A 55,087-nucleotide genomic window follows, 5' to 3' on the forward strand; every position below is an offset into this window, starting at 1 on the left:
ATCCCCGAACCCAAGAGGTAGAGCAAGCTTCTCCTATTTGCCATAGTGCAGTGCACTTTTGAAAATGTGTGCAATCGCCTTCTGAAAACGACACGAAATCAAGGCGTTGCGATTCTCGAAAATAGTTCTTGAAATGTTATTCTCGATCCCTTACCATTGCAATGAGTTTCGATAAGAATGGATGGCGTAATTTTCCAAGGCAAGGAGCAGTAGTCATGCTGATCGGCTATGCGCGTGTCTCGACGCAGGATCAGAACCTTGAGCTTCAGCGTGAAGCTTTGACCAAGGCTGGGTGCCAAAAGGTCTTTGAGGACAAAGTGAGCGGCACCCGCGCCAAACGACCTGGCTTGGACAAGGCGTTGGAAATGGTGCGTAGCGGCGATGTTCTTGTGGTGTGGAAACTCGATCGCCTGGGACGCAGCGTCAAACAACTAGTGGATCTGGTTGCCGAACTGCACAAACAGGGTGTTCAGTTCAATAGCCTGACCGATGCCATCGACACCGGCACACCATCTGGCCGCTTCTTCTTTCACGTCATGGCCAGCCTCGCCGAAATGGAGCGTGAGCTAATCATCGAGCGCACCCGCGCCGGGTTGGACGTGGCACGCCAATTGGGTCGCAAGGGTGGGCGTAAGCCCAAGATGACCGATAGCAAGATTGCTTCGGCCAAGAAGTTGCTGGCCGGCGGTGTTCCGGCCAGGGATGTGGCCAAGAACCTCGGTGTTTCCGTTCCAACCCTCTACCGCTGGGTGCCGGCTACAACCCACGTCTCATCGGCAGAGTTTTAATGTGCAAAAGGAGAATTGAAAATGGGTATTCTTGATCGGTTGTTTAGTGGTCATGGCGGTGGTCATGGCGGTGGTCATGGCGGTGGTCATGGCGGTGGTCATGGCGGCGGCTATGGCGTTCCTCCGGGAGGCTATGGCAATGTTCCGCCGCCGTCCGCAGGCGGCACGGTTGCGTGTCCTAGCTGTCGAGCCATCAATGCAGTCGGGGCTCGGTTTTGCCAGCAGTGCGGCACTTCTTTGACCCCCTCAGTTTGTGCGCAGTGTGGTACGACCTTGCAGGCTGGGGCCAAATTCTGCGGGCAATGCGGCAAAACCGTAGGCTAAACACAGAACCGCGCAGACCGCATGGCTACCCCGCATGAGCAAATCCTCGCGCTGACCCTCATTCCGGCGGCTGCCACCATCTTCGGCGGCGCAATCGCTGTGTGGCGAACACCCAGCGAGACCGTACGCAGCGTGATCCAGCACTTCGCCGCCGGTGTCGTGCTGGCGGCTGTTGCCGGCGAGTTGTTGCCAGAGATGACCAGGGAGCACCAACCACTCGGCGTCGTGATCGGCTTTATCTTGGGTGTTGCGTTGATGCTGTGCGTCAAGCTTGTTGCGGAACGTGTTGAGGCACGCGATGAGGCAACATCGGGCGGCAAGGTCGGCTTGCTGGCTGCCGTAGCCATCGATATCTTTATCGACGGCTTGCTGATCGGCGTGGGATTCGCCGCAGGTGCCCGAGTTGGAACGCTGCTTGTGATCGCGCTCACGCTTGAGTTACTGTTCCTTGGTCTCTCCGTGGCTACGAGCCTTGCTCAGGCCAACTGGGGGCGAGGACGCAACTTGCTCTGCATCGCAAGCCTGAGCGGCTTGGTCGTCGCGGGAGCTTCGTTGGGCAGTGCGTTGCTGGGCGGACTTTCAGGCGTCGCACTGGAAATCATGTTGTCATTCGGTGCCGCCGCCCTAATGTATTTGGTAGTGGAAGAACTACTGACCGAGGCGCACGAAGTCCAGGAAACCCCGCTCATCACCGTTGCTTTCTTTGCAGGCTTTGTCTCTCTGTACCTATTGGAATTGATGGCATGACAACGGTACGAACCTGTCAGTTAGGACGGAGGGCGGTGGCGCGTCCGCCTCCTACGCTGTACTGCTGGTGCGCGGCAACAACGCACGCTTAGCGTACGATTTTTTCCGTTTTCTGAGACGACCCCAACAGGAAGACCAGCAACAAGGCCACGGGCACCACGATGGCCAGACGGCGCGAGGCCGATTGCAATTGCTCAAAGGTGCCGCCCCAGGTGGTCCAGTAACCGGCTGACACCTTGACCCCAGCTTCGATCTTGGCTTGCGCCTCACCCACAAAGCTGCCGATGTCCCGCCCGCGCACGTTGGCGGTTACGACCACACGTCGTTTGCCTTCTTCGCGGCTGATCTGGTTGGGGCCAGGGGTCAGGTCCATCGTGGCCACATCGCCCAGTCGGGCAAAGCCCTCGTGTTCACCCGCGGCGTTGGCGGGAAGACGAATGGGCAACTGCCCCAAAGCGTCCAGGTCGCTGCGCAGGTTTTCTGGCAGGCGCACCAGGATGTCGAACCGGCGATCCCCCTCGAACACCGCCCCTGCCTCGCGCCCACCCAGTGCCGTGGCCAGCGTGTCCTGAATGTCGCCCACGTTCAAGCCCAGGCGCCCAGCCTTCTCGCGGTCGATCTTCACAGATAGCATGGGCAGGCCGGTGGTTTGTTCTACCTTGACATCTTCGGCCCCAGGCACGGCCTCCAGCACCTTGGAGATCTGCTCCGCGGTTTCGTTGAGCGTGTCCATGTCATCGCCAAACACCTTGACGGCCACATCGCTGCGCACGCCTGATATCAACTCGTTGAAGCGCATCTGGATGGGCTGGGTGAACTCGTAGTTGTTGCCGGGTACCTTCATCACGGCCACCTGCAAGGCCTTGACCAGGTCATCCTTGGGCCGCTTGGGATCGGGCCATTGCTCACGTGGCTTGAGCATCACGAAGGTGTCAGCCACGCTGGGCGGCATCGGGTCGGTGGCGATCTCGGCCGTGCCAAGCTTGGCGAACACCGCCTCGACCTCAGGGAAGGCCTTGATGCTGCGCTCCAGTTGCGCTTGCATCTCGATGGCCTGGCTCAGGCTGGTACCTGGGATGCGCAGCGCGTGCAAAGCGATGTCGTGTTCGTCCAGGCTGGGGATGAACTCGCTGCCCATGCGGGTGGCCATCAACACGGCCAAGGCCACCGACACACCCGTGATGGTCAGCACCAGTGGCTGGCGGGACATGGCCTTGTCCAGCAGAGGCTCATAGCCGCGCTTGGCCCAGCCCATCAGGCGGTTTTCCTTCTCGCTGACCGAGCCCGTCAGGAACAGCGCAACGGCTGCCGGGACGAAGGTCATCGACAAGATCATGGCGCCCAACAAAGCCGCCACCACCGTGAAAGCCATGGGATGGAACATCTTGCCCTCAACACCCGTCAAGGCAAAGATGGGCAGCTAGACAATCATGATGCTCAACCGCCCGAGCAGTAGTCGCAGAATATCCCCCCTGTGCGCAAGGGATTTTCCAAGGCCTTGACTCTGAACCGGCTACAGGGTTTCAAATGTTGTCAAGGAGCACGCCATGACCATCACGCAGCAGGCACCGACACCGCCATTGAGACTGCTGACGTGGCGCTCATGCAAGACGATCTGCGCAAGTTGCCAGAGTTCATCGCTCTCTCACATCGGGTGGGCAATGTGCTGAGAGCCAACATCGCCTTTGCCATCGGCACCAAGGCGGTGTTCATGGTCTTGACCTTCACGGGACACGCCAGCTTGTGGCTGGCAATCCTGGCTGACATGGGTGCGAGCCTGGTCGTGGTGTTCAACGGGTTGCGCCTGCTCAGGGCGCCCGGCGAGAGGGACAAGGTCCAGTGAGGATGCGCCAAACAATGGATCCGAGCGTTGCGCGTGCCTTCCTTGCAGCCGCAGCCGTCTTCCTGATCGACATCGCAAGCAAAGCTGCGGTGGTCGCTGCACTCCCGTATGGCTCCAGCGAGCCATGGCTCCCGGTGCTCAACATCGTCCACTGGCGCAACGAAGGTGCCGCTTTCAGCTTCTTGCACGACGCAGGTGGATGGCAGCGCCTCTTCTTCAGCGCCGTGGCTGTGGCCGCCTCGGTTGTTTTTGCCGTACTGATTCGGCGGCCTCAAACCGGTCGTCCTCAGCGGCTGGCCTTCGGGCTTCTCCTAGGCGGTGCTTTAGGGAACCTGCTCGATCGGCTCGCTCGCGGGGCGGTGGTGGACTGGATTGATGTCAGGTGGCAGTCGTTCTACTGGCCAGCATTCAACGTCGCAGACATCGGCATCACCCTCGGTGCTGCCTTGATCGTCGTCTGTGAGTTGCGGGGAGGGAAAACGGAGACTTGGCCGCGTTGACGGGAGGTATGCCGACGGTCAGTGTCGTCCTGGCGCGCTATCGCACAGTGGCAATGACATTGATCCATACCGGCTGGTGCACCGCATCAGCCGAATTTCGCGACGCCCACAGTTCATTCACCGCCAACCCGGCGGCGTCAAGTGACCTGCGTATGTCGTCTTCTGAGTAGTAGACGTACAAACGGCCGTCCGGAAGAATCGCTTCGCCCTGCCCCTCCTGGACTGCCATGAAGAGTGTGCCGCCTCTTTTGAGGGCCCGGGTCAGGCAACGAAGCGCGGGGCGAAATGCGTCCCGGGGCAAGTGGAGCAATGAAGCACATGCCCATATCCCATCGAACCGATCTTCATAGCTGATGCTTTCGATCCGAGCGACCTCACATGGGGCGCCCGAATGCTGGGCCGCCATTTGCACGAGGGCTGTCGAGGCATCGATCCCCAACGCACAATGACCCCGGGAAAGAAAGAATTTGAGGTCCCGGCCGGAGCCGCAGCCGGCATCAAGGATGGCGGCATTGGCCGGCAGATGTGACAGGAACCGATCGAGGACGAACTGCGTCTGGGCACCGGAGGTCCCTGAGAAATATTCGACCGCATGGTCTTCGTAGAATCGATCGGTCGATGACACGGCAGCATCTTGGCTAACGGATGATCGAACGTCCTCACCATTTGGGCCTTTCAGATTGTCTTCAGACATCATGCATCTATCACTCCTTCCGGCTTAGGGCAATGCTGAAAAAGGTCCGATCTGGCGCATGACTTGCATGCCTAGCAAGCACTCGTTGGAGGATCCCAAAGATGAAGCAGCAGACACTTGCGGTAGCGGCAGATCAGAACGCGGAGTATCAGCAGTATCGCTGCCCGATGCGACGACCTTGCCGAAGTTTCTCCGTTTGTTGGAGAACAACGAGTTGGGCAGGGCAAGGTGGGCGAGGTGCTCCAGGTACGAGGGCTGAAAGTTGGGGCACAGGCGATCGTTGACGCAACGATCGTCGGGGCGCCGAGTTCGACGAAGAACAAGGACAAGCAGCGGGATCCCTCACACATCGAACACGTGGCCCAACGGATTCGAGAGTTGACCGCCTTGAAAAAACAACTGGTGGCCCTGCGGGGGCAATGTGCTCAGGCAAAAGACGTGGCGCATTGCGGCATCTTGAGTGGGCTTGGCCAGGGGGAGGCTCTTGAGCAGCCGACAGCTCGACAACATGTCTCAGCAAGCCACGGCAAACGCCGGTGATCGACACCTGCCAATCATCTGACCAATGTTTATCTCAGCCTTGGAAGGACTCAAGACGGTGGTCATCGGAGCCCATATGCCCGAGGTTCGCTCAATGACTCTTGGACGTCATTGCCTCTGGCAACGCAGGCATCTCTTCGGCACTCCACCAGAGCCAGGATGAAACACCGGACGTTCGCACCACGCGATCTTTTTCCGCCCGATCCTTCGGGGGCATGAATGCGCTGATGACATGCAAAGGCACCGGCAGACAACCGGCATCCAGCAACAAAGCATTGGGAAATGCAACGGCGCTCCTGGCGTCGTAACGCAGTGGTTTGACAAAGCGTCGGCCCTGAGAGACAAGCGCATGCACCAGCGGCAACTCGTGCACGCCCTCCACAGGGATCCAGTGCTCGCTAGTCAACATCAAACTGGCCGCATCAATTTCATAGGTGTGCTCACGGCGAGCGCGTATCAGTGCCACCAGCACCAAACGGACCTTGTATCCGCTGTCAGCGTCACGGGCTTCAAACAATGGCGCGAAGACCCGCTCAATGCGCTCCCAGGTCTTGGTGCCCACCAGCAGGGGGGCATCGGGCATGTGCTTGATCCAAACACGCCGACCCAGGGCCGTTACCTCGCTGACCTTGAACTCTCCGATGACCACCGCCAGAGGGCTTTGCCCTTCATGCGGATGCAAGACCGCCAGCTTGTTGCGACGGCGCTGAGCTACCTCGAATTTGCTGGCTTCGCTGAAGGGCTCGGGCACGTACAAACGCTCGCTCAACCCAGCACCCTTGACCATCACGTCCTCGGCCGCATTCATCAGGTATTTGTGCAGGACACCTTGATTGCGCTTGCCCTCCATGGCCGGGCTCCATCGGTTGAAGCCTGCTCGCTCGAACAGGAAGTGCATCAGGGCATGCAGGCTCATTCGTCGCCTGGGCGCTTCCACCTCGTTCACGTCATGCGTTTCACCTCGAACCAAGCTACGCCCCACCGTGCGCACCCATGGGAAGTCCACACGCAGTTGAATCTGGCCAGGAACCATCTCCAGAACAGCCTCGCCCACCAACTCGCCCAGGCCTGACTGTTGCCACTCTGGCTCAAAGGATGGGCACGATGGGTGATGCCGACACCCGGTTTCCGGCATGCGCTTGACAACGAACTGACGGTGCCGCGCCACGTACATCTCCACACCACCAGGAACACACAGACATCGGGGACGTTCGGGGGTCTCGTACACGTGAGCCAGCAGATCCTGCATGTCTGGCGCACTTGCATCCACCACCCGCCCTTTGATGGAAAAGCGCTGACTGTCGCCTTCAGCGCCTTGACGGGTGGGCATGGTGTTCACACCAGTTCATCGAGCAGTTGCTCGATGGTCGGCTTGTGGCGAGCCAGCAGTTCGCGCACCGCACTGCGTTCGCTGATGCCCAGGATCAGGCCGACATCGTCCTCATCAGCGCCACGCTCATAGAGGCGTGCCACGACGGTGCGCCGCACAGACAGCGCCGTCACGCCTTTCATCTCGGCATAGCGAAACAGCTTGCGATAGGTCTCCAGGATCGGTCGACACAAGAACCGTCGCTGACCAGGCGCACCATAGGGTGTGATCTTGAACCCCTCTCCTGCTGTAGACAGGAACAAGCGGCTATCTGGATCAAGCCCTCTGTAAGCACCATCCCGTCCCAAGCCCAGCCCGAGCCTCAGGCGCTCTTCCAAGTAGTTTGAAAGCGATTCGTCCAGCCTCGTGCTGGCGAAGTGCAATGGGCGGGCCTTTCCAGTGATGGCCACCTCGGCACGCATTTGAGAGTGGCGCCGAACGCTGCCATCGGAGCTCAGGTAGTCCCTCACTTCGAGGCGGGCGATTTCCAGGGGACGTGCGCCCGTGGCAAACAGGAGATAGAACAGCGACAGGTCATGCCATGGCCCGATTGCTGCGCCCCTTGATGCGCTTGCCTGCCTGGATGATTTCGTCCATGGAGACGATGCGGCTGGAACGATGCTCGACGGGCCGTCTCGGATCGAAGTCCACCAGGGCCGTCAGGATGGCATCGCGGTGCAGGCGCAAGCGTCTGACGAATGCTGCGCCATCTTCATTCAAGCCATCGATGTCGGCCACTTGGCTCAACTGCACCGCAATGGCTTTGATGCGCCGCTCAACCGCCGTGCGTGACACGCCAAACCGCGCGGCCACGGTCTCATAGGTGTCGCCATCGATGACCTCCTTGAGCATCCGGATCGATTGGGCAACGGTGCTCCCGTCTGGTTCCAGTTCTGGTGCGCATGACATGACCCTCTCCCTGCTTTGTTTACTTGTCCTCACGCTGCCAAAGCGCCTTCATGCTCAACCCTGGTCGCAATTTTCACCAGTCGAAATCGCCGGTGAAGGCGGGGGGTTTCGGCATCAGGCAGATCTGCTTTGGCGTGGACAAAAGCCACGTGAAAACACCCAGAAGCAAGCAAGTTCCGTGGCACCGCCCCGCATGGGCTGCGGAACACTTCACATGCATTGGCGTGTGCCCAGGCCCCTGCGCGCTCGATATCGGGGCAAGGCATGCCAAGCAAGGTGCATGGCATGAGAGCGGACTTTGCAAGCGTGAACATCGGCTTCAGCAAGGGGCGTCAGGCACGGCTACTCTGTTCAGCGATCCATTGCCTGATGTCCTCCACCCGCCAGACGGTCACGCGCACCGACAGCTTGACGGGTTCAGGAAAGGTGCGCGTCTGCACGCGCCGCCACAGTGTGGACTTGGAGATGGGAACAAATTGCAGAACCTGTGCCTGTCGGAGAAAGCCAACTTGCGGCAATGATGGCGCCGCAACAGCATGGACAGGCGCCGCGGGCACGACAACGGCACCCCGGTTGGGTTTAGGCATGATCTGGCCTCTTCACGGCGAATGCCGATGGAAGACATGACCTGCTCTGTAGCGGCGGCGCTAGGTCAGGGTTTGCGCATGCCGATAGGGACGCACGACTCCGGCATCACATCGGCGGCGTCCCGGTCGCACGGTGTGGTTGTGAGCAACTCCAAGTACATCGTGCCTCGTCAACGGGCTGGCTCAGCGCAACGTGGACAGGCACAGGCAGGCAGGTATCGACTGCGACGGTGGCGCAACATGCGTCCCGATGTCACCTTAGCGGACGACATGGGACGCCTCAAGGCAAGAACGGCTTGTGCTCCTCGAAATCGTCCGTGAAGTTGGCCCCTTGCGCGTGGCGCTTGCCAGCATCAACCAGGTCGCGTTGAGTAGCTACTTGACGACAACAGCAGCAACCACAGGCTCCATGGTGTCCGTGGCTGACGAAACACTTGCATCATCGCCGGTCGCTTCCAGCTCCTGAGCAAGCACACCAGATGCTTGAACATTTGCTGCTGGGGCTGGCACAGACTCGGGACCGCCCTCACCCCGTTCACCCATGGCATTCATGCGGCGCCTCAGGCCAGTGGCCAGATTGCGAGCCCCGTTGGCCACGTCGCGCACCTGACGTTTGAGGCTGGCGCGCTGGATGTCCACCGCCTGCGCAGTGATCACTTCATGGATCTCCAGCGTCTGGAGCAGTGGCATCAACTGGTCCAGCTTGCCCAGGACCTCCAGGAAGCGACGCCCAAACGACGACAGCACACTGACGTCCACCGACAGGGCCACGGTGTCATACGTCGCCACACTGGTGATCCCATGAGCCTTGAACAAGGCTTCTGCGCCATCGATGGCACTGTTCAAGCTCTCGTTGACCGCGTCAAGCTTCGCCCGAACGCTGCCCTCCACTTTGACGATGTCATCGTGATCCAGCCGCGTGCGTGCGATCACCGAGATGAAGTGCATGTTGAGTTGCAAGGTGTTGAACAGGCGAACAAAGAAGCGCTTGCCCTCTGCGCTGGTGAAGCACGTGGGCATCTTCACACTGGCCGCTTCGATGCGCCTGAAATCTGCCTTGCTTTCTTTGGCCAGGATCCGGTCGTTGACCCCGCCTTGGTCCATCTTGACGATCTGGTGAATATCAGACATGTCGCGCTCCCGTGACTGGCGTGCTCGCCACCATCTTGCGAACCGCGTTCGTGCATCACCACCGGGAATCATCGGCAATTGAAGCCCCTTTCGGCATCAGCCCCCGTTTTGGCATGGAACCATCTTGACCATCCTCATGGCAAGGCACTACCTTGCTGACATGCGGCAGCTGGCCCTGCATTCAAACAAGGCAAGCCCTGGAGTTCACATCAAACCCTTGACGGTCACCACCGTTCCGATGCCATCGAAGCGACTTTCGTGGTGAGTGCACGACCGCACTGACGCGGCATGCGCGCCCTCACCCAGAAAGCCTTCTTCGATCGGTAGCTGGCACACCGATCCGAACGGGCTCACCACCCGATCAAGCCAGCCCTGGAGTCTTTTCATCGCCATCGGCAGTGCGTCATAACACCTTGCCGACTGTTCATCACCCTGTGGGGCATTGCCCCACCCGTGGTGCGCCGTGCCTCCCAATTTCACATGGAGGCCACGATGCTGCACACGAGCACATCCCTGGTTCACCCCCCAGCTGCCTTGAATGGCTTCATGGGGGCGACGCAGTCCGTTTTTCCGGATCAACCGCCAGACCCACAGTCGCTGGACGATCCGACCGAACGCATCGACTGGAGCGAGGAGGACATCGTCTTCTTGCACTGGCGCTTGCTGCAGGAGATCAACCAGTTGTCTGACCCGACCACGCCGTTGGAAGACAAGTTCGACACCCTGCGCTGGGTGTTCACCGAGCGAGAAAAGGACCAACAGCCCTTCTCATTCGTGAACTGCCTGCGTGTGGTGGGCTGCAGCCCGCTGTCGCCCATCGCGTACTGTGGCCTTGTGGATGCGCAAGACATCCGCGACCACATCCGCAACAAGCTCAAAGCCTGGCTGTCTGAATCGCTTGAGCGCTATCCCCAATGGGTTCGCGATGCCATCGCCAGCAACCCCCAGTGGGTTGAAGCGCGCCTGGCCAGGAATCCCCAATGGATCAACGAGCAGCTCAAACAGATGTCCGAGCAGGGCGATCTGTTCACCTGATCCCAACCGCCTCAAAACAGGGCCGAGGCCAGATCTGTCCGATCAGCCCTGGCCCTCAACTCACACATGGAGTGCCATATGCACAAACAAGCCCATGCCCACGGCCACCGCATTCCGATGCTGATGGTCGATGAGCCCCAGGACATCGAGTTCCTGGTCAAGGAAAGTGAAGTCCTGACGGGCCAGGCTGGCCGCATCTTTGTCATCGCCGGTGCCGACTGGCTGACCTACCGCGTGCTGTGGAGCCAGGCAGGTTTCAAGGTCGAACGCCTGGACGACAAAGGCCAGGTCTTGCACACGCAGCACCAACTGCCCTGGGAGTTCGTCGAGCACAGCGTGATCGAAGCACTGCAGGCGGGCCAGTTGTTCACCCCATCGGTTCGCCATCGCGGCTGACCGCTGCTCTATCCCCTGGAGGACATGTCATCAACACGGAGTTCATCATGAACAACCCCGAGTACGAAGCTCGCATTGAAGACGTCAAACGCCGGGCCCATGGTCGCTGGACCGATATCCTGGGTAGCCTGGGCGTTGGCGAACACATTCTCAAGAAGCGCAACCAGCCCTGCCCACTCTGCGGTGGCACGGACCGGTTTCAGTACACCGACAAGTTCGGTGAAGGCAACTACCACTGTCGCGCCTGTGGCGCGGGAGGTGGCTTCAAGCTGCTGCAGGCCGTCACGGGCCTGGATTTCAACACCGCGCTCAAGGAAGTCGAACGCGTGGTGGGCACCTCGCGCTCTGTCCCGCATGTGGCGTCACCGGAGCCTTCGGCCGAGCGCATGAAGGCTCTGGCAAAGCGACTCTGGGAAGAAGCCACGCCCGTGACACCCGGTGATGAGGTGGACCGCTACCTGTCCCGTCGGCGGCTCGCCTTGGCCCACTACCCCAAGGTGCTGCGCCTGCATCCAGCGCTGGGCTATTACGAGAAGGATCCGACCTCGGGCAAGTCGCGCAAAGTGGCCGAATACGCCGCCATGCTGGCTTGCATCCAGGGTGCCGATGGTCACGCAGTCACGCTGCACCGCACGTATCTGAAGGATGGCCGCAAGGCCAATGTGAGCGAGGCCAAAAAGGTTCTCTCCTCGGGCATCAATGGTGCTTCCGTGCGCTTGTTCGAACCCGAGCACGAACTGGCCATTGCCGAGGGCATCGAGACCGCCATGGCTGTGCACCTGGCCACCGGCAAACCCGTGTGGGCAGGACTCAATGCCGGAAACCTGGAAAAGCTGTGGCTGCCCGACTCGGTGCAGAGCATCTGCATCTATGCCGATAACGATGCCCAAGCGGACTTTGACGGCCAGATGTTTGCCTTTGCCCTGGCTCGGCGGCTGAAGAAGCAGGAGCACCAGAGCGGCCCCCGGCAAGTGCGGGTGCTCTTGCCCAAGACCCCGGGCACCGACTGGGCCGATGTGTGGCTGGCCAAGGCGGAACACGCCTCCCGAATCCCGTAAGTCATGTATCCCCACTGGTAGCTGTCAGACCAGGCCAAGCCACATGGCAAGGCAAAAACAGCCCTGGCGTTTTGTATGAGTGATTTGTGAGTTGGGCGCAGCCCTGGCCTGTGGTCAGTTTGCGCTCTGTGTGGATGGGTCTGAGCCCATCCGTCATCAACCCTGGCGGGGATGTGCATCCCCGCATGTGGGCAATGCCGTCTCCGCCATTTCTTTCCCGAACAGGAGTTTGATATGAGAAGCGGACGTTCCCTGGTGAGCCTGGCCCATGAGCTTGAGCGCCAATTGCAATCAAAGAAGGATCTGGTGGTTCCCTCGTCGCTGATGCGACACGACACCGATGACACAGGCGAGACTCGTCTTGTCATCGGCGAAGGCGGTGCCTCCACGCCCTATGGCGTCATGCCGCTGGCGCGCCGCCAGTTGGCTGACAAGCTGAAGATTCCCTATGCGTACTTCGAGCGCATGCGCTCCGAGCAGCCAGTCCTGCTGGACCGCAACGTGAACACCTGGCTGCAAAGCGACGATGACCGTCGTATGATCCGCACGCTCGATGGCAAGGTCCGAGCCGTGCTGTCGGACCGCTACCGTCGCCTTGACAACTTCGATCTGGCAGAAAGCGTGCTGCCCATCCTGCAGCAGTTACCCGATGTGCGCTTTGAGTCGGTGGAACTCACCGACACGAGGATGTACATCAAGTGCATCACACCGCAATTGAAGGTCGAAATGGCGCCTGGCGACATCGTCCAGGCTGGCGTGGTCATCTCCAATTCGGAGGTGGGACAAGGCACGCTGTCGGTGCAGCCCTTGCTGTATCGACTGGTGTGCCGCAATGGCCTCATCGCCTCAGACCGTTCGCTGCGCAAGACCCATGTCGGCCGCGCGCTGGGCAGCGACGACAACATCATGGTCTTCAAGGACGACACCTTGCAAGCCGACGACAAGGCCTTCTTCCTGAAGGTGCGCGACGTCGTGCAGGCGGCCGTGTCGGAAGCGACATTCATGCAGGCCGCGCAAAAGATGCAAAAGACTTTGCAGATCCCTCTGGTCGGCAACCCTGTGAAGACGGTGGAGGTGCTGGCCCAGCGCTACACCCTGAACGACACCGAACGCGCCGGGGTGCTGCGTCACCTGATCGCCGAAGGTGATCTGTCGGGGTATGGCTTGGTCAATGCCGTCACCCACTTCTCCCAGGAAGTGGAAGACTACGACCGGGCCACCGAGTTTGAAGCTCTGGGCGGGAAGTTGATCGAACTGCCCGTCAAGGAATGGAAGGAACTGGCGCAGGCCGTTTGATCCGATGTGCAAGCAGGCTCATCCCAATGGGCCAGCTTTCGCAGCAGTGACCGCACCACCAGGGCCTTGGCTCTGGTGGCTTTCCTACTTCCCCACCAGGCACCCAGCATGTCGCCGACTGGGGCAACAAATGCGGCAGGGAGTGTGGGCCTTTGTGGATGGCAAGCGCGGCATCCCCCCGCTCTCGGGCATTGATCCCAATTGACGCCCATGAATATGCTGAGCTGACTCATCACTCCCAACACACAACACCAAAGCAGTCACACCTCGCCACCACACCTGGCCCATCTCATTTCACATCCGGGCAGACCGACAGGAGAAGACCATGAGCAGCATCCAGTTCACCGATGTGCAGTTGACCAATTTGTATTTGCTTCAGGCCATCAGGCTGGGCATCGCACAAGATCGGGTATCGACATGCTGCAAGTTCGGGCTGGATACGGCGCAGGCGGAGTACCTTGGTGCCATGAGCCAGGAAGATGTATGGTCATTCATTGCTCACATCGGCCAAAGCACCCTCTTCCCTCCCCGACAGGATCTACTCGCCTTGCTCAAGGCGCCTGCGCCACTTCAGGCTTCACTGGCCGCCGTTCACGCCCCAAGGCCGCAGCAACTCGCGTCCATGGTGCCCGCAAGCACGTCGTGATCGGAGGGCGCCACGATGTCAACACGTGCCGATCGTCAACTCAGCGCCATGCGCCTGGCGCGGGACTGCGCTCAACTGGGCGCCCGGGTGCGCACCATCCATCACCTGACCGGGCTCAACCCTCGGGACGTGCAAAGGCTGTTCTTCAACGACCCACAAGCCATCCCAAGAGGTCGTCCACCCAACTCCTTGGAGTGGTACCACGGTGCCAATCTCATCGCGAGAGCTGAATCGTCCATCTTCATGTCGATCTACCGCCGCCTGCGCAACACTGGATTCGGCGCCGCAGAGACGCTGGTCGGCGCCTATCGCGGGTACCAAGCGGTCTGCCAATGTCCGCACCGCATCAGCTTTGACCGGGCGTTTGATCTGGCATCGCACACTGACGGCATCTGGCTGGCCAGCACCCCGGTGTTCGATGTCATCGCTTGTCCGACCTGCGGCAGCGATGTGCTGATGGCCATCGGCACAATGGTCCACGCGGGCGACAACTGTCCGTTCTGCAAACTGATGCAGCGCTACAGTTGCGACCCTCGGCTCCAGGCCTCATTTCCCAAGCACGGGATGGCAACCGTACCAGCGACTGCCTCCTGAACCGATGACCTTGTAATCAACCTATTTTCAGTTGATCCAGCGTCTTGCCAGCGGCCAATGCAGCCTTGATCCACTTGGGCTGAAGTCCACGTCCGCTCCAGGTCTCGCCCGTGTCAGTGTTGCGATACTTTGGAGCGACCTTGCTTCCTGCTGCAGCACTGGAGCGGTTCGCCACACCGACCTTCAAACCCAGATCGGCGACAGTCAAACCATTGGCAGCCAACAGTTGCTTGATATGGTCAATCACACCAGCTCGCTCAGCTTTGCGGGCATACTGCAATTGCCTGTCCAGCTCCAAAGCCTGCTTGTCCAGGGCGGCTTTCTGGGCCAGTAGTTCTTGATACGTAGTCATGATTGCAGTGTTTGGCGATCGCCGAGTTTGGATGCCAACATCCTACATTGCAAGCTCCTTGGCTACCTGACCAAAGTGCCTGGATCTCCGTCGTTGCATTCAGAGTCAAGGCCAAGGCATCAGACGGATCGACGCCCATCGCACTGATCCGAAATTGCTCCTCTTTAGTCAAGTCTCGATGGCGAAAGCCCAGATGAACAGATGACATTTTGAGGTGCGCACGGCAACGCATGGTGACCAAATGAATGGGTCATCTGCAATGGACCACCATGCTTGCCCCGTCTCTGCCACACAGCACTTTTGCATCGTCAGATCCCGGCTTCGAGGCCCTGCCCATTGATGCTCTGCTGTCGCAAAACGATGACCTGATCGCCCGCATCAAGCTCTGCCATGGGTCTGACCGTACCGAGTTCGAACAAACCATCCTGTCACTTATCAGACGATACGCCAACCTAGTACACCTGCTGCCAGCCACATCAGACAACTACTTCTGCACCCCTGGCGGCCTGTTGCGCCTGGGCATGGAAGTCAGCTTCTTCAGCCTGCAGGGCACAGACGCGCACATATTCTCCGGTCGCTCCAACATATCGGCACGCCGCCACTTGGAGCCGCGCTGGCGCCTGGCAACCTTCGTCGCGGGGCTTTGCTGCGAGGCCCACCGGGTGCTCAGTCACATCATCGTGACCAACGCCCCAGGCGATGTGTGGCCAGCCTACCTTCTGTCCCTGAGTGATTGGCTGATGGAGCGACAAGCGGACCGCTACTTCTTGCGCTGGCGCCCACACGCCATCGAGACACGCAGCCTGGGCGTGTTCACGCTGGCCCATGTCGTACCCCCAACGGTCATGCATTACCTGGCTGAAGACAACACAGTCATCGTGCCTCACCTCATGGGCAGCGTCAGCGGCATCTCGCAGCATCGCGATCACAACTTGCTGGACGAGTTGGTCCGGCGCTCCTTGGCGCTGGTGATTGACCGCAACCTGCTGGCCAATGCCGACCGCTACGGTACGCCTCAATACGGTTCGCACCTGGAACGCTACCTGGTTGACGCGCTAAGGCATCTCGCGGTCTCCAACTCGGGGTGGCAAGCCAATCGCGAGAAGTCTCGCGTCTGGCTCGGCCCCGATGGCCTGTTCCTGGCCTGGCCTAGCGCTGCCGAAGACCTCCAAAAGCAACTGGACGCCGCCCAGTTGCCAGGCATTCCCAAAGCGCCGGAGACCATCATGGAAGTGCTCCTGCTAGCCGGCGTCTTCGAACCCACGCCCACAGGAGCCCCAATCTGGCTCATCCAACCACCAGGCGGCAAGGCCAAAATCGACGCAGTCAAGCTGTCGTCGCAGGCGATCCTGTTTGCAGGACATGACCCGTTGCCGCCGCCTCTGGCGGAAAACCTCACGAGTGCGCCAAGCAACAACAGTCCGTCGGCCCAAGCGGGCGAACCGGTTGCACCAAGATCTCGCCCTGATGGCCAGCCAGGCACACAACTCTCGCTCATCCCTGGTAACGCCGAGCAAACTCCACAAGCAGCTTCGAATGTCCGAGAGGCTCAAGCCGAAGCGGCACTTTTGTCGACCGCCCCGCCGACTGCCTTGGTATCGACAAGCGATGCCCACCCAACTCAGCAAGCGACGATTGATCTTCAAGCGCCGCTGCGCCTCAACCCCGTGGTGCGCGACGCATTGACCGTGGTGGTCAACACCTTGAACACAGGCGCTGGACCCGCTCAGTGTTGCACTGTCGCTTTTGGGGTGTTTGTGCCTCTGCACGAATTCGAGCGCCGCGGCATTCAACCGTCTATGGCCCTGCGCGCCCTGTCGGATGTGCACATGCTGGTTCGCGCCCAGGGCAAAGGTCCACCCACCACTTCAAGAGATTTCAATGGCACACCGACCGTGGGTTTGACCATTGATCCGCGCTTCATCAGCGGCGTGGACATGGAAGCATTTGCCTCGCCAGAGGCTCAGGGCGAGTGACATGCCCATCCGCCGCTACGAGATGCCATGGCGCCACGCCTACGAGGCCTACGCAGGCCTTGCCTGGGGCATCGCGCTGACGTTCTTCACAGCCGTCGGCGCCATCGGCCAATTGCCAAGTGTTCTTGCTTTTCCCCTGTCCATCGCTTGCCTTGGCATGAGCGCTCTCAGGGTCTCGCAGGCGCTGCGCATTCTCGTGCTGAGGGCATCTCTGGCTGGTCATGCCATCCAGGTGATAAGCACGCAAACCCAGGCGCGGTGGTGTCAGGATTCAACGGCCGTGTTCCTTGGGTTCGGCTTCGAGTGGCGGCCCGTGCACTCTCAGCGTCTGTATGAACTGGCCAAGATCGACTACCGCGACTTCACGGTATCTCCGCGCCTCCTGAGTCTGCTGGGCTATGACAGCGCACCCCAACCCGATGCCGAGATTGGCTTGCCTTACATACACGGCGTCGAGCCCCATGAGGTGCCGCTGCATCGCCCCTTGCAGAACTTCGAAGGCGGCACGCTGCTGGTCGGCACCACCCAATCCGGCAAAGGTGTGGCCCTGGCCAACCTGATCACCCAAGCCGTCAGGCGCGGCGACGTGGTGATCGTCATCGACCCCAAGAACAGCCGTCGCCTCAAGCGCGTGGTTGAGCGCGCCTGCCAAGACTGGCGTGAGCCCGACACCTTCATGGAGTTTCATCCTGCCTTCCCGGAAGCCGGTGTGCGGCTGGACTTCACCTTCAACTGGCAAAAGCCCACCGAGATTGCATCCCGCATCCAATCGATCATGCCGCCGGACACGGCTGGCGCGTTCTCCGCCTTCGGCTGGGATGCGGTCAACGTGGTCGTGCAAGGTCTGGTTGAACTGGAAGAGCGCCCCAACCTGGCCAAGCTGACCCGCTACATCGAGGGTGGCATCGAACCCGTGCTGGAGGGCTCTCTGCGCCGCTTTTATGAGGAAACCTTGGGGCCAGCCTGGCGTGAGTTGCCAGAAATGAAGAAGCTGATGCAGGAGGCACACCGAGGCCACATGAAGCGCCCCTCAGAAGCGGCCAGCGCCGAGTTGATGACCTTTGTCGCGTACTACGAACACCACATTGCCCAGTCACAACGCAGCAAGGTGATCGATGCCCAGGTGCGCACCTTCAGGCACAACCGCGAGCACTACCAGAAGATCACCGCCAACCTGTTGCCCGTGCTGTCAATGCTGACCTCGGGCGACTTGGGCCGCACGCTGTCGCCCGACCCGTTCGACGCCAACGACACGCGCCCGATCATGAACTTCGAGAAAATCGAGCGCGGCGGACATGTGCTGTACATGTGTCTGGATTCGCTGCCCGACCCCTCGGTGGCATCAGCCATCGGTGCACTGGCACTGGCCGACCTGGCCGCTCGGGCGGGCATGCGCTACAACCTGGGCGGTTACCGGCGCATTGCGCTGTTTGTGGATGAGGTGGCCAACGTCATCAACCAGCCCTTGATCGAGATCCTCAACAAGGGTGCGGAAGGCGGTATCTACACCACCTGCGCGATGCAGACGCTGGCCGACCTGGCCAAACGCCTGGGCAGCGAAGCAGCAGCACGCATGGCGCTGGGTAATCTGAACAACCTGATTGCGCTGCGCTCGAAAGACCGACCCACACAGGATTTCATCGTGGAGACCTTTGGCAAGACGGCCATCCATTCGATGCGCGTTGGGCTGGGGCATGGTGCGGACACCCATCTGGGTGACTTCTCGACCAGCTATTCAAGCCAGCTCTCCGAGAGCTTCGAGGAGATGGTGCCTGCCGATGTCCTGGGCAAACTGCCCAACCTTCAGTACTTTGCCTCGGTGTCTGGCGGGCGCATCATCAAAGGCCGCTTTCCCATCCTGGATCCGGATGCGCAAGGGGACGATCAACCCATCAGGAGGGCGGCATGATCAGGGCGATGGCCGTGGTGTCATTGCTGGCATTGCTGGTTCTGGTGCTCTATGTGCCGTCCGCCCATCCCCCAGAACGGTTCATAGAGCAACTGCGAACGGAATACACCAATGCGGCGGTGTTCTGGGGCAAGGACGCAGGCACCCGCATGCTGTCGCGTGCGATGAACATGCAGGAGTCGGCACGTCAGGCATCACCCGTCCCCTCATCCAAAGACGCGGCCCCCGCGGGTGGCGTCAACGCGGCTGTCGGGCAAGAAATGGCCTCGGTCAACCAACGGCTGTTCAACAACCCCTACTTCCGCTCGATTGACGCACTGCTGCTGCTCGCCAGCTTCCGCCTGGCCATGCTGCTGGAGTGGCTCCCCTGGCTGTCGGCCTTCCCGGTTGCTGCCTTGGTGGATGGCTGCCTTGTACGAGTGGTCAAAGCCAAAGAGTTCCTGCACCACAGCCCGGAGATGTTCGCCTTGTATGCCTGCTTGGCCATCCTCACCAGTTGCGCAACCGTCCTGGCGTTTGTGCTGCCCTTCACCTTGCATCCCCTGGCCGTGCCATGCGTGCCTGTGGTCATCGGCACGTTGATGGGGACGGCGATCAGGGACTTTCACGCAAGAATCTGAACATCAGGCCTGCAAGAACCTTGCTTCAAGTACCACAGCAGCCTGAGCTTCGGCTCGGCGCGGCCGCGGCCGGACGAGACAGATCCTCCAGAATGGAACAATCGAGCGTAGGGCCCCCCGCGCAATCCCTGTCGCATGCGCGCACAAAGGCTCCCAGGCTGCTCTCTAGTGCCTGGAGTTCCAACAGCCTACGCTGCACCTCAGCCAAATGCTTGGCAGCGAGGTCTCGGACTTCAACGCAAGGTCGAGTTGGCTCATCGACAAGACAGACAAGTTCTCGCACCTGATCAATGGAGAAGCCGAAGTCTCGACATCGACGGATGAAAGTCAGACGTGCGATGGTCGCCTCCGAGAAATTTCGTCGACATCCATCCGTCCGATCTGCGTTTGGCAAGAGGCCAATATCCTCGTAGTAGCGGATGGTCGGGACAGAGCAACCCGTCCGTTTGGCAACAACGCAGATTGATAAATTTGGTGCAGCCATCTTTCTATCTTAGATCACGCGCAGACTCCTGCTGCACACCCACAGGGTTTGAGTGGACGCGGCGGCACCTGCGAGCCACAAGCCCAAGCGGCTCGAATCACCCGTGCACTTCTAGTTCAACCACCAAGCCCGTTGCCCAGACTGCCGAGCTTAGGTCAACGGGCCATGCCGATCATCTGAGATTGCAGCCCCCCGAACACATGGAGACCTTAGGACTGACCGATGTGCGCCGACGGCGCCAGGCCATCAGCACACTGCCTAAGGCCAACACCAGCAATACCCCACCAATCAGGACAAGCTCATCAGCACATGCAACCATGGATGCTCCGATTGCAGCAAGGGCGGTAGATCCTGCCGCCAGGGCAGCAGTACCACCAAGCAGGGGGACGGCACAGCAGGCAGCACATTCTGCTCCGACACCGACAGCGGCTTTCCAAGGTCTCATTTCAGTCTTTCCGTAAGTGAGCACGTCGCCCACATCACAACGGTACGACCTCAAGCTACTTGAGATGCAAGAGGTTTGTATGAAAATGCCGACATGGATTTGCTCAAAACCTTCCTGCTGTTTGTCGTCACGGCCATCGCCGAGATCCTTGGGTGCTACCTACCTTACCTTTGGCTTCACCAGGGCCGCTCGGCGTGGCTTTTGTTGCCAGCGGCGGCAAGTTTGGCCCTTTTTGCATGGCTACTGTCGCTGCACCCCAGCGCGGCTGGCCGCGTCTACGCCGCCTATGGCGGGGTCTACATCCTTGTGGCCATCGTGTGGTTAATGCTGGTCGACAAAGTCCAGCCAACAGCGACAGACTGGATCGGGGTAACCGTCAGCCTGTGTGGAATGGCCATCATCATGTACGGCCCGCGGACAGACTGATCGTCCACAGAGAAAGCAGAGCCACATCCGATAGCAGTGATGACATCAGTTAGCTCCTGGCTCTGTACAAAGTGCGGTATCCAACGTCGAGCAACGGTTCATCAAAAACGTCGAACAGATTTGAAGCGATGGCCAGCTTCTTGAGCGTGGCGTGGCCATGTCTGTCCTTCATGTGCGTGACCGCATCAGGCTCCTGTAGCCATGCAATGCGCCCCGCATCCGCGAGATAGGTCCATCCTTCGGCCCGCCGTCTTTGTGCAGCCACATCGCTCAGGACCGCATCCAGACGGCTGTGCTGCAACAGGATCAACTCGAAGTGGCGCAAGCCCTCATCAGATGCGAAGAATGCGCCATGCACTGGCCAACATCAAGCAACGCCTTGGAGAGCGAACGGAGATTTTCGTACATGGGCAACACCCTGCCCCGCTGATCATCGAGATACTTGGCTGCCTCGGCCACCTTCTCCTGTGGGCCAGGCTGGCCCTGCGCTATGTCAGACCATCGACCAGCATGGCGTCAAGACTGTTCTGAACCTGCGTGGCACGAATCATGGTCAACCTTGGTACGACAGCGACGTGGCCATCACGGAAACCACCGGAGTCAGGCTTCTGGATGTGCCCCTGTCCGCCTACAGGGAGAACTGACACTTGAGCAGTCTCCTGATGAAGACATCGCCCACGCCCTTGTTGGTTCACTGTGCATCGGGTTCCGATCGAACAGGCCTGGAATTGAGTCGAGGGGCGCCGATCGCGGTGGCCAATGATGAGCTCTCGGCAAAGTATGGTCACTTTCCAACGCTGGAGTCAGATTCTGCGGCCATGGGCCGCAGCTGGACGAAGTACGCCGATTCTGGACAAACAAAGACGCCTTCGGCACTCTCGCCATAGGCCCAGCAAGTTGCTCGGCGCGGCAAAAGGAGATGACAAAACTGTAACCAATCTGTACGGAGCGTGTCGGGCACGAACTTCTAGAGTCACCTCCAGGACATGCCGCTCAAGCCCATCAATCGATGTGCCGGTTGTCCCGGAACCAACTGGAGCTGATCATGAATCATTGCCTGACCAAAACCGCCTTCGTTCTCAGCCTCGCATTGTCTGCGGCCTTGGCGAGCGCCACGACGGATCGATCGACTACCCGCGACGGCAAGTCCATGTATGGCGCCATGTCCAGCCCATCCCAAGCAGTCAAGGTCGTCGATGTCGAATCCGCCAAGTTCGTCAACGTGGTCTGCGGCGAAACCGTCACTTTCCGCAGCGGCGACAAGAGCTTCAGCTGGAAGTTCGAGGTGCTCAACCATCAGGCCGTGGACCTGATGGCCGTGGCACCGAAGGGCTTCACTAACAAATCGCTGAAGGTCTACATCACCCCCAACCTGCACGAAAGCAATTGACGGAACGGGGCAGCGGCCCATCACAAGGTTGGGCCAGGTCCAGCGGCGTCGGGCAACATCATCCCGATGCGGGTCACGCCTGCGGCTGACTCCGCGAATGCATGGCCGCCATGCATTCGCGCGATGGCCGCCACGATGGACAAGCCAAGCCCATGGTTGCGATCCGCAGGGCTGCGCGCGGGATCGGCTCGGTAGAAGCGGTCGAACAACCTGGGCAGATGCTCCACACCGATGGTCGCCCCCTTGTTGTAGACGGCAATCCTCACCCAGCCGATTTTCTCGCGATCGATCTGGATCAACACCGATGACTCCGGTGAAGCGTAGCGCGTGGCATTGCCCAAGAGATTCGACAGCGCCCGCCGCAACAACGGGCCATCCACCGTGGCGAAAGCATCGCCCGAGATCTTGGCAGTCAGCCCCGCGTCAAGGAGCGCCGCCTCATGAAACTCGATCACCTCTTCCGCCAAGACACTAAGGCAAGGCGTCCATTCGCGCCGCGCAGGCCCACCACGTTCGGCATTGGACAGAAACAGCATGTCGCCGACGATGCTGGCAAGACTGCGTAGCTCTTCCAGATTGGATGCCAATGCCTCTCTGAGATCATCGGCACTTCGAGGTTTGCGCAACGCCAACTCACAGCTGCTGATCAACGTCGCCAGCGGCGTGTTCAGTTCGTGTGCCACATCGGCATTGAAGGCCTCCATCTGCTTGTAGGCAACGCCAAGGCGGTCCAGCAAGGCATTGAACTGCTGAATCAAGGGTTGCAGTTCGTAGGCCTGACCCGCGCCGTCCAGGCGTCGTTCCAGGTCCGTGGCCGTGACGAGTCCGGTCTGCTCGACAAGCTTGTGCAGTGGCGCCAGACCCAGGCGAACCAGCATGAACCCTCCGACGGAAACCGCCAGGGCACCCACCAGCGCCGCGACCGCCAGCGTCCACGCCAGGCGGGCGAGCAAGGCGTCATCCATGCGTTTGTCCAGTACCAAGATGGCCCGAGCCATTCCGCCATCTTCAGACCGCACCTTGATGTCGAACGCCCTGCTCTTGATCTCATTTGGACCGGCCCGCCATGAAGATGTCTCAAAAAGCACTTGGCCATCACGCCCCATCAAGCGCAAAGAAAGTTCGTCATGCCCTGCCAGAAAGCTGCCAAGCACTTGACGCACATCAGCCAGGTCCCGCTCACCGTCGCTGCCTGCAAGCAGGTGTTCGACGGTGTTCTGCTTCTGTGACAGCGCTTCATCCTGCCGCTCGGACACCGTCAGCGCGAACAGCACGTACACCACCACGCAAACCAGGCCAAGGCCCAGCATGGTCTGGAGCGCCAACCAGCGTGACAGCCGCCCCCGAAGGCTGGCCGTCGTGACAATGTCGCTCACGGCTCGCGAACCTCCAGCACGTAGCCCATCCCGCGCACCGTGTGCAACAACGGTCTCTCAAAAGGCTGATCCAGCTTGGAGCGCAGGCGACGAATGGCCACCTCCACGACATTGGTCTCGCTGTCGAAGTGCATGTCCCAGACCTGCTCGGCCAATTCGGTACGCGACAGCACTTCGCCCTGGCGTCGCAGCAGCAGGCTCAGCAGGTTGAACTCCTTAGCCGTGAGGTCGAGCCGCTGCCCAGATCGCGTGGCTTTTCGACGAAGCAGATCCACATCCAGATCGGCCACCTTCAAAACCGTCGGCTCGCCAGCATTTCGCTGCCCGCCCGACCGTCTGAGCAGAACCTGGATGCGCGCAACCAATTCCGAAAACGCGAACGGTTTGACGAGGTAATCGTCCGCTCCGCCTTGAAGGCCTTTGACACGGTCTTCGACCTGTCCGCGGGCCGTCAACATGAGCACCGGCGTCTGTTTGCTTTGCCGCAGAGCAGCGAGCACTGCCAGGCCGTCGATGCCTGGGAGCATGCCATCCAGGACGAGAAGGTCATAGTCGATCTCGGTCGCCATGTGCAAGCCGTCAATGCCGTTGTTGGCCACGTCGACCACATAGCCTTCCTCACAGAGACCCTTGCGAAGGTACTCGGCCATCTTGACGCTGTCTTCGATCACCAGAATTTTCATGAGTTTGATTGTGAAATGGCTGTTACACGAGGAAGATGACGAATTTGTCATCTTTGAGTTGGCCTTCTGTCGCCTGTATCTGCATAGGCTTTCACCTCCATAACCTTCAAGGATTGACGATGAGAAAAGTGAACAGCCTGATTGCCTGCTCGATCCTGGCCATCAGTGCCAGCGCCTTTGCGGCGGACGGACACGAACACGGGCACGAACATGACCCGCTGCACGGCGGCGTGGTGGTGGAAGCCAACGAAATGGACTTCGAACTGGTGGCCAAGGCCGACCTGATCAGCCTGTACGTGCGCGATCACGGCAAGGCGGTCAAGATGCAAAGTGCCAGCGGCAAACTGACCCTCATCAAGGGCGCCGACAAAAACGAAGTGCAACTCGCGCCAGCAGGTGACAAGCTGGAAGCCAAAGGCACCTTCGATGTGAGCGCGGGCGCCAAGGCTGTGGCTGTCGTGACGCTGCCTGGCAAGAAGCCCGTCTCTGTTCGCTTTGCGTTGAAGTGATGCAAGCCCCCGAGGCTGGCCGATGACTCGGCTGCTTCGGGGCGAGCGCAGGTCCTGATGCATCCGCTGCCAGATCATTGCTGATGGGGGCAATTGGGCAGCTTCAATGCCCCCAGTTTGAAGGACCTCGATGCCGTCTGGTAGTAGGCGATCGCCTCATTCAACAGGACCGGATCCACGGCTTTGGGCGTCGTCTCCAGCGTCCGAGGATCGACCCTGTAGCTCTCCACCCGTTGCCGAGGCAGCAACACCGTGAGCGTGTTGCTTCGCAGGTAGCCAAGCGACTGATAGTTACTGACGAAGACCCTTCTCAACGGCTCCTCTTCTTCGAAGAGACAGCGTCCAAAGAAGTAGTCGGCCCCCTTTTTCCCCAATAGCTCGACGATCGTGGGGGCAAGGTCCAACTGGCTGACCAGCGGTTCGTATACACCTGGCTTCAGCAGATCAGGCGCGAAGAAAATCAAAGGGATTCTGTAGCCATCCAGTGGCAACTTGGTCTTTCCCGCCACTGACGCACCATGGTCGGCGACGATGATGAACAGGGTGTCCTTGAACCACGGTTGCGCACGAGCCCTGTCGATGAAGTCGCCGATCGCGAAATCGGTGTACTTGACGGCGCCGACTCGCCCACCGGGTGACGGGATGTCGATGCGGCCGGCGGGATAGGTGTAAGGGCGGTGGTTGGACGTTGTCATGATGTGCGCAAAGAAAGGACTGCTTTGCGCCCTTCCCTCATCCAGCGTGCTCAAGGCCTGGCTGAACAGCACCTCGTCCGCCACCCCCCAGACGTTTTCGAAGACGATGGTGCGCTTGTCCATGTCCGTCCTGTCGATCACCTTGTAGCCGTTGCCCCCGAAATAGGCATTCATGTTGTCGAAGTAGCCGTACCCGCCGTAGAAAAAGTAGGGCTTTAAGCCTTGAGAGCCAAGCACTTCTCCCAGCGTGGCGAGGTGCTCGTTCTGAGGTCGGCGGACAATGGCTTGCCCGGGGACGGGGGGCGTTCCCAACGACAGCGCTTCCAACCCCCTGACCGTGCGCGTTCCCGTGGCATAGGCGTGCGAGAACAGCAGTCCTTGCTTGGCGATCGCATCGAGCCGGGGCGTCAACCCTCGCGAGTCGCCGTATGCGCCAAGAAATGAAGCCGAGAGGCTTTCCACCGAGATCAGCACCACGTTCCGTGGACGCCGGGTGAAGGGCCATGCGTGGTTTGCGGCGCCCTTCAATGCCTGAGCAGAAAGATCGGACAGCGGTCTGCGCTGCATCCCCATGGTTCGAAGAATGCGGTCTGCCTCGCTTTGCGGCATCGTTCGATAAAAGCGATCGAAATCCAGCTCGTTCCGCCGCATGGCCGCCGCCAGCGTGAACAGACCGTTCCCGGAGATCTCTTCCGCATAGGCGTTGCCTGCCCCTTCCATCTGGTCCACGCTGACCGTAAACCCCGCGATCACGGGCAGAACCACACCCGCTGCCACCAGCTTGGCGCGCTGGATGCGCGTGATCTTGACGTTGTCCATGTTTCGAACGGCGCCCCGCAAGAACCAGACAATGAGACCAGCCACCACTGCAATGGCCGCCAAGACGGTTGGAACAGGATAGGACTGCCGGATGTTGCCGATCACCTCCTGCGTGTAGAGCAGGTAGTCGACCGCGATGAAGTTGAACCGTGTTGAAAATTCCAGCCAGAAGGTGACCTCCGCTCCGATGCCAAACAGCATGACGAAGACAGAAAACCACAGCCACTTGAGCCGAAGCGTTTTATGCCAAAAGCTGGTTCGCCAACGATTGGGCAGCACCGCCTCGTAAAGGCAAACCGGCGCGACCAGGAAGGCCAGGGTCGCCAAATCGAACAGAAGTCCCTTGGCAAGCACATAGGGCCAGAGATCGATGCCGACCTGCCCCGCATCCAGCGTGATCAGCAGGCCGATGCGCAGGCAGGTGAAGGCAGTCAACCAGATGATGGCGATCAGCCAGGGAACGCCCATGGACCTGAAAGCATTCGTGGGAACTGAAAACATCTAAGATGATCCTGATGTGTGTCGGGCGGGTATCGACCCTATTTCCAACACGTCTGAAAAATGAACGAAGACGTGATCGTTTCAAGTTGAATGGCGATGGCTCACGCCACCGATACCGATTGCTTGCCTCGGTAAGTTGCTTGGTAAATGCAACTCAGTAAAAGACGCGACGACAATCTCGCCATGCTCTGACCAACCTCACAGGCATATCCGCGAGATCAATATCGAAGTGCGTCCCGTTCCTTGATCAATTTGTCCAACTTGCGCTGGGCCTGCTCCGTCTCCGAAGCCAACGAGCGCTGACGGCGGCCATACTGTGAAGAAAATCTACGGCCTTGCCGATCCCCCTCCACGACTTGGCGCCCGGCCTCTTGATCGGACCGACGGCCCCTGAGCTCTTCGTAGGCACTGGTAATCTGGTTGTCCAGATCCTTCAACCGAAGAGATCGCGCAGCAGCGTCTTTCAGCAACTGCTCTCGCGTCATTGCAAGCGCGCGTTGCGCAGCCTCGGCCTGCTGCGGATCAGCCGGGTGAGGTTCGACAGATATCGCGTAAGACCGCTTCGCCTTTGCCTCGGGTTCGTCGCTATAGACAACCTGCCCATTGGGCATGATCGACTTGTAGAGGATGCGTTCCTCAGCCCAGCAGTAAGAGGTCATGCAGAGACATGCCAGCGCGATCAGGCTGCTGGCGAGATGTCCAGAGACGCTTCGCATTGAACCGCTCATCCATAAGCTCCTTCTTCATTTCTCGCCATTGCCAAAGCTCACGTGTTCAAACACGTTCCGCAGGCGAACCGCCAGATCAGGGAACCGAGCCTTCGCCACCAGTTGTAGACGGTGGCGAAACCGTACGATCCAGCACACGCAGAATCCGGCTTTCGTCGATCAGCGCACGGCCTTCCTGACGGGACAAGCGAACCAGGTCGAACTTCTGCCCATACCTTCCCCGTCTGCGTACTTCCAGCACAGCGACATCACCTGCGCGCAGTTCGAGGGGGAGGGGCGCGCCCACTCCCTCTTGAATGCGCATTTCATGAAGCCCCGGCGGAACGTCCACGGCAACGGCCGAATAAGGGATGAGGCTTTCCAGCGGCTGCCCATTCAACCCCAAAAGCACCAGCCCTTGGATGTCGCCGTCCCGCGCTCGAACGATCACCACCCGCCCCGCATCCGGCCGCAATGCCAGGTTGCGCACCTTGACCGCGTCGGAGGACTTCGGTGACGGCCCCGGCACGCAGGTTCTCGTCTTGAGCATGGTGAAACATATGGGCTTCAGCCGCTTGGCCTCGTCCCTCTCGGGCAGGGCACAGCCTTGCAACGCCGCGGCGGACAGTCCCAGCAAGACCATGTCAGGCGCATAGAACGTCGCGCGAGTGAAGGCGCGCGCGCTCCCCTCACTGGGCCAAAGCCGGGGCCACCGGCCCCATGCTTTGGTCATGCCATCGCTCCATCCTCGTGTGAGTCAGGAGAGGGCTTGGTTTCGGTGGTCTGGGCGTCCTCTTCATCCTTTCGATGGACGATGCGGTAAAGCACAGGCAGCACCAGCAAAGTCAGCATCGTCGAGGACAGGATGCCTCCGATCACGACGGTCGCCAGCGGCCTTTGAACCTCCGCGCCCGTGCCGGTGGCCAGGGCCATCGGCACGAAGCCCAGCGATGCCACCAACGCGGTCATCAGGACAGGCCTCAGCCGCGTCAAGGCGCCCTCGTGGATGGCCTCGTCAAGCGACCGCCCTTCGTCACGCAAGTTGCGAATGAAGGAGATCATCACCAGCCCGTTCAGCACGGCCACCCCAGACAGTGCGATGAATCCGATGGCCGCCGAGATCGACAAGGGGATGTCCCGCAGCCACAGGGCCAGGATGCCCCCCGTCAGCGCGAACGGGATCCCGGTGAACACCAGCAAGCCGTCCTTCACGTTGCCGAACATGGCAAAGAGCAGCACGAAAACCAGCAGCAATGACACCGGCACGACGATCTGCAGGCGCTGCGTGGCGGACTGCAGGTTCTCGAACTGGCCGCCCCACACGGTCCAATAGCCCGTGGGGATCTTGACCGCTTCCAGCGCCTTCTGGGCATCCCCGACAAAGGTGCCGATGTCACGGCCACGCACATTGGCGCTGATGACGATGCGGCGCTTGCCGTTCTCACGACTGACCTGGTTGGGACCGGGCGCCGAGTCGATGGAAGCCACCTCGGACAGCGGAATGAAGCGCGCGCCCTCGCCGTCTCCACCCTTCAAGGCGATGGGGAGGCGTCGAACGGCTTCCAGGTCCGTGCGGACGTCTTCAGGCAGGCGCACGACGATGTCGAAGCGACGGTCGCCCTCGAACAGCGTCCCAGCCTCCTTGCCACCCACGGCCGTGGCCAGCGTGTCCTGGATGTCGCCGATGTTCAGGCCATAGCGCGTCGCCTTCTCGCGGTCGATGTTGATGGTCAGCATGGGCAGGCCCGTGGTCTGTTCCACCTTCACCTCGGACGAGCCCGGGATGCCTTGCAGCACCTTCGCGATCTGGTTGGCCGTGTTGTTGAGGACATCCATGTCATCGCCGAACAGCTTGACCGCGACGTCACTGCGCACCCCGGAGATCAACTCGTTGAAGCGCAACTGGATCGGCTGGGAGAACTCGTAGTTCTGCCCCGGCAGCTTGGCCACTTCCGCTTGAACGGCGGCCAAAATCTCGTCGCGTGTCTTGCGCGGCTCGGGCCACTTGTCCACCGGCTTGAGCATCACGTACCCGTCCGAAATGTTGGGCGGCATCGGGTCGGCCGCAATCTCGGCGGTACCGGTGCGTGCAAACACACGCTCGATCTCCGGGAACTTGGCCTTCAGATGGCTTTCCAGCTTGGTTTGCATGGCCACCGACTGGGTCAAGCTGGTGCCGGGAATGCGCAGCGCCTGCACAGCGAAGTCGCCCTCGTTCAGACTGGGCACAAACTCGCTGCCCATGCGAGAAGCCACCACGGCGCAGACCAGAACGAGCACAGCAGCCGCCGTCAGAACGACGGGCTTGGCACCCATCACCGTGTTCAGCATGGGCTCATACCAGCGCTTGGCGGTGCGGATCACCACGTTTTCGGTCTCCGACACCTTCTTGCCGATGAACAGCGCCACGGCAGCGGGGATGAAGGTGATGGACAGGATCATGGCACCCAACAACGCCGTCACCACGGTGAACGCCATCGGATGGAACATCTTGCCTTCCACACCGGCCAACGCGAAGATGGGCAGGTAGACGATCATGATGATCAGTTGCCCGAACAGCAGCGGACGACGGGCCTCCTGCGAAGCCGCGAAGACTTCATGGAAGCGCTCTCGCAAGGTCAACTCTCGGCCGTGATGCGCCTGCGCATGCGCCAGGCGGCGCACGCAGTTCTCCACGATCACCACCGCGCCATCGACGATGATCCCGAAGTCCAGCGCACCCAGACTCATCAGGTTCGCACTGACCTTCTGGCTGACCATGCCGCTGAAGGTGAAGAGCATGGACAGCGGGATCACCATGGCGGTGATCACCGCGGCCCGCATGTTGCCCAGGAACAGGAAGAGGATGGCGATCACCAAAATGGCGCCTTCCATCAGGTTCTTCTTCACCGTGGCGATCGCCTTGTCCACCAGGACGGTCCGGTCGTAGACGGTCACGGCATGAACACCAGTTGGCAGGGACTTGTTGATCTCCGCCATCTTGATGTCAACTGCTTGCGAAACCTTGCGGCTGTTCTCGCCAATGAGCATGAACACGGTGCCCAGGACGACCTCTCGGCCGTTGTCAGTGGCGGCGCCCGTGCGCAACTCCTTGCCCTGCCCCACTTCCGCGATGTCGCGGATGCGGATGGGCACATCCGTCGTCTGCTTGACGATGATGCTGCCCAGGTCCTGGGTGCCACGCACCTGCCCCGGTGCCCGGATCAGGTACTGCTCGCCTTCGCGTTCGATGTAGCCCGCACCGACGTTGCCGTTGTTGCGCTCCAGGGCATTGACCACGTCGCCCAACGTCAGGCCATGCGCCATGAGCTTCTCGGGGCTGGGCGCGACCTGGTATTCCTTGGCATAGCCGCCGATGGAATTGATCTCGGTCACGCCTGTCACATTGCGCAGTTGAGGCTTGATGATCCAGTCCTGGATCTCGCGCAAGTCAGTCGGCGTGTAAGCCGTGCCATCCGGCTTCTTGGCGCCGTCCTTGGCTTCGACGGTCCACATGTAAATCTCGCCCAAGCCTGTGGAGATGGGCCCCATGGCTGGGGTGACGCCTTGCGGCAGCCGCTCCTTGGCTTCCTGGATCCGCTCGTTCACCAGTTGGCGCGCGAAGTACAGGTCGGTGCCGTCCTTGAAGATCACGGTGATCTGGGACAGGCCGTAGCGCGACAGAGAGCGAGTCTGCTCCAAGCCGGGCAGGCCCGCCATCACCGTTTCCAGCGGGTAGGTCACGCGCTGCTCGGTTTCCAGCGGCGAATAGCCGGGTGTCTGGGTGTTGATCTGGACCTGGACGTTGGTGATATCCGGCACGGCATCGATGGGCAGCTTTTGATAGCTGAAGACGCCCAGAGCGGCCATGCCGAAGACGGCCAGCAGCACAAGCCAGCGCTGCTCAATGGCAAATCGGATGATGCGTTCAAACATGATGGGTGGACCTCGCGCTCAATGCTCGTGCTCGGCCGAAGCCTTGCCGATTTCAGCTTTGATGACGAAGCTGTTCGTCGCCGCATAGCGGGTACCGGCGCTCAAGCCCTTGACGACTTCGGTGCGCTTGCCATCGGTGTGGCCGACTTCCACGGGCTTGGCCTGGAAGCCGCCCGGTACTTCGACGAACACGACTTGGCGGCCTTCCATGGTCTGCACCGCGCCAGCCGTCACGGTCACGGGTGCTTCCGCCTCGCCGGAAGTCACCGCGACATTGACGAACAGGCCGGGACGCCACGAAAGGTCGGGATTGGTCAACACCACCCGGGCGGTGGCTGTGCGCGTCTGCTCGCCAATCAGCGATCCGACGTAGGTCACGGTGCCCTTTGCCGTGGCGTCGAAGGAACTGGATCGCACGGTGACCTTCTCGCCCACCTTCACCAGGTTCAGGTCCTTGGCAGGCACGTTGATCGTTGCCCAAACGGTGGACAAGTCGGACAGAGTGAACACATTGGCGTCTTCCTTGACCGACTCGCCCAGCGCGATGTGCTTCTCGACCACGACCGCGTCAAACGGCGCGCGCAGCTCGTAGCGATTCAATGCGCCAGCCGAAGGCGAGGCACCCAATGCCTTGAGCTTCTGGTTGGCGTTGTTGACGGCAATCTCGGCTTCGCGCAGGGCCTGCGTCGCCTGCAGGACGTCCATCTGGGGCGAGATCTTGTCTTCGAAGAGCTTCTTCTCTCGGTCGTAGGTGGTTTGCGCCAAGGTCAGGCGCTTCTGGGCCGCCTGCAACTCGCTGCGCTGTTCAGACAGCACCACGCTGGAAATAACCGCGAGGACCTGGCCCTTCTTGACCTGCTGCCCCAGGTTGGCCGACACCGATTCGACAACGCCACCGACACGGGGCACAACGTGTGCCGTGCGATCCTCGTTGAACTTGATTTCGCCGGACAGCTGCACCGTCGAAAGGATCTTGCCAGGTTGGGCAGCTTGGACCTCGACACCGGCCGCCGCGATCTGCTGAGCATTCAGCGAGACGGGCTCTTCCTCGCCTTCCTTTTGCTTGCCGGCGTTGGCGGCGGCAGCGCCCTTTTCAGGAGCGGTTTCGCCTTCATGCTTGTCATGCGCCCCATGCTCCTCGGCCTTCTCATGGTGTTCCTTGTCATCGTGTCCCTTGGCCTCGTCGTGGCCGGACTCGGACTTCTTCTCGCCGTGGTGCTCGGCGTCATCGTGTCCCTTGGACTCACCGTGACCGTGGCCATGGCTCTCCTCGGCCGCTTCGCCGGCAGGCGCGCTGGCAGACCGCGTCAGCACAAATGCGCTGGCGCCCAACCCCGCCAAAACGATGGCGATGATGGCAACGAGTTGCTTTTGGCTGATGCGCCCAGCCTGGCGTTGTGATTGGGAGCGTGTCATGCGATGCTTTCTCATGGCTTGGACGTCGTCTGTTCTTCGCCGCTGGTCCCCAGCAGGCGATCGATGTTGGCGTTGGTGCGGTACAGCTCATTGAGCGCACGCAGGTACTGGGCGCGGGCCTGGAGCAAGGTCCGTTGGGCATCCAGGGCGTCGAGGAAGCTGAACTTGCCCAGCTCGAAGCCGGTCGTGGCGGCCTGCCACGCGCTCTCGGCGCCCGGCAGCACCTCGCTGCGCAGAACGTCCACCTCAGCCTGGGCGAAGCGCTGACGCTCCGTCAATTGCACCCACTCGGTCTCGACGCGGATCCGCGTTGCCTGGAAGTCCGCTTCGGCCTTGTCATGCAGGCGCAAGGCCTGCAGCAGGTTGCCGCGGTTGGTATCAAGCACAGGAATCGGAATGGCCAGGCCGATCACCGCCTGGTTGCGCCCGACCTGCTGATCGCGTTTGGCACCTAATGTCACGGTGACGTCCGGAACGCGGCGGGCTTCCTCAAGCTCGACCATGGCCTGCCGCTTATCGACCTCCAGGCGTGCCTGCCGCAGCACCGGTACATCTGACAGCTGAGAAGCCTCCAGATTGCGAGCGGCTGGCTGGACACCCGATTGCCAGACCAGCGTCTGAGCACGAACGGCAGATGCTGGTCCCAGCAGGGCTGCCAGCCCTTGGCGAGCGGATCGAAGTTCGCTCTGCGCTTGAAGCAGCTCCAGCCGGACACCAGCGTGAGCAACCTTCGCCCGCGTCTCATCCACCGCAGAGACCTTGCCGGCCTGAACGCGCTTGGAGACCGCATCCGTGCCACGCATGGACAAGTCGACGGAGGCCTGCGCCAACTTCACACGTTCCTGAGCGATGGCGGCAGCAAAGAACGCATCGGCCACATCCGCCCTGATCTGCGCGCGCCGCCCTTCGATGTCCACGGCGGTTTGAGCCCGCGCGGCCTCGGCGACCGAGATCCGTGCTAACCGTTTACCGCCAAGCTCAATGGGCTGGCTCAACTGCACCGTGGTCGTCCGGCTGTCTCGCCGCGTGTCTTCCAGCAGTGCCTGGACTTCAGGATTGGGACGCGCACCCGCTTGAATGACGGCCCCTTCGCTGGCCGCCAGTTCCTGCTGGTTCGCCACGATTTGAGGACTGAACTGAAGCGCCAGCCTGATGGCCTCGCTCAGCGTCAAGGGCTGCGCCACGGGCGCCGCCTTGTGCACGGCTTGCCCATCCGAATTGGACGGGCTAACTTGAGCAAAGGTGGCGGAAGAATAAAGTGTGGCCGTGACCAACGCGAACGTCGTCATCGGCACCATGTGCCTGTACATCGAATTCTCCGGGTTGTGGGAACAACAACAAGAAGGAATCCGGCGAGAGAGGCCATGGCCTCGCTAACTGAAGACAGGAAAAAAGCTTGCGCAGCAGCCGTCTCGCCGAATCAAACGGCGAGACGTATGTCGGGACGCTCGGGTCCCGCTGGAATGTTAGAGGCGTAGCCCTCGATCGAGTGGCCAAACCATTCCCTGCCGGACGCCACCTCAGGGGTGTGCGTCTCACTGACCGGCGAGGCAGCGCTCATGTGGCAGACGGTGCAGTCGTTGTCGGCACTGGCCTTCTTGTCGCCGCCGCTCTTGTCCTTTGCGGCTTTATCGCCAGGACGCTCCCCATGCTGCGGATCGAGATGGATGTGCTCGTGGTGCCCAAAATGGCGCTGCGCGGCAGGGTTGCTTTCATGCTGGCAATAGCTGGCCACCGCAGCCCAGGACATCTGGAGCGGAAACCAAATCAGCAGGAACAAGCAAAGCAAGCGACGCATGGAGCGGCAAGTATAGGTTGAAAAAATGTCTTGTGGATCAGAAATGAGTTAAGCCTGACAAATGCACGTGAAGGAAGTTGTCTGGCATGTACATCGACTGAAGATCCAATCTCTTTGAATCAATTGAAATCCCTGTAGCGACTACAGAGTCAATACCCTTCGCCAAGATTTCTGTGATTTTTTCACAGGGCAATGAGTCAAGCTTGTCTAGGTTGCTCGGCCTCGCTTTGGGCCACATGCCCGTCCGCATTGCTGGCCTCCACACTGTGGGCATGCCGATCCGGCGCCGTTTTGGGATTGTCGGCTTGGGATTCTACGTCCTCGTCTTTGACAACAGGGCTACGCTGCGGCTCGCGATCCTCTGGAGGCTTCGCGGCAGTTCTGGTATGTTTGGAAGTGGCACCCATGATGGCTCCTTTGCAATGACACAAATGTCATCAGCAAAGGATATGCCGATGTGGCTCGAATTGAATCCACTTTCATGCCCAGATGCCAAAAGGCTGAAGCCACTATAGATTTTCCGGCTCCCAGCCTTTCAGGGTGGTGTCTTGAAAATTACATTTTCGTCATGTTTGGTTGAGGCCGTTATTCATCGGCACACTTCGCAAGCATGACAAGTGTGCACGTGAAGATATTGGTCGTCGAAAACGACCTCAAGGCTGGCGACAACTATCGCCTCGGTTTGAGCGAGGCCGGATTCGCTGTCGACCTTGCCAAAAGCGGCATTGAGGCGTTGAAATTGGCATCGCTGCAGATGTTCGATCTCTTGATCATCGACACCGCACTGAAAGGCATGACGGGCTGTGAACTGCTGCAGGCGCTCCGGCGTCAGGATTCGTTGATTCCAGTTCTTTTCTTGAATGGACGCGACCATCATGAATGTCGCGTCAACACGCTCCAGCGTGGCGTTGAAGACTCTCTCAAAAAGCCGTTCTCCTTCTCGGAACTCCTGTGCAGCGTCAGGACCATCCTGCGTGGACGCTCGGACGACGCCAGCAGCCTCCCTTCGATCTGCATCGGTGATCTGGAGTTGGACCTGTTGCGCCGCCGCGTGCACCGTGCAGGGACCCACATCGATCTGACGCCCAAGGAATTCGGCCTGCTGGAACTTCTGATGCGTCGCCAAGGGGAAGTCCTTCCGCGATCACTGATCGCCTCCCAGGTATGGGACATGCCCTTCGGGAGCGACACCAACGTCATCGATGTGGCCGTGCGTCGCCTGCGACTCAAGATCGATGAAGGGCAAGAGACGAAGATGATTTTCACGGTGCGAGGCATGGGCTACATGCTCGAAGCGCCCGAACAGTGACCGCATTCGAGGAACAAGAGCTTGATGTCGACCACAGGCAATTTCTACGAGGACAAGGCGGAGGAGTATTTTTCCCTCACCTTCGATGCCGACACGTCCGCACCCAGGGAACGCTTCCTGGCGAAGCTGCCTCGACGAGCACGTATCCTGGATGCGGGTTGCGGTTCAGGCAGGGATCTTCGCGCCTTCAAGCGTGCAGGCCATGTCGCTCTTGGAATCGACTCCTCAGTCGCCATGGCCAGCCTCGCTTATGCCTACTCTGGCGTCGAATGCATGGTGCTTCGTCTCGAAGACATTGCCTTTGAGCGCAGCTTCGATGGCATCTGGGCTTGCGCTTCCCTGCTCCACCTGCCAAGGGCGCAACTCGTTCCAGTACTGATGCGCCTGCACCAAGCACTCGTGTTTGGCGGAACGTTGTTCCTTGCTCTTCAAGAGGGACAAGGAGAACGCTGCATCGAGGATGGGCGACACTATGTGTACTACCGTCTCTCGGAGGTTCTGAACGCCCTAGGTCAGGCTGGTTTCGAAGCAAGCGAATCATGGCTGACAACCAGCTCCCCTCTTCTCTATGGCACGCCACATTGGATCAACGTCCTTGCCATCGCCAGTTGATATGAACCGTGCATAAGCCAAGGCTAATGCAACTTCAAGGTTTGATGCGCTGAATTGACACCGTCTGATCAAAGAAAGGAATCTTCATGCAATGCCCCGCTTGCAAAACCGTTCAACTTGCGATGAGCCATCGCGAGAACGTCGAAATCGATTACTGCCCGCAATGCAGGGGCGTATGGCTGGACCGAGGAGAGTTGGACAAAATCATTGAACAGAGCCAGCGCGACCCCGTGTCGACGCAGGCCCACATGGATCCCGGCATTTCGACAGGACGTGGTGAACACCATGGTCGGCGTGAACATGGCGGCGGCCATCAAAAGTCTGGTCATGGCTCCAGCCATGGAGGCAGTTTTCTGAGGAGACTGTTCGATTGATGTGCTGGCATTGCCGGAGCGATTTTGGTGACGGGAATAGTGGGCATCTGCATGCTCATGTCTCGTCATCCATCCTTGGCACACCCATTTGATGGTGATACATTTTTGCGATGCGCCGCCTGATTGCCATTTTCTTGTTGTTGATTGTGCCGCTGCAGCTTGGATATGCTGCGGCCGCGGCCTATTGCCAGCACGAGACTGGCAGTGCGGCCGGGCATTTCGGGCACCATGCGCATGAACACAGGGCGCAGGCAGGAGCAGATCAAGACAATGGCAAAGGCAAGTTGTCATTGCAGCTTGACCAGGATTGCGGCCTCTGCCATCTCCAGATGCCCCAGCTGCTGCCCCAGCACACCACGGTGACACCGACCTCCGTCCAGACTTTCCTCTACCGTGCACCGGTGATTGCGTATTCCTCGGCCGATCGCCGCCGTCTCGAACGCCCCAATTGGACATCCTCGCTGTAAATCGGCGAGCAGTTCGTCCATTCCTGGCTTCCATCCGCTTCGAATGAATCCGTCATGAACTGACGGCTTCTGCTCGTCGAATTCCTCCCATCACGCTTGGAGAATTCGATGCGAAGTTCATTGGCCGTGCCCATGTTTTGCCATGGCAGACGCGGTAGTGCCCACCTGCCCTTGATTGCATCCATCCAGACAACGCCCGTAGCCACCGGAGCGCAGCGGCCAGTCCTGCGCGCGCAAGGGGCCCTTACATGACCACGCCCTTCACCCACAAGGAGTTGGGCCTGGTGTGGTTGGCTTTGGGACTGTGTGGGGTGCTTGCACTGCTTCTGTTTGCCTGGTGGCTGGCGCATCACCCTCCCAAGGTGACACCAACCTCACAGCCCAAGTACACCGATGCTCTCCGGCATCGACTGAACGGCAAACGATTTTCGGAACGGCAAGCGCCACCGAATTCGACCGGCACGGCATCGGGTACTCATGGTCAGCCGCCCGCTGGAAAACAAGACGGCAAAGCCAAAGGAAGAAGGCCATGAGCATACGTTCCACCCGTTTGTGGATGGCATGCCCCTCACTCCCTGAGCAAATGCCATGAGGTACACGACGCTCCGATCCTTCGGCTCCTTGCTGTGCATCCGGGTCGTGGCTGCGCGTCTCGCTGCCAATGATGAAGCTCCGTTTACGGCCCATTCATGGCGCGCGCCGGAGGTGGCAGCCCAGGTTCAGCCTTCAGGATCCAGCACCACATCAGATGAACTGATGCGCGCGGTGGTCTCCTGGCTGGTCTGCGAGTTGATGCTCCAACGCTCAGCCCTGCACTTCCGATTGTGCGGTCAAGCCATGACCGCCGGCCTGCACATCGCGCGTGCCACTTTGAGCTGGGATGGTCCGCACGGCAGGCGCAGCGCGGCGGTAAGCCCCCACAGCGGTTTGCTCGGCCCTCAAGGCATTTTCGAGCTACCTCCAGAAACCAGGATCACCGCCGTGTTGCACCTCCAGGGCCGCCGTCCAGTGACTGTCAGGTTTGTGCTACCGCCAAACCGACCTCCTTGTGCCTGCTGAGCATCAATCTTCGATCCGGCATCCGATTCAACACCAGAGACCGCATCATGATCAAACCCATCTCCATGAATCTGCCACTGCCCTCCACGCCGGCGGTGCCATCGCCCCGCTTGACGCCTCCAGTGGTTCCACCGACGAATCCTTCTGGGGAACAGGAGGAGGACGGTTTCAAAGAGCACGCGATCCTGCTGCGTTCCAAGAGGCAGGAAATACTGGCTTCCAACATCGCGAACGTCGATACCCCTCACTACCAGGCCAAAGACCTCGATTTCCGGACCAGCCTGCGGAACGCCGTGAACAACCAGCGCTCAGAGGGCACCGATCCCAGTGACCTTCGAAAGACGGCCGCGGGACACTTGTCGCAGTTGCCGCAACCATCAGGAAGCACATTCAACAGCACGGTGGCGCTTGTCTACCGCGTTCCGCTCCAGACCAGCCTGGACAGCAATACCGTGGACATGGACGTCGAACGTGGGCAAATCGCCGACAACGCCATCCGCTATCAGTTGGCCTTGCAGGCCTATGAGGATGAGTACAAGGAATTCCGGCAAGCTTCGATGACGGGAGGGACACGCTGATAGCGCTTGACTCTGTGCCCACTACAGGGTTTCTAATGCAGGTACGCGCTGACATGGCTTGTTGACTGCCTGTCCGCTTGGCCTTTCAGCACCATTGTTCGCCTTTCCCTATACTGCCCAACCATGCGCCGCTGGCTGATCCTGTTCCTGGTGTTTGTCCTTCCGCTCCAACTCAGTTGGGCGGCGGCTGGCATCGCCTGTGCGCATGAGACCGGCCCTGCCGCCGACCACTTCGGGCATCACGTGCATCAGCACCAGGACAGTGGCAAATCGGTGGAGCACGGAAAGTCAGTTGCCGACAAAGGCCAGGCCGATACAGATTGCCCATACTGCCATGTGAGCGTTCCAACGCCCGTCGTGGAGTTCCATTTCTTTGATGCCCCGCTGACCAGCTCGACCGCCTTGCCCGAACCGCTGTCCTGGCGGGCATGGGTATTCGAAGAGGCGCCCGAGAAGCCCAACTGGCGTATGCCCAGTTGATCCAGCTGAGCGCTCTTCCCCGCTGAAACCAACAGCCTCAAGCTTCCCGCGCCGCTGGATCCACCAGTTCTGACTTTGTTCAACTGGAGGACTCGATGCGCCATGTGCCATCACCCACTGATTGCCCTGCCTTGTCGGCCACCCTCCGGGACTGCTCGGAGGACTACTGCCGCGCTCGAAACGCTTCTCATGCGCCGCAGGCAATCCTGGTCCTCCGTAGATCCCTCTATCTGGAGTACCTCTCATGATCAAGTCACTGACTTGGGTATCACTGCTTCTGGCCCTGCTGGCGTCTGGATGCGCCAGCATGGACACCGACACTTACGGCCGCAAGGAAGGCTGGCGCAGGGCCCGTGTGGTCGAAGTGGGCGGCATTGAATCGCCCATGAAGACCCTGCAGACGGACTGCCGTTCGGAACTGGGTCCTAACCCGCCCTACACCCGGTTTGCCGTTGTTTCCTACAACGTGCGCGGTAGTCCAAGGAACAAGGCCCGGCGAATCTCGGCCATTCCCAATGATTTGGACCTCCAGGCCGACGACCTCGTCTTCGTCAACATTCAAAACTGCCTTGCGCCGTTGCGCAAGCGGGATGCGTTGGGTAACACCCCATGAGATGCCGGCCATGGATCCAACTCATCCCTGGGAGCGTCCTGATCAAGGCCGCTTCCCCAGGATACGGCTCGTTCATCGCTTATGCCCCATGGCGCGTCTGTGATTCCGCTTCCATCAAAAAAGAAAGGTCGCGAAAATGACCCAGCCTCAAAAGCTTCGATTGGAAATCCCACTGTTGCTGCCCAGTCTCCCGGACATCAGGGATCGCTGCGTCAAGCTCCTGATCCAGACACTTGAATCGCGTGAAGGCATCGCCGCTGCTCACGTCGCTGATGCGGCCACCGGGGGCACTCCTGAGCTGTGCATCCACTACGACCCAGATGTCATCTCCCTGGGCAAAGTGCGTGACATCGCACGTGGGGCTGGCGCCAAGTTAACTGATCGTTTTGGCCACATGCTTTTGCGAGTGGGAACGAAACATCCCCGCGCAGCCCGAACTTTGACGGCAAAGCTCAAGGTCCTGAAAGGCGTCGTCGAAGCCGAAGTCAATGCCTCGGGTTCCGTCCGCATCGAGTTCGATCGGGAACAGGTCGAAGAGAAGGATCTGCGCACGATGCTCAGCGGCTTCGGCATCGAAGACCGCGCCTCTCTCTCGCCTGGTTCATCAACGTCCATCAAGGATGATGGACATGACCATCAGTCCCATTCCCATCCCGAAAAGCTCGCATCGGTGTCCGACCACACAGATCATGCGCACGAGCATGGTGACGGCCATGATCATTCGCATGGTGACGAGAAGCACGGCAAGCATGCATCAGGTGCTCATGAAGGCCATGACCATTCCGGTGGACTCTTCGGTGAAAAAACAGAACTGATCTTTGCCGCGATCGCGGGAGCCTTGCTGCTGGTCGGATGGGTGCTGGAATCACAGAAGCTGGCCACGGAAACCGTGAGCATGGCCTTCTTTGTGATGGCCTATCTGTTTGGCGGCTACTTCACCCTGCTGGAAACCATCGACAACATCAAGGCCAAGCGCTTTGAGATTGACATGCTGATGTTGGTGGCCGCCGCTGGCGCAGCCGCACTCGGGCAATGGTTCGAGGGTGCCTTGCTGCTGTTCCTGTTCAGCATGGGGCACTCGCTTGAGCATTACGCCATGGGCAGGGCCCGCAAGGCGATCGAGGCGCTGGCCAAACTCGCCCCTGAAGTGGCATTGCGTCGGCGCGACGGCAAGAAAGAAGAAATCGCCGTGGCCCAACTGCAAGTGGGCGACACCGTCGTCGTGCGACCGAACGAACGGTTGCCCGCGGATGGCTTCGTGGTCTTGGGCGAAAGCAGCGTCAATCAGGCTCCCGTGACAGGCGAAAGCGTTCCGGTGGACAAGCGGCCCGTCCAAGACGCGCAGGCCGCGTTGCAAGGCTTCGACAAGTTGCCGCCGCAGCACCGCGTCTTCGCAGGGACCATCAATGGCTCGGGCGCGCTTGAAGTGGTCGTTGCGCGGCAGGCCAGCGAATCGACCATGGCACGCGTCGTCAAACTGGTCACGGAGGCTGAAACCCAACGCTCCCCTACCCAGAATTTCACGGAAAAATTCGAACGCGTCTTCGTGCCCCTCATCCTGGCGCTCGTGGGTTTGCTGCTGTTCGCATGGGTTGTCGTTGACGAGCCCTTCTCCGCGAGCTTCTACCGAGCCATGGCGGTGTTGGTCGCCGCCAGTCCCTGCGCGCTGGCCATTTCGGTTCCCAGCGCCGTACTCAGCGGCGTGGCCCGCGCGGGTCGAGGTGGGGTCCTGGTCAAAGGCGGTGGCCCGCTGGAGAACTTGGGCACGCTCACGGCCATCGCCTTCGACAAGACCGGCACGCTGACCGAAGGCAAGCCTCGCCTGACGGATGTCGTGGCCGCTCAAGGCGTCGACGAGAAGGAATTGCTGTCCATCGCTTTGGCCGTGGAAGAGCACAGCGATCACCCGCTGGCCTCCGCCGTGGTGGAAGGCGCCAAGCAGCGGTTGGGTGATGGCCATGCCGCACCCCAGGTCCAAGGCCTGGAAAGCATCACTGGCCGAGGTGTGAAGGCACGAATCGGTGGCGACGAGGTGTACATCGGCAAGCCGGTTCTGTTCGAAGAACTCAAAGGCGAAGCCGTACCGGCTGACTTGAAGACGGCCAACGAACGCCTGGTGGCCGACGGCAGGACCACCATGATCGTGCGACTGGGCGGGCGCTACCTCGGTGCGCTGGGCATGATGGACACGCCTCGGCCAGTTGCTGCTGAAGTGATGAAGTCCCTGCAGAAACTGGGGATCGAGCGTCTGGTGATGATCTCCGGAGACAACCAGAAGGTTGCCGAATCCGTTGCCAAGAGCGTGGGTCTGACGGAAGCGCGGGGCGACCTGATGCCGGAAGACAAGGTCAAGACGATCATGGACCTCCGGTCGAGCGCCGGTAAGGTCGCGATGGTGGGCGACGGCGTCAACGATGCGCCTGCCATGGCCAATGCCACGGTGGGCATCGCCATGGGCGCCGCTGGCTCGGATGTGGCTTTGGAAACAGCCGACGTGGCGCTCATGGCCGATGACCTGACCCAGTTGCCCTTTGCCGTCGGCCTGTCACGCCAGACGAGTCGCATCATCCGCCAGAACCTTTGGGTGAGTTTGGGCGTGGTGGCTGTGCTGATTCCGTCCACGATCCTGGGTTTGAAGATGGGCACGGCCGTGCTTTTCCACGAAGGCTCCACCCTCCTGGTCGTCATCAATGCGCTGCGCCTGCTGGCATTCAATCAGCCGGAATCGCTGACACCCGTCCCGTCCGACACCCCGAAGGCTTAAGCCACTGGCTTTCATCAAACAGAGAGGCGTCCAATGAAAATCGGCGATCTTGCCAACCTCACCGGCACCCAGGTGGAGACCATCCGCTACTACGAAAGGGAAGGACTCCTGCCCGAGCCCGCGCGCACGGCCACGAACTATCGCATCTACGATGTTGAGCACGTTGAGCGACTGGCCTTCATACGGCGCTGCCGCTCCCTGGACATGGGCCTCGACGAAGTTCGTGTCTTGCTTGGACTGAAGGACAAGCCCTCCCAGAGTTGCGAAGATGCCAACCGTGTGCTCGATGAGCACCTTGGTCATGTCACCCAGCGAATTGATGAGCTGGTGGCCCTGAAGGCACAGTTGGAGAGCTTGCGTTCCCAGTGCGGTGAGGCCAAGGAATCAGCCGACTGCGGCATCCTAAAAGAACTGAGCAACGGGAATCAACAGCCCTCGCAAACCGGCCACCAGCACATCGATTCGGTACATGGCCTTGGTAGATAGCCCCTCTCCCACGCCTCCCGCAGAAACTATAGGGTGGCGCAGAAGCGTGGTGCTTTGCATTTGGCAGCCAGTTCACGCTGAAATGCGCTCGGGCTCTTGGCTGTCCATGCATTTGTTGGCGTCGCCGCAATTCAGAGGCTTTTCTCGTTGCTGCATGGCTGGTCCAATCTCGTAGAACTGGATCTCGCCACCACCCTTGAGGTGTCGGCCAGATGGCCCATTTGCAGTGCATGAGCCATTGGCCTTGCCGGCGTCTCCACGCCGCGCGCATTGACAGAAATGCGAGCGCCCTCCCCGAATTTGAATGGGAAAACTGGCTACTTGCACATGGCAACGCTTGCTCTATGGCCTGGGCACACCCGTGCTCAGGCCACATCGCCGCCAATCCCCTTATCATTTGGCTGCTGCAGGTTCGTACCTCGGCCCGGCGTTTCCTCCCTGAGCCGGTGGCGCACCGTGATGACAGCGATGCGTCTTGTGCTCGCTGATCACCCGCTGATCGGCGGGCTTTTTTTTGTCTCGCGCAAATTGAACTCCTCCATCTTGGCCGTACCGCGTCAGTACTCGCTATGAACTGGAGCCGAAATCCCCATGACAAAGCCCGCATTCACCCGTGACCATGCTGTACCCTGGCCCTAATCTGTACTCATGCGCTCATCCGAGCGATTGCCGAATCAGAGAACAGAGGTACGCACCATGCTCACCGCTGCACCGCCCGGATTTCAGGACTCTCGACACACCGCAACAGTGGAATCCCAGCCGTCCGACGTCATCGAAACGCGGCTGTGGCTGGAAGAACATGTCTGGCTTTATGGCGTGCTCAAGTCCGATCGCAACGTCGGCCCGATCTTTCGATTTCCTGACCTGATCAGTGCCTGCGTCTCCCAGGTCTTCTCCGGCCCCGAAGCGGCAAGACAGATCTTCAGCTTTCTCGGAACCGAGCTTGTGGCCCGCTCGCCCAATACGCCTCGTCGTCGGGAAGCCATGTGGCGACCGCAGTACGACTTGCTCCTTGAGTTGCAGCGCTCACCCGCCAATCGGCACCCCAACCCGAAGTTCCAGCTCGACCACTTGACCACCGCCTGCGTGGCGCTGTGTCAACAGGCGGATGAGACCGGCGCCAGCGTCCTTCAACAAGCTCGCATCAACATGGCACAGCGCTTCCGTCCAGAGCACGCCACACAGACCCGCTGAGGCCATCGACCGCCCAGCGCTCTGACCAGCACATGGCATGAAGAATCTCCAAACGATTCACGTGCCCTGACCACGCCAAGGTCGTCCAACCACGGCAGACCTGAACAAGACCTTGATCGGCACCGTGCCGGTCTCACCCCATCCGTCCCGCCGCGCAACGTGCATTGGCGGATTCATCGGTCTTGTTTGGAGTGCGCCATGCAATGGGGTCCCTTGTCTGGATGTCTTGCGCTGCTGAGCCTGCCGGCACACGCCCTGGCTTGCTGGGACGAGGCGGCGCATCGATATGGCGTGTCATCGCAATTGCTCTATGCCGTTGCAAAGGTCGAGTCGCACCTCAATCCAAATGCAATCAACCTCAGCCACCGCCAACGCACGGGCAGCTATGACATCGGGCTGATGCAGATCAACAGCTCGAACCTGCCTGCGCTGGCACGGTTCGGCATCACCGAAAGCGACCTGTACAGCCCTTGCACGAACATCCATGTGGGCGCCTGGCTGCTTGCCCAAACCCTGGCCAAGCAAGGGCTGACCTGGGATGGGGTGGGTGCCTACAACGCAGCGTGTACCCAACTCAAGGGAGTGGCCTGCCAGAGCGCACGCAGACGCTACGCCTGGAAGGTCTATCGGCAGTTGCACGCCTCGGCAATCCAGTCCCCACAGCCAACCGCCGTATGGCCGCAGAGCCGATCAGAGGCAAAGCAGCCCCTCTTCATCCTTGCCGCTCGGGTGTCGCCATGACGCGGGTACAGGACCTCGCCATGACCAGCGCCTCGGCAGCGGTGATTCTGTTTGCCTTCTCGTCTTGCACCTTGCCCGCCAAGCAGGGCCATGCAACCGCGATACCACAAGCCAAACCGAACGCCTCACACATCGCGCAGCTTGAACGTGGCCGCGACGCGTACTTTGCCCAGTGCGTCGAGCCTGCCTGTCCTACCACCACACCCAAAACGCTGGCTGTGGCCGATGCACAGCCGCAGCCTTCGATGCGAGGCAACGCGCGCGCCCTTGAATCCGTCGCGCCAACTGAAGTGACCAAGCCTGCCCCGCTGCACAAGCCTCAGGTGCTGGTCCTGGAGTTTGCAACCGACAGTGCGGTGCTGACACCTGTACACCGGACCCTGCTGAACAGCGCAGCCAAAGCCCTGGGACGTGCCCAGCGTGTGCTCATCGTGGGACGCACCGACAACGTCGGCCCTGATGCGCCCAATCAGGCCATCGCGCTAGCTCGGGCTGATGCCGTTCGAGATCACATCAAGCGCATCAGTCCCTCACACCCCAATGACATCCGCATCGATGCCAGAGGCCTGTGCTGCTACATCGCCAACAACGACACACCTGAGGGCCGAGCCCGCAATCGTCGCGTTGAGGTCGTGTTCACAGCCTCATCCGAGGGTGGGCCATGACACACCGATGGTCCTCACCCGTGAGCCCGGTCGCCCACCGCATCCCCCTCCTGAGACGTGCTCACACGTTCGCAGGATCGCCCCCGCCTGCGTCAGGCCTTGACGCGCAACCCAGCCAGGAGATTCCCATGCGCACAGCCATCATCCATCCCTTCGTCCCTGTTCGTCAAACTGTCCAACAGGATGATCAGCAAAGCAACCCATCCAGTGCCCGAGTCACCGGCAAGCCCACACACAAGCGCTGGCGTGTGGCCTCGGCGCTGGCCATGCTCACCCTGGGCTTGGGCCTGTCCATGCCTGGTTTCGCCCTCGACCTGGTGGCGTTCACCGGCATCACCGGGCCGCTGACATCCGCCCTCGCCCAGATCTCCGCGCTGGGGCCTAGCGTCAAGGCCCTGGTCGGCTTCGTCGGTTTCGTGGTCGCCCTGATCTCGCTGTCGGCCCTGCGCAATTTCGGGCCGGTGCTGTTCTACGTGGGCCTGGCCATCTTCGGTGCGGTAGGCCTGGTGATCGCGGGCGCCATCATGGGCGCGGTCGTCTGAGCTCAGCCCAAACCTGCAGGAGCCTGACATGCAAGCCGACACCTACATCCCCCGTCGCCTGGATGACCCCTGGAAGATCGGCTTCTGGGACATCGATGTGGCCGCCCCGGTGATCTTCTTTTTCTTTGTCGGCTACCTGTCGGGCACCAAGCTGGCCTTTGCGGCCTGCGCAGGTGCGGGGATCTTCCTGTCGCGCTGGATCGCCCGCATCAAGGCCGACAAGCACCAGGCCTTCGCGATGCACTGGCTGTACTGGCACCTGCCGCCCAGCCCCATGACCGCGATGCGCGCCACCCCGCCCTCGCACATCCGCCGCATGGTCGGCTGAGTCTGGAGCACGCCATGGACTTCGAGCGAATCAACAGCGACATCAAGGAGATGCGCCGCCGCAACCGCAGCCTGGGGCTCGCGGTGGGCGTCCTGGCTTCGGGGCATGTTGTGGCACTGCTCGTCATCCTCAACCTGATTGGCACGGTGCGCACGGTGGTCGTGCCACCCACGATCGACAAGACCTTCTGGGTCAGCCGCGACAAGGCCAGTGGCGAATACCTGGAGCAGATGGGTGGCTTCATGGCCTGGCTGGTGCTGGACGTCACGCCCTCATCGATCGACTGGAAGAAAAACATCCTGCTCGGCTATGTGGAGCCCGACCAGTACGGCGCACTCAAGACCCGGCAGGAGGTCGAGGCTGAAAGGCTCAAGCGCATCAACGCCGCCACGATGTTCATGCCGCAGCAGTTGGTGCCCAGCGAGGACAAGCAAAGCGTGGTGGTGCGTGGCCGACTGCGCACCCTCGTCAATGGCTTTGAGACCGCCAACGACCTCAAGGCCTACCTGATCGAGTTCAGCTTCAACGGGGCACGCATGCACCTCAAGACCTTCAAGGAGGTTCCCAATGCGAGCTGATCTCAAGCCACGCCAACAGCCCTCCAAGGCACAGGCAAACCTGCTGCTGGCCATGGTGACAGCCGTTGGGATGGCAACGTCACCAAGCCCTGTCAGGGCGCTCCAGTTGGTCGAAGCCCGCGACGGTGTCTCCGTTGAGGCCATGGTGTCGATCAAGGAGCCCACACGCATCCGCATCGATGGCGCGCCCATCACCGATGTGTTCGGCAACATATATTCGAGCAACTGCGCCAGCACGTCAGCGGCCACACCATTAACCAGTTCCCTGGCCAACAGCGCCCCTCTCCCCGGCACCAATATTCAGAACAGTCCGGCCATCAACCCCACGGGTGAATTGGTCCTCGAATGCGACAAGGACAAGGGCGAGGTCTACATCCGCCCCGTGGGCAAATCCAGCAAGCCCATCAACCTGTTTGTCTCCAGTGTCCAGGCTACCTACACGCTGCTGCTGCATCGCTCGGACACCCCCGCAGACACCATCGTCATCCGGGATCCCAGTACCAAGCTGCTGAAGCCCGACAGCGCAAATCCAGGCCCGTCAGGCACTTCGGCCAACCATATCCGAGCCATGAAGGCCTTGCTGGTGGCCATGGCCTCGGACCGGGTGCCTCCCGACGTGCGGGTCGAGGAGGTCAACCGCCTCGTTCCCCTGTGGCTCGAAGCGAGGCTGTCCCTGATGCGCCGATATGAAGGGCGAGGCCTGGTCGGCGAGAAATACCTGCTGCAAAACATCAGCCCGACCTTGATGGTGCTGGCCGAGCAGGAATTTGACCGCGAAGGCGCCCAGGTCATGGGGGTGTCCATCGAAAACCACAACCTGCAACCCGGAGAGACCACGAATGTGTTCGTGATCCGGCAGGAGGCCATGCGATGAACACGCCTTTCGACCAAGCAGCCAACGGCCGCGTCACCGGGTTGCCAGACCGCATCAAGGGGGCCATGGGTAGTGCCCTTCAAAGGCTGTCTCCACGGCAGCGCCAGTACGTCACCCTGGTCGCCATCCTGGTATGTGGTGTCGGCCTGCTGTGGCTGATCTTCGCCCTCACCGACACGCGCTCACCAACCACAGACGCCAAGAACAACGGCAGCGCGCAGCCTGCCACGGTCACCAACATCGGGGTGATGCCACCGGGACAACAGGTCAACCCTGTAGACCAATGGGTGGGCACCGCAGGACGCAAGCTGGCGCAGTACGAGGACGAGCGCGATGAGCAGACCCGGCTCAACAAGGACCGGCAGGCGTTCGAGGCCCGCACCATGCAGCGCTTCGCCGAGCTGGAGCAAAAACTCACCTCGGCCAGCCAGGCTGCCAGCATGCCTTCGGCACCCAACACTGCGGCGGCGTCAAGCACGCCCGCTCCCCCAACGATGCCACCGGCATCCAGCCTGCCCCTTCCACCAGCTCCGTCGTCCACCGCGCCGACTCCGGCAAAGCTTCCGGGACAGAGCGTCAACATTCCCCCACCGTTGCCACCTGGTACATCGCCCGCAGGCACCTTGCCCCTCGGTGATCCAGGCATGGCACCACAAGACACGCCTCTCAATGCCCCGGTGTTGACCCGCGTTTCTCTGGTGGACCGTGAAACGGCCAAGGCCGCGGCAACAGGCGCCACGGCAAGCACCACAAACAATGCCACACCCGGATCACCGTCAACGGCCGACACCCGCACCGTCTCGACCTTCCTGCCCGTCAGCTTCACGCGCGGCACCCTGCTTGGTGGCCTGGATGCACCCACAGGCGGGCAGGCTCAATCCAACCCGCATCCTGTCCTGATCCGGCTCTCGGACAACTCCGTCCTGCCCAACAGTTTTCGAGGGGAATACCGCGATTGCTTCGTGATCGCCGCAGGCTACGGCGACATCAGCTCGGAGCGAGCCTACCTGCGCACCGAGAACCTGTCCTGTGTCCGCCCGGACGGCGCCACGCTGGAAGTCAAGATCCAGGGCAGCGTCTATGGCGAAGACGGCAAGGTGGGCATGCGCGGGCGACTGGTCACCAAGCAAGGCCAGATGCTGGCCAATGCGCTGCTGGCAGGCGTGGTCAGTGGCATCGGCCAGGGCCTGGCGACTTCATCGACCACCTACAGCACCTCGGCCCTGGGCACGATCGCCAGCAGCGGTGGCAGCGGCAGTGACGCCTACCGCGCAGGCATCGGCACCGGTGTGGGCAAAGCCCTGGACCGCCTGGCCCAGTACTACATCAAGCTCGCCGAGAACACGTTTCCGGTGATTGAAATCGATGCCAGCCGCGAAGTCGATGTAGTGATCACCAAGGGCGTGCGCATCGACGTACCGATGTCGGCCAACGCATACACCAGTACCGGCGGCACCCCCTCCAGCACGCTGGTGCGCTCGGCTGAGCCCGCCCCCGAAGACCGCTACCTGAAAGCCGCCAATGATGACAACTACTGACATGCGCCCGCCTCTGCGAGGCAGGCTTCAGGCCATGACGCTGATCTGGGCACTGTTCACGACGCTGGTCAATGGCATCGCCTGGGCAGGCGCCCCGCCATCGCAAGAGGCCCGCCTCCTGGCCGCACTCAGGAAGGCCAACCCCAGCACGCGCTTCACCCAGGTGCTGCCCTCGCCCATTGGCGGGCTGTACGAAGTCTGGATGAACGGGAACGTGGCCTATGTGTCGGCCCGCCAACCGCGCTACTTCGTGTTCGGCCATGTCTTTGACACACAGACCATGACCGACATCACCGGGCCACGAATGGCCCTGGCGGCCAGACAGGGCGCGATGGCACCCGCTACGCCTACCGCAACAACATCAGCACCGACATCAGCGCCAATTGCCTTTGACCAACTGCCGCTGGCAGACGCCATCAAGACCGTGCGGGGCAACGGCCAGCGGCAGATCGCCGTGTTCAGCGACCCGGGCTGCGGCTACTGCAAGCAACTGGAGCCAGAGTTGGCCCAGATCGACAACGTCACGGTCTACACCTTCATGCTGCCCTTTCAGGGTGAGGCCAAGCCCATCGCCCTCTGGTGCGCCCCGGACCGGGTCCAAGCCTGGCAGCGCTACATGGTGCAGGGCGATACCTCCGTGATCAATGCCCCAGGGCGATGCGATCACCCCCTGGCCCGCAACCTCGCTTTGGCGCAGCGCCTGGGTGTTCAAGCCACCCCCACCCTGATCTGGGCAGATGGCACCCGCACCGAAGGCTACGTCGATCACCAGGTGATCCAGACCCGCCTGAAACCGGCCACCTCGGAGGTTCAGCCATGAATACCCACGGTCACCTCGCTACCCACGCCCACACCGTGCACCCGATCTGGCTTGTGGGTTGCTTGCTGCTGAGCTTGTCGGGCTGCATGAACCTCTCCGGCTTGGGCGGCAGCTCCGATTACGCATGCAAAGCCCCGGACGGGGTGACTTGCACCTCGGTGTCGGGCACCTATGCCAACGCCGTTCAGGACAACCTGCCCGCCCAGGTGGCCAAGCGCCGCATGGCCGCCAAATCCAATGGCGAGCCAAACACCAATCCCGCACCAGGGGTGCCACAGCCTCGCCTTGCACCAGCGCTGGCATCAAACAAAGCCACTGTCCCCCCCGTGGCGCAGTCCCCCAGCCTGGCGCTGCCCCTGCGCTCATCGGCCCGGATCCTGAGGCTGTGGTTCAAGCCCTGGGAAGACGCAGACCGCGACCTCTACGACCAGGGCTATGTCTATGTCCAGATCGATGCGGGTCAGTGGCTGATCGACCACGCACAGCGCCAGATCCGTGACGCCTATGCACCCATACGACCTCCGATGGGCGCCCCTGTCAAACCCGCCAAGCCAGAGCCGAGCACCTCGCCTGTGCGGCCCGCGGGCCAGCAGCGCCTGTCGCCCTACACCCAGGACAACTCGGAAAGTCCTGACATTGGCCCCTTGCTGCTGCCCACCGACAACCTTGCCCCCAGCAACTGAACCGCCCCAAAGGTTGCGCCATGCCTACACCCTCAGCCACAGCCACTTCAACAGTCACGACAGCAGCCAGCGTCTCCATGGACTCGGCCCGCACCGTGCGCAGGCCCCCTCGCCCGGGCCTGTTCGAGGCCATGGGCCTGGGCGCGCCGCCTGACACCCCGGCAGAGCAATTCGCCGCGTGGCTGCCCTACTCAGCGTACCTCGCCGATGAAAAGATCTTCGTCAACCGCGATGGTCTGGGCTTCATGCTGGAGGTCATGCCTCAGTCGGGCGCAGATGAACGCATGGCCGAGGTGCTGATCTCGCTGTACGCCAACTGCCCGGCGGGCGCGGGCATCCAGTTCCACCTGTTCGCCTCACCTCACGTGCGCGGTCAGTTGCGCCGCTATGCCAACTTGCGAGTCGAAGACGAGGATCAGGCTGACAAGGCCAAACATTGGGGGCGACCTGCCCGCAACGACAACCTCTTCCACACCCTGGCCCGCCAACGCGTGGGCCACCTGCTGCGCGGCGCGCAATGCTCGCTGACCTCGGGCTTCCACTACACGATCCGGGACTTCCGCCTGATGCTCAGCGTCACCCTGCCGGGTGACGCTCAGGACATGACCAAGCGCGAAGAGGTGATGGCCCAGCGAGAGTCCATGGCCTCCACGCTGCGCTCGGCCTCCCTGCCCAACCGTGTCTGCGATGCCGCTGACCTGATCAACTGGTGCGCGCTGTTCACCAACCCTGACCGCATATCGCAGACCGACGCGCCGGACCTGCATTACGACGATGGGCGCGAATTGCGCGATCAGATCATCGACTTCGACACCATCCAGGACCCTACCCCAAGCGGCCTGCGCCTGTGGAAGGAGACCGGATCGGACGAGCTGGAGGCGCGCTTTTACTCCATCAAGTCCTTCCCTGAGCGCTTCGCCCTGTGGCAGATGGGCTCGTTGATCGGCGACCTGATGCAACCGGCCCTGCAGTACAGCGCGCCCTTCTTGCTGACCATGGGCGTGCATGTGCTCGACCCCAATGCCACCAAGGCGACGGTCACTGCCAACCATGTGCGCGCCACGCAAAACGCCAAGAGCAAGATGGCCGACGTGATGCCGGACGTCGGCAAGAAACTGCAGGACTGGACGGCTGCCGCCCAGGCCATCGACACCGGTGGCAGCCTGGTCAGCCTGTACCACCAGTTGGCCATCTTCTCGCCACCGCGCAAGGCGGTGGCGGCCCACGAAGCGGCCAATGCCATCTGGCGTGGCCGGGGCTTTCAGCTCAATGCCGACGTGTACATGCACCGCCAGGCGCTGCTGGCCAGCCTGCCCATGACCTTGACGCCACGCTTTCATGGCGACCTGGCCAAGATGCGGCGCGTCTCGCGCAAGACCATGGCCAACGCCATCCACCTTGCCCCGTTGATTGCGGAATGGCGCGGCACACGCACACCCGCCCTGGTGTTCGGCGGTCGCCGTGGGCAGTTGATGACCCTGGACATCTTCGACAACGACCTGGGCAACTACAACTTCGCCATCATCGGCGCACCGGGTTCGGGCAAGTCGGTGCTGATGAACGAGATGGCCTGGTCCTACCGGGCCATCGATGCCAAGGTCTGGATGCTGGACCTGGGCCGCTCCTTCGAGAAGCTGTGCCGCAAGGCCAAGGGCACCTACATCGAGTTCCGTCCCGATGTGGACATCTGCCTGAACCCCTTTACCAACATCGTTGACATCCACGAGGACATCGACATGCTGGTGCCGGCCATCTCCAAGATGTGCTCCATGCAGCACACGCTGGAAGAGGTGCAGTACAAGGCCATCTCGGCCATGGTGCTCAAGCTGTTCGCCGAGCACGGCAACGACCTGACCATCACGGCGCTGCGCGAGGCCTTCAAGACCGGCAACATCGAAGCCCTGGGCCTGGTCAACGATCAGCGCATCAAGGACCTGGCCGTGATGCTCAACCCCTACACCCGAGGCGGCCAGTACGAGCGATTCTTCGAAGGGCCCAGCAACGTCGATTTCAGCAACGATTTCATCGTCATCGAAAACGAGGAACTCAAGCGTCGCCCCGACCTGCACGCCGTTGTCAACATCCTGTTGCTGCACCAGATCACTGGCGAGATGTACCTCAGCCGCAACCGGCGCAAGGTGCTGTTCATTGATGAGCTCAAGCAGCAACTCGGTGACATTGGGGCCGATGACCCCGTCAAGGCCGCCGTGATCGAGGAAGCCGCCCGGCGCGCCCGCAAATACGGCGGGGCCTTGGGCACAGCAACCCAGAGCGCTGACGACTTCTATGGCTCGGCCCAGATGGAAGCTGCGTTCAACTGCTCGGACTGGGTGTTCCTGCTGCGCCAGAAGCCCGAATCCATCGAGATGCTGGACCGAAAGGGCCGACTGACCATGGACGAGCCCAAGAAGCGCTTGTTGAACTCACTCAGGACCGAGGCAGGCGTGTACTCCGAGCTGTACATCTCCTCCCCGGTGGGCGAAGGGGTGGCGCGCAACATCCTGGATCCGGCCACGCACCTGCTGTTTTCCAACAAGCTGGAGGACAACGCGCCCATCGACGAGTTGCGTGCGCAAGGCCTGAGCATCGATGCCGCCATCACCGAGCTGCTGCGGCGCAGGGGGCACACCGTATGAAAGCGATCAGCCTCATCCCTGCCCTGGTGCAGTCGCTGCTCACCCTGATCGTGGTCGCTGCCGCCTTGCTGCTCTATGACCGCGCTGTGGTTCGCCCGGCGCTGCGCATCGGCATGGTCGATGTGGCCGAGGTGTACCGACAAAAGGAAGCCGAGTTCACCCAACTGCTCACCAAGGCAGGCTCGGAAGACGATCGGCAAAACGCCATGCTGATGGCACGCACCTTCGCCCAACGCCTGCCCATTGCGCTGGAGGAATTGCCCCGCGACTGCGCATGCCTGGTGGTGCTCAAAGGCGCTGTCGCGGGGCCGACACCCCATACCGTGGATCTGACGGCCCAGTTGCGCCAGAAAGTGGGCATGCCATGACCTTGCAGATCGTCCGCATCCCGCCGCCCGTGCCCTGGCATGTGCGCCGCTATCGCCAAGCCCGGCAATCCTGTTGCGAGCAACTGGCCCACATGCGTCGCCGCTGGTACCTCTACCTCCCCGTGTTCGCCATCTGGGCGCTGGCCTATGTCCGGCTGTTCCTGGATCCCACCCCGCGCCTGCCCATTGTTTTCAACTGGACGCCCAGCCTGCCTTACCGTGTGGCCTATCGGGTGACCTGGACACGGTCTGCGCCGCCCACCTTGCACCGTGGCGACTACATCCTGTTTGCCTTCGCTGGCGATGCGCAGCAGCTCTACCCGGGGCTACGGGGCCAGCCCTTTTTCAAGATGGTCAGGGGCCTGCCTGGTGACAACGTCACTGTCCAAGACCGCAGGGTGTTGATCAACGGCGAGGCGGTGGGTCATGCCAAGTCTCAGACCTTTGACCACCGTGCGCTTGATCCCATTCAACCCACGGTGATCCCACCGGGCAGCTACTACGTCCAGGGCAGCAGCCCCGACAGCTTTGATTCGCGCTACCGCAGCAGCGGTCTGGTTCGCGCCGAGCAGGTCATCGGACTCGTGCGGCCCTTGTTCTGAGGAGCATGACATGCAAGTCGGTCCAAGCCACCTCCAGCAAAACCGCAATGCCGTATGCCGCTCGGCGCCTCGCTTGGTCCTTTGCATGTGGATCGCTGGCTTGGCATCTGCAGCCCATGTTCTGGCCCAGACGACGACCAAGCTGTCAGCCCAGCAGGCCGAGAAATGGCGCGCCACCGGCGGCCAAGCAACGCAAAGCGCCAGCACAGCCGCAGCCACGCCAGACGACGTGCCACTGGAGGACTACCTTGCACTGCTGGCGCAAATCTCGCCTGCCGCCCGCGACGGCGCCCAGGCC

At 60.9% G+C, this 55,087-nt stretch carries 59 protein-coding genes and 3 pseudogenes (1 of these 62 cut by a window edge); 43 read left to right on the forward strand and 19 right to left on the reverse strand.

Translation table 11 applies throughout. The features are described 5' to 3' along the window. Positions 1-215: 215 nt before the first annotated feature. Genes EV672_RS16755 through EV672_RS16765 form a run of 4 tightly spaced genes read left to right on the forward strand, consistent with a single transcriptional unit; the run spans position 216 to position 1,859 of the window. The gene (locus EV672_RS16755) at positions 216-788 is read left to right on the forward strand and encodes a recombinase family protein (RefSeq protein ID WP_046983517.1); all 573 of its coding nucleotides are present in this window, start codon (positions 216-218) and stop codon (positions 786-788) included. Between the two features lie 52 nt (positions 789-840). After that, complete coding sequence (locus EV672_RS19320; protein WP_341770497.1) at positions 841-1,029, forward strand: hypothetical protein; 189 nt, start codon at positions 841-843, stop codon at positions 1,027-1,029. After that, positions 981-1,112 carry a double zinc ribbon domain-containing protein gene (locus EV672_RS19325; RefSeq protein WP_341770496.1) on the forward strand — a complete coding sequence of 44 codons (132 nt, stop codon included), beginning with the start codon at positions 981-983 and terminating at the stop codon, positions 1,110-1,112. The genes EV672_RS19320 and EV672_RS19325 overlap by 49 nt, the downstream gene beginning before the upstream one ends. 21 nt (positions 1,113-1,133) lie before the next feature. Beyond that, positions 1,134-1,859: a ZIP family metal transporter gene (locus EV672_RS16765; protein WP_031942924.1), complete on the forward strand. Its 726-nt coding sequence runs from the start codon at positions 1,134-1,136 to the stop codon at positions 1,857-1,859. A gap of 124 nt (positions 1,860-1,983) precedes the next feature. Here the strand turns inward: EV672_RS16765 and EV672_RS16770 are convergent. Continuing rightward, positions 1,984-3,315, reverse strand: a pseudogene (locus EV672_RS16770) (efflux RND transporter permease subunit); the annotation flags it as partial. A 102-nt stretch (positions 3,316-3,417) separates the two neighbouring features. Here EV672_RS16770 and EV672_RS16775 point away from each other — a divergent pair. Both EV672_RS16775 and lspA read left to right on the forward strand, forming a co-directional pair. Continuing rightward, positions 3,418-3,702, forward strand: a pseudogene (locus EV672_RS16775) (heavy metal translocating P-type ATPase); the annotation flags it as partial. 14 nt (positions 3,703-3,716) lie between these two features. Continuing rightward, complete coding sequence (gene lspA / locus EV672_RS16780) at positions 3,717-4,202, forward strand: signal peptidase II (protein ID WP_133611140.1); 486 nt, start codon at positions 3,717-3,719, stop codon at positions 4,200-4,202. Positions 4,203-4,239: 37 nt separating this feature from the next. Here the strand turns inward: lspA and EV672_RS16785 are convergent, their stop codons facing one another. Then, entirely contained in the window at positions 4,240-4,899 is a 660-nt protein-coding gene (locus EV672_RS16785; RefSeq protein WP_133611141.1) for a class I SAM-dependent methyltransferase, read from the reverse strand. A gap of 157 nt (positions 4,900-5,056) precedes the next feature. Between EV672_RS16785 and EV672_RS19140 the strand changes: the two are divergent. After that, positions 5,057-5,238: pseudogene (locus tag EV672_RS19140) on the forward strand (IS5/IS1182 family transposase); the annotation flags it as partial. A 289-nt stretch (positions 5,239-5,527) separates the two neighbouring features. Here EV672_RS19140 and EV672_RS16795 read toward each other — a convergent pair. The 5 genes from EV672_RS16795 to EV672_RS16810 all read right to left on the reverse strand — a co-directional run bounded on the left by EV672_RS16795 (position 5,528) and on the right by EV672_RS16810 (position 9,432). After that, complete coding sequence (locus EV672_RS16795) at positions 5,528-6,766, reverse strand: DUF1173 family protein (protein WP_058088280.1); 1,239 nt, start codon at positions 6,764-6,766, stop codon at positions 5,528-5,530. 5 nt (positions 6,767-6,771) lie between these two features. Further along, positions 6,772-7,227, reverse strand: coding sequence for a hypothetical protein (locus EV672_RS19150; protein WP_243738739.1), 456 nt, complete (start codon positions 7,225-7,227; stop codon positions 6,772-6,774). 112 nt (positions 7,228-7,339) lie between these two features. Then, entirely contained in the window at positions 7,340-7,714 is a 375-nt protein-coding gene (locus EV672_RS19155; protein ID WP_243738740.1) for a helix-turn-helix domain-containing protein, read from the reverse strand. Positions 7,715-8,046: 332 nt separating this feature from the next. Further along, positions 8,047-8,301, reverse strand: a complete 255-nt coding sequence (locus tag EV672_RS16805) for a helix-turn-helix transcriptional regulator (protein WP_109036436.1) — start codon at positions 8,299-8,301, stop codon at positions 8,047-8,049. Positions 8,302-8,676: 375 nt separating this feature from the next. Continuing rightward, positions 8,677-9,432, reverse strand: a complete 756-nt coding sequence (locus EV672_RS16810; protein WP_243738741.1) for a DUF1845 domain-containing protein — start codon at positions 9,430-9,432, stop codon at positions 8,677-8,679. A 492-nt stretch (positions 9,433-9,924) separates the two neighbouring features. On the opposite strand from EV672_RS16810, the gene EV672_RS16820 reads away from it, so the two are divergent. The 6 genes from EV672_RS16820 (at position 9,925) to EV672_RS16845 (ending at position 14,457) form a co-directional block, all read left to right on the forward strand. After that, on the forward strand, positions 9,925-10,467 hold the full coding sequence (locus tag EV672_RS16820) for a hypothetical protein (protein WP_133611143.1): 543 nt from the start codon (positions 9,925-9,927) through the stop codon (positions 10,465-10,467). 78 nt (positions 10,468-10,545) lie between these two features. Next, positions 10,546-10,863 carry a hypothetical protein gene (locus EV672_RS16825; RefSeq protein WP_208110799.1) on the forward strand — a complete coding sequence of 106 codons (318 nt, stop codon included), beginning with the start codon at positions 10,546-10,548 and terminating at the stop codon, positions 10,861-10,863. A 47-nt stretch (positions 10,864-10,910) separates the two neighbouring features. Next, on the forward strand, positions 10,911-11,921 hold the full coding sequence (locus EV672_RS16830) for a DUF7146 domain-containing protein (RefSeq protein WP_133611144.1): 1,011 nt from the start codon (positions 10,911-10,913) through the stop codon (positions 11,919-11,921). Between the two features lie 171 nt (positions 11,922-12,092). Then, positions 12,093-13,217 (forward strand): DUF932 domain-containing protein, encoded by a 1,125-nt coding sequence (locus tag EV672_RS16835; protein ID WP_243738742.1) that lies wholly within the window; start codon positions 12,093-12,095, stop codon positions 13,215-13,217. Positions 13,218-13,542: 325 nt separating this feature from the next. Then, positions 13,543-13,863, forward strand: a complete 321-nt coding sequence (locus EV672_RS16840; protein WP_133611145.1) for a hypothetical protein — start codon at positions 13,543-13,545, stop codon at positions 13,861-13,863. Between the two features lie 15 nt (positions 13,864-13,878). Further along, positions 13,879-14,457 (forward strand): FlhC family transcriptional regulator, encoded by a 579-nt coding sequence (locus tag EV672_RS16845; protein ID WP_133611146.1) that lies wholly within the window; start codon positions 13,879-13,881, stop codon positions 14,455-14,457. A 16-nt stretch (positions 14,458-14,473) separates the two neighbouring features. On the opposite strand, the gene EV672_RS16850 is transcribed toward EV672_RS16845, so the two are convergent. Next, positions 14,474-14,809, reverse strand: a complete 336-nt coding sequence (locus EV672_RS16850) for an H-NS histone family protein (protein WP_133611147.1) — start codon at positions 14,807-14,809, stop codon at positions 14,474-14,476. A 245-nt stretch (positions 14,810-15,054) separates the two neighbouring features. Between EV672_RS16850 and mobH the strand changes: the two genes are divergently transcribed. From mobH to EV672_RS16865, 3 genes are read left to right on the forward strand one after another with little or no spacing between them, the layout of a single operon-like run. After that, positions 15,055-16,785, forward strand: coding sequence for a MobH family relaxase (gene mobH / locus EV672_RS16855; protein WP_243738743.1), 1,731 nt, complete (start codon positions 15,055-15,057; stop codon positions 16,783-16,785). Between the two features lies 1 nt (position 16,786). Continuing rightward, positions 16,787-18,694 (forward strand): conjugative transfer system coupling protein TraD, encoded by a 1,908-nt coding sequence (gene traD, locus EV672_RS16860; protein ID WP_133611148.1) that lies wholly within the window; start codon positions 16,787-16,789, stop codon positions 18,692-18,694. Further along, on the forward strand, positions 18,691-19,314 hold the full coding sequence (locus EV672_RS16865) for an IncC plasmid conjugative DNA transfer DtrJ family protein (protein ID WP_133611149.1): 624 nt from the start codon (positions 18,691-18,693) through the stop codon (positions 19,312-19,314). Before traD ends, EV672_RS16865 begins: the two co-directional genes overlap by 4 nt. Positions 19,315-19,339: 25 nt before the next feature. On the opposite strand, the gene EV672_RS19395 is transcribed toward EV672_RS16865, so the two are convergent. Then, positions 19,340-19,798 (reverse strand): MerR family transcriptional regulator, encoded by a 459-nt coding sequence (locus EV672_RS19395; protein ID WP_109036419.1) that lies wholly within the window; start codon positions 19,796-19,798, stop codon positions 19,340-19,342. A 538-nt stretch (positions 19,799-20,336) separates the two neighbouring features. On the opposite strand from EV672_RS19395, the gene EV672_RS16875 reads away from it, so the two are divergent. Next, positions 20,337-20,669 carry a YnfA family protein gene (locus EV672_RS16875; RefSeq protein ID WP_109036417.1) on the forward strand — a complete coding sequence of 111 codons (333 nt, stop codon included), beginning with the start codon at positions 20,337-20,339 and terminating at the stop codon, positions 20,667-20,669. A 49-nt stretch (positions 20,670-20,718) separates the two neighbouring features. Here EV672_RS16875 and EV672_RS16880 read toward each other — a convergent pair whose 3' ends face one another. Then, on the reverse strand, positions 20,719-20,994 hold the full coding sequence (locus EV672_RS16880) for a hypothetical protein (protein WP_133611150.1): 276 nt from the start codon (positions 20,992-20,994) through the stop codon (positions 20,719-20,721). A 720-nt stretch (positions 20,995-21,714) separates the two neighbouring features. On the opposite strand from EV672_RS16880, the gene EV672_RS16885 reads away from it, so the two are divergent. Further along, positions 21,715-22,059 (forward strand): CzcE family metal-binding protein, encoded by a 345-nt coding sequence (locus tag EV672_RS16885; protein ID WP_159098910.1) that lies wholly within the window; start codon positions 21,715-21,717, stop codon positions 22,057-22,059. A 20-nt stretch (positions 22,060-22,079) separates the two neighbouring features. On the opposite strand, the gene EV672_RS16890 is transcribed toward EV672_RS16885, so the two are convergent. Together EV672_RS16890 and EV672_RS16895 are read right to left on the reverse strand one after the other, a co-directional pair. Continuing rightward, positions 22,080-23,435 carry a heavy metal sensor histidine kinase gene (locus EV672_RS16890; protein ID WP_279536262.1) on the reverse strand — a complete coding sequence of 452 codons (1,356 nt, stop codon included), beginning with the start codon at positions 23,433-23,435 and terminating at the stop codon, positions 22,080-22,082. Next, the gene (locus tag EV672_RS16895) at positions 23,432-24,118 is read right to left on the reverse strand and encodes a heavy metal response regulator transcription factor (protein WP_133611152.1); all 687 of its coding nucleotides are present in this window, start codon (positions 24,116-24,118) and stop codon (positions 23,432-23,434) included. The genes EV672_RS16890 and EV672_RS16895 overlap by 4 nt, the downstream gene beginning before the upstream one ends. A gap of 35 nt (positions 24,119-24,153) precedes the next feature. Here EV672_RS16895 and EV672_RS16900 point away from each other — a divergent pair, with 35 nt between their 5' ends. Continuing rightward, positions 24,154-24,627 (forward strand): hypothetical protein, encoded by a 474-nt coding sequence (locus EV672_RS16900; protein WP_341770495.1) that lies wholly within the window; start codon positions 24,154-24,156, stop codon positions 24,625-24,627. 74 nt (positions 24,628-24,701) lie between these two features. Here the strand turns inward: EV672_RS16900 and EV672_RS16905 are convergent, their stop codons facing one another. The 7 genes from EV672_RS16905 to czcI (EV672_RS16935) all read right to left on the reverse strand — a co-directional run bounded on the left by EV672_RS16905 (position 24,702) and on the right by czcI (EV672_RS16935) (position 34,478). Then, complete coding sequence (locus tag EV672_RS16905) at positions 24,702-26,642, reverse strand: LTA synthase family protein (RefSeq protein WP_243738744.1); 1,941 nt, start codon at positions 26,640-26,642, stop codon at positions 24,702-24,704. Between the two features lie 218 nt (positions 26,643-26,860). Beyond that, complete coding sequence (locus EV672_RS16910; RefSeq protein WP_133611153.1) at positions 26,861-27,370, reverse strand: DUF4124 domain-containing protein; 510 nt, start codon at positions 27,368-27,370, stop codon at positions 26,861-26,863. Positions 27,371-27,446: 76 nt separating this feature from the next. After that, positions 27,447-28,082: a hypothetical protein gene (locus EV672_RS16915; RefSeq protein ID WP_133611154.1), complete on the reverse strand. Its 636-nt coding sequence runs from the start codon at positions 28,080-28,082 to the stop codon at positions 27,447-27,449. Next, positions 28,079-31,264, reverse strand: coding sequence for a CusA/CzcA family heavy metal efflux RND transporter (locus tag EV672_RS16920; protein WP_133611155.1), 3,186 nt, complete (start codon positions 31,262-31,264; stop codon positions 28,079-28,081). The genes EV672_RS16915 and EV672_RS16920 overlap by 4 nt, the downstream gene beginning before the upstream one ends. 18 nt (positions 31,265-31,282) lie before the next feature. Then, positions 31,283-32,680 (reverse strand): efflux RND transporter periplasmic adaptor subunit, encoded by a 1,398-nt coding sequence (locus tag EV672_RS16925; protein WP_133611156.1) that lies wholly within the window; start codon positions 32,678-32,680, stop codon positions 31,283-31,285. 11 nt (positions 32,681-32,691) lie between these two features. Continuing rightward, complete coding sequence (locus tag EV672_RS16930; protein WP_133611157.1) at positions 32,692-33,990, reverse strand: TolC family protein; 1,299 nt, start codon at positions 33,988-33,990, stop codon at positions 32,692-32,694. Positions 33,991-34,100: 110 nt separating this feature from the next. Beyond that, complete coding sequence (gene czcI / locus EV672_RS16935; protein WP_166643621.1) at positions 34,101-34,478, reverse strand: cation efflux protein, CzcI family; 378 nt, start codon at positions 34,476-34,478, stop codon at positions 34,101-34,103. A 625-nt stretch (positions 34,479-35,103) separates the two neighbouring features. Between czcI (EV672_RS16935) and EV672_RS16940 the strand changes: the two genes are divergently transcribed. The 24 genes from EV672_RS16940 to EV672_RS17055 all read left to right on the forward strand — a co-directional run. After that, positions 35,104-35,787: a winged helix-turn-helix domain-containing protein gene (locus EV672_RS16940; protein ID WP_133611159.1), complete on the forward strand. Its 684-nt coding sequence runs from the start codon at positions 35,104-35,106 to the stop codon at positions 35,785-35,787. A 24-nt stretch (positions 35,788-35,811) separates the two neighbouring features. After that, positions 35,812-36,399 carry a class I SAM-dependent methyltransferase gene (locus EV672_RS16945; RefSeq protein WP_109036407.1) on the forward strand — a complete coding sequence of 196 codons (588 nt, stop codon included), beginning with the start codon at positions 35,812-35,814 and terminating at the stop codon, positions 36,397-36,399. 122 nt (positions 36,400-36,521) lie between these two features. After that, entirely contained in the window at positions 36,522-36,773 is a 252-nt protein-coding gene (locus tag EV672_RS16950) for a TFIIB-type zinc ribbon-containing protein (protein ID WP_407638722.1), read from the forward strand. A 110-nt stretch (positions 36,774-36,883) separates the two neighbouring features. Then, on the forward strand, positions 36,884-37,240 hold the full coding sequence (czcI, locus tag EV672_RS16955) for a cation efflux protein, CzcI family (RefSeq protein WP_133611160.1): 357 nt from the start codon (positions 36,884-36,886) through the stop codon (positions 37,238-37,240). A 248-nt stretch (positions 37,241-37,488) separates the two neighbouring features. Beyond that, a complete protein-coding gene (locus EV672_RS16960; protein WP_133611161.1) occupies positions 37,489-37,773 on the forward strand; it encodes a hypothetical protein in 285 nt (94 codons plus the stop codon). A gap of 573 nt (positions 37,774-38,346) precedes the next feature. Beyond that, positions 38,347-38,877, forward strand: coding sequence for a flagellar basal body rod protein FlgB (flgB, locus tag EV672_RS16965; protein WP_243738745.1), 531 nt, complete (start codon positions 38,347-38,349; stop codon positions 38,875-38,877). 123 nt (positions 38,878-39,000) lie between these two features. Then, positions 39,001-39,357, forward strand: a complete 357-nt coding sequence (locus EV672_RS16970) for a DUF2946 family protein (protein ID WP_058085864.1) — start codon at positions 39,001-39,003, stop codon at positions 39,355-39,357. Between the two features lie 244 nt (positions 39,358-39,601). Continuing rightward, positions 39,602-39,970 (forward strand): hypothetical protein, encoded by a 369-nt coding sequence (locus EV672_RS16975; protein ID WP_133611162.1) that lies wholly within the window; start codon positions 39,602-39,604, stop codon positions 39,968-39,970. Positions 39,971-40,106: 136 nt separating this feature from the next. Continuing rightward, complete coding sequence (locus EV672_RS16980) at positions 40,107-42,734, forward strand: heavy metal translocating P-type ATPase (RefSeq protein WP_133611163.1); 2,628 nt, start codon at positions 40,107-40,109, stop codon at positions 42,732-42,734. Positions 42,735-42,767: 33 nt separating this feature from the next. Then, positions 42,768-43,220, forward strand: a complete 453-nt coding sequence (gene cadR / locus EV672_RS16985; protein ID WP_058085867.1) for a Cd(II)/Pb(II)-responsive transcriptional regulator — start codon at positions 42,768-42,770, stop codon at positions 43,218-43,220. Positions 43,221-43,916: 696 nt separating this feature from the next. Beyond that, positions 43,917-44,414, forward strand: coding sequence for a hypothetical protein (locus EV672_RS16990; RefSeq protein ID WP_109036403.1), 498 nt, complete (start codon positions 43,917-43,919; stop codon positions 44,412-44,414). 198 nt (positions 44,415-44,612) lie between these two features. Continuing rightward, a complete protein-coding gene (locus EV672_RS16995) occupies positions 44,613-45,155 on the forward strand; it encodes a lytic transglycosylase domain-containing protein (protein WP_058085869.1) in 543 nt (180 codons plus the stop codon). Positions 45,156-45,175: 20 nt separating this feature from the next. Next, a complete protein-coding gene (locus tag EV672_RS17000) occupies positions 45,176-45,820 on the forward strand; it encodes an OmpA family protein (protein ID WP_166643622.1) in 645 nt (214 codons plus the stop codon). A gap of 128 nt (positions 45,821-45,948) precedes the next feature. Continuing rightward, a complete protein-coding gene (locus EV672_RS19160) occupies positions 45,949-46,362 on the forward strand; it encodes a hypothetical protein (RefSeq protein ID WP_230179380.1) in 414 nt (137 codons plus the stop codon). Positions 46,363-46,390: 28 nt separating this feature from the next. After that, positions 46,391-46,690: a type IV conjugative transfer system protein TraL gene (traL, locus tag EV672_RS17010; protein ID WP_035033923.1), complete on the forward strand. Its 300-nt coding sequence runs from the start codon at positions 46,391-46,393 to the stop codon at positions 46,688-46,690. Between the two features lie 14 nt (positions 46,691-46,704). Next, positions 46,705-47,268 carry a type IV conjugative transfer system protein TraE gene (gene traE, locus EV672_RS17015; protein ID WP_133611165.1) on the forward strand — a complete coding sequence of 188 codons (564 nt, stop codon included), beginning with the start codon at positions 46,705-46,707 and terminating at the stop codon, positions 47,266-47,268. A 106-nt stretch (positions 47,269-47,374) separates the two neighbouring features. Beyond that, complete coding sequence (locus EV672_RS17020; RefSeq protein ID WP_243738746.1) at positions 47,375-48,142, forward strand: type-F conjugative transfer system secretin TraK; 768 nt, start codon at positions 47,375-47,377, stop codon at positions 48,140-48,142. Further along, positions 48,139-49,680 (forward strand): TraB/TrbI/VirB10 family type IV secretion system protein, encoded by a 1,542-nt coding sequence (locus EV672_RS17025; RefSeq protein WP_243738747.1) that lies wholly within the window; start codon positions 48,139-48,141, stop codon positions 49,678-49,680. Before EV672_RS17020 ends, EV672_RS17025 begins: the two co-directional genes overlap by 4 nt. 34 nt (positions 49,681-49,714) lie before the next feature. Further along, the gene (locus EV672_RS17030; RefSeq protein WP_243738748.1) at positions 49,715-50,500 is read left to right on the forward strand and encodes a DsbC family protein; all 786 of its coding nucleotides are present in this window, start codon (positions 49,715-49,717) and stop codon (positions 50,498-50,500) included. Further along, the gene (traV, locus tag EV672_RS17035) at positions 50,497-51,183 is read left to right on the forward strand and encodes a type IV conjugative transfer system lipoprotein TraV (RefSeq protein WP_133611168.1); all 687 of its coding nucleotides are present in this window, start codon (positions 50,497-50,499) and stop codon (positions 51,181-51,183) included. The genes EV672_RS17030 and traV overlap by 4 nt, the downstream gene beginning before the upstream one ends. Positions 51,184-51,260: 77 nt before the next feature. Continuing rightward, positions 51,261-53,819, forward strand: a complete 2,559-nt coding sequence (traC, locus tag EV672_RS17040) for a type IV secretion system protein TraC (RefSeq protein ID WP_133611169.1) — start codon at positions 51,261-51,263, stop codon at positions 53,817-53,819. After that, a complete protein-coding gene (locus EV672_RS17045; protein WP_133611170.1) occupies positions 53,816-54,187 on the forward strand; it encodes a hypothetical protein in 372 nt (123 codons plus the stop codon). The genes traC and EV672_RS17045 overlap by 4 nt, the downstream gene beginning before the upstream one ends. Next, positions 54,184-54,789 carry a conjugative transfer signal peptidase TraF gene (gene traF / locus EV672_RS17050; RefSeq protein WP_133611171.1) on the forward strand — a complete coding sequence of 202 codons (606 nt, stop codon included), beginning with the start codon at positions 54,184-54,186 and terminating at the stop codon, positions 54,787-54,789. Before EV672_RS17045 ends, traF begins: the two co-directional genes overlap by 4 nt. An 85-nt stretch (positions 54,790-54,874) precedes the next feature. Continuing rightward, positions 54,875-55,087: the 5' portion of a hypothetical protein gene (locus EV672_RS17055; RefSeq protein ID WP_133611172.1), read on the forward strand. 198 nt of this gene lie beyond the right edge of the window; the window shows 213 of its 411 coding nt (coding positions 1-213); the start codon lies at positions 54,875-54,877; its stop codon lies beyond the right edge, outside the window.

Origin of the sequence: Aquabacterium commune, assembly GCF_004362855.1 — a bacterium.
Classification (GTDB): domain Bacteria; phylum Pseudomonadota; class Gammaproteobacteria; order Burkholderiales; family Burkholderiaceae_C; genus Aquabacterium; species Aquabacterium commune.

What these genes read in the sequence shown, in the direction of transcription:
- EV672_RS16755 (WP_046983517.1), top strand. Translation starts at nt 216, where the DNA reads ATGCTGATCGGCTATGCGCGTGTCTCGACGCAGGATCAGAACCTTGAG.
- EV672_RS19320 (WP_341770497.1), top strand. Translation starts at nt 841, where the DNA reads ATGGCGGTGGTCATGGCGGTGGTCATGGCGGTGGTCATGGCGGTGGTC.
- EV672_RS16765 (WP_031942924.1), top strand. Translation starts at nt 1,134, where the DNA reads ATGGCTACCCCGCATGAGCAAATCCTCGCGCTGACCCTCATTCCGGCG.
- lspA (WP_133611140.1), top strand. Translation starts at nt 3,717, where the DNA reads ATGGATCCGAGCGTTGCGCGTGCCTTCCTTGCAGCCGCAGCCGTCTTC.
- EV672_RS16785 (WP_133611141.1), bottom strand. Translation starts at nt 4,899, where the DNA reads ATGATGTCTGAAGACAATCTGAAAGGCCCAAATGGTGAGGACGTTCGA.
- EV672_RS16795 (WP_058088280.1), bottom strand. Translation starts at nt 6,766, where the DNA reads ATGCCCACCCGTCAAGGCGCTGAAGGCGACAGTCAGCGCTTTTCCATC.
- EV672_RS19150 (WP_243738739.1), bottom strand. Translation starts at nt 7,227, where the DNA reads ATGCGTGCCGAGGTGGCCATCACTGGAAAGGCCCGCCCATTGCACTTC.
- EV672_RS19155 (WP_243738740.1), bottom strand. Translation starts at nt 7,714, where the DNA reads ATGTCATGCGCACCAGAACTGGAACCAGACGGGAGCACCGTTGCCCAA.
- EV672_RS16805 (WP_109036436.1), bottom strand. Translation starts at nt 8,301, where the DNA reads ATGCCTAAACCCAACCGGGGTGCCGTTGTCGTGCCCGCGGCGCCTGTC.
- EV672_RS16810 (WP_243738741.1), bottom strand. Translation starts at nt 9,432, where the DNA reads ATGTCTGATATTCACCAGATCGTCAAGATGGACCAAGGCGGGGTCAAC.
- EV672_RS16820 (WP_133611143.1), top strand. Translation starts at nt 9,925, where the DNA reads ATGCTGCACACGAGCACATCCCTGGTTCACCCCCCAGCTGCCTTGAAT.
- EV672_RS16825 (WP_208110799.1), top strand. Translation starts at nt 10,546, where the DNA reads ATGCACAAACAAGCCCATGCCCACGGCCACCGCATTCCGATGCTGATG.
- EV672_RS16830 (WP_133611144.1), top strand. Translation starts at nt 10,911, where the DNA reads ATGAACAACCCCGAGTACGAAGCTCGCATTGAAGACGTCAAACGCCGG.
- EV672_RS16835 (WP_243738742.1), top strand. Translation starts at nt 12,093, where the DNA reads ATGTGCATCCCCGCATGTGGGCAATGCCGTCTCCGCCATTTCTTTCCC.
- EV672_RS16840 (WP_133611145.1), top strand. Translation starts at nt 13,543, where the DNA reads ATGAGCAGCATCCAGTTCACCGATGTGCAGTTGACCAATTTGTATTTG.
- EV672_RS16845 (WP_133611146.1), top strand. Translation starts at nt 13,879, where the DNA reads ATGTCAACACGTGCCGATCGTCAACTCAGCGCCATGCGCCTGGCGCGG.
- EV672_RS16850 (WP_133611147.1), bottom strand. Translation starts at nt 14,809, where the DNA reads ATGACTACGTATCAAGAACTACTGGCCCAGAAAGCCGCCCTGGACAAG.
- mobH (WP_243738743.1), top strand. Translation starts at nt 15,055, where the DNA reads ATGGGTCATCTGCAATGGACCACCATGCTTGCCCCGTCTCTGCCACAC.
- traD (WP_133611148.1), top strand. Translation starts at nt 16,787, where the DNA reads ATGCCCATCCGCCGCTACGAGATGCCATGGCGCCACGCCTACGAGGCC.
- EV672_RS16865 (WP_133611149.1), top strand. Translation starts at nt 18,691, where the DNA reads ATGATCAGGGCGATGGCCGTGGTGTCATTGCTGGCATTGCTGGTTCTG.
- EV672_RS19395 (WP_109036419.1), bottom strand. Translation starts at nt 19,798, where the DNA reads ATGGCTGCACCAAATTTATCAATCTGCGTTGTTGCCAAACGGACGGGT.
- EV672_RS16875 (WP_109036417.1), top strand. Translation starts at nt 20,337, where the DNA reads ATGGATTTGCTCAAAACCTTCCTGCTGTTTGTCGTCACGGCCATCGCC.
- EV672_RS16885 (WP_159098910.1), top strand. Translation starts at nt 21,715, where the DNA reads ATGAATCATTGCCTGACCAAAACCGCCTTCGTTCTCAGCCTCGCATTG.
- EV672_RS16895 (WP_133611152.1), bottom strand. Translation starts at nt 24,118, where the DNA reads ATGAAAATTCTGGTGATCGAAGACAGCGTCAAGATGGCCGAGTACCTT.
- EV672_RS16900 (WP_341770495.1), top strand. Translation starts at nt 24,154, where the DNA reads ATGACGAATTTGTCATCTTTGAGTTGGCCTTCTGTCGCCTGTATCTGC.
- EV672_RS16905 (WP_243738744.1), bottom strand. Translation starts at nt 26,642, where the DNA reads ATGTTTTCAGTTCCCACGAATGCTTTCAGGTCCATGGGCGTTCCCTGG.
- EV672_RS16910 (WP_133611153.1), bottom strand. Translation starts at nt 27,370, where the DNA reads ATGAGCGGTTCAATGCGAAGCGTCTCTGGACATCTCGCCAGCAGCCTG.
- EV672_RS16915 (WP_133611154.1), bottom strand. Translation starts at nt 28,082, where the DNA reads ATGACCAAAGCATGGGGCCGGTGGCCCCGGCTTTGGCCCAGTGAGGGG.
- EV672_RS16920 (WP_133611155.1), bottom strand. Translation starts at nt 31,264, where the DNA reads ATGTTTGAACGCATCATCCGATTTGCCATTGAGCAGCGCTGGCTTGTG.
- EV672_RS16925 (WP_133611156.1), bottom strand. Translation starts at nt 32,680, where the DNA reads ATGACACGCTCCCAATCACAACGCCAGGCTGGGCGCATCAGCCAAAAG.
- EV672_RS16930 (WP_133611157.1), bottom strand. Translation starts at nt 33,990, where the DNA reads ATGTACAGGCACATGGTGCCGATGACGACGTTCGCGTTGGTCACGGCC.
- czcI (WP_166643621.1), bottom strand. Translation starts at nt 34,478, where the DNA reads ATGCGTCGCTTGCTTTGCTTGTTCCTGCTGATTTGGTTTCCGCTCCAG.
- EV672_RS16945 (WP_109036407.1), top strand. Translation starts at nt 35,812, where the DNA reads ATGTCGACCACAGGCAATTTCTACGAGGACAAGGCGGAGGAGTATTTT.
- EV672_RS16950 (WP_407638722.1), top strand. Translation starts at nt 36,522, where the DNA reads ATGAGCCATCGCGAGAACGTCGAAATCGATTACTGCCCGCAATGCAGG.
- czcI (WP_133611160.1), top strand. Translation starts at nt 36,884, where the DNA reads ATGCGCCGCCTGATTGCCATTTTCTTGTTGTTGATTGTGCCGCTGCAG.
- EV672_RS16960 (WP_133611161.1), top strand. Translation starts at nt 37,489, where the DNA reads ATGACCACGCCCTTCACCCACAAGGAGTTGGGCCTGGTGTGGTTGGCT.
- flgB (WP_243738745.1), top strand. Translation starts at nt 38,347, where the DNA reads ATGATCAAACCCATCTCCATGAATCTGCCACTGCCCTCCACGCCGGCG.
- EV672_RS16970 (WP_058085864.1), top strand. Translation starts at nt 39,001, where the DNA reads ATGCGCCGCTGGCTGATCCTGTTCCTGGTGTTTGTCCTTCCGCTCCAA.
- EV672_RS16975 (WP_133611162.1), top strand. Translation starts at nt 39,602, where the DNA reads ATGATCAAGTCACTGACTTGGGTATCACTGCTTCTGGCCCTGCTGGCG.
- EV672_RS16980 (WP_133611163.1), top strand. Translation starts at nt 40,107, where the DNA reads ATGACCCAGCCTCAAAAGCTTCGATTGGAAATCCCACTGTTGCTGCCC.
- cadR (WP_058085867.1), top strand. Translation starts at nt 42,768, where the DNA reads ATGAAAATCGGCGATCTTGCCAACCTCACCGGCACCCAGGTGGAGACC.
- EV672_RS16990 (WP_109036403.1), top strand. Translation starts at nt 43,917, where the DNA reads ATGCTCACCGCTGCACCGCCCGGATTTCAGGACTCTCGACACACCGCA.
- EV672_RS16995 (WP_058085869.1), top strand. Translation starts at nt 44,613, where the DNA reads ATGCAATGGGGTCCCTTGTCTGGATGTCTTGCGCTGCTGAGCCTGCCG.
- EV672_RS17000 (WP_166643622.1), top strand. Translation starts at nt 45,176, where the DNA reads ATGACCAGCGCCTCGGCAGCGGTGATTCTGTTTGCCTTCTCGTCTTGC.
- EV672_RS19160 (WP_230179380.1), top strand. Translation starts at nt 45,949, where the DNA reads ATGCGCACAGCCATCATCCATCCCTTCGTCCCTGTTCGTCAAACTGTC.
- traL (WP_035033923.1), top strand. Translation starts at nt 46,391, where the DNA reads ATGCAAGCCGACACCTACATCCCCCGTCGCCTGGATGACCCCTGGAAG.
- traE (WP_133611165.1), top strand. Translation starts at nt 46,705, where the DNA reads ATGGACTTCGAGCGAATCAACAGCGACATCAAGGAGATGCGCCGCCGC.
- EV672_RS17025 (WP_243738747.1), top strand. Translation starts at nt 48,139, where the DNA reads ATGAACACGCCTTTCGACCAAGCAGCCAACGGCCGCGTCACCGGGTTG.
- EV672_RS17030 (WP_243738748.1), top strand. Translation starts at nt 49,715, where the DNA reads ATGACGCTGATCTGGGCACTGTTCACGACGCTGGTCAATGGCATCGCC.
- traV (WP_133611168.1), top strand. Translation starts at nt 50,497, where the DNA reads ATGAATACCCACGGTCACCTCGCTACCCACGCCCACACCGTGCACCCG.
- traC (WP_133611169.1), top strand. Translation starts at nt 51,261, where the DNA reads ATGGACTCGGCCCGCACCGTGCGCAGGCCCCCTCGCCCGGGCCTGTTC.
- EV672_RS17045 (WP_133611170.1), top strand. Translation starts at nt 53,816, where the DNA reads ATGAAAGCGATCAGCCTCATCCCTGCCCTGGTGCAGTCGCTGCTCACC.
- traF (WP_133611171.1), top strand. Translation starts at nt 54,184, where the DNA reads ATGACCTTGCAGATCGTCCGCATCCCGCCGCCCGTGCCCTGGCATGTG.